Genomic DNA, 57,274 nt, shown 5'->3' on the forward strand with positions numbered 1-57,274 from the left:
GGACGGCCTTGATGTTTCCGAAGCTCTTCACGCCCCGCCTGTGTCCGCGCCCCGACCGGACGTCACACTCGAGTGAGGGGAGGAGAGTCACAGAAATCGGGTGTGACGATCGACCGGATGCCGGACACGAACGGAACATGAGCAACGACGAGATCTTCGCCGCTGCCTATCGCGAGCACTACTGGGCGGTCAGCCGCTATGTCGCGCGGCGACTGGACGGGCGTACGAGTGAGGTCGAGGAAGTCGTGGCGGAGGTGTTCACCGTCGCCTGGCGGCGCCGGGAGGACCTTCCGGCCACGCCGCTGCCCTGGCTGTACGGCGTGGCACGCAACTGCCTGGCGAACGCGGTACGCGGCTACGGGCGCCGTCGGCGGCTGGTCGACCGGCTGGGCAACGACGACGCGGCGCACAACCGGCACATCGAGGCCGGCCCCGATGCCGAGTCGCCCGGCGCCTGGGTGCACGACGCGCTCGCCCGGCTCGCCCCGGCCGACAAGGAGGTGCTGCGCCTGACGGCCTGGGAGGAACTCGGCGTCGAGGAGGTCGCCGTCGTCCTCGGCTGCGGCCGACGGGCCGCGTCCATGCGACTGCACCGGGCCCGCCGTCGGCTGAGAGTCGAGATCGACCGGATGCGTCCCGCAACCGCCGCTGACGCGACACCCACCAAGGAGCACGGCCATGGCTGACGAACTCGAACTCCTGCGCCGCGCCAACCCGGTGCCGGCCGACGGCCCCCACTTCGGCGACGGACCGCTGGACCACACCGCCGAGCGTCACCTCGACCGACTGCTGCACGACCGGCCGGCCCGCCCCCGCAGCCGTACGCGACGGGCATGGACCCTCGCGGCCGCGGTCGTGGTGGCCGCGCTGGTCTCGGCGCTGCTGTTCACCGGCCAGACCACCGCGCCGGCCGTCGCGGCACCCCGCCCGCTGGTGGTGCAGGCCGACTCCACGCCCGTATCCCTCAGGGCGATGGCCGAACGTGCACGTGCGGCCGCCGCCGAAGGCTCACCGGCCCTGCGCAAGGGCACGCACGTCCAGTCGTGGAGCCTCGGCATGAGCGATGGCGAGCCGCCGATCACCCTCCCCGAGGAACGCATCGTGCGCTGGCGGGCGGACGACAGCCACACCGAGCTCGTCGTGGCGACCGACCCACAGCATCCGGGCAGGCCGGTCCTCACGGACGAGGACGGCGAGCCACGCCTGGTCGACGACGGCCACGTCATCAGCGACCGCACCTACCCGCCGAGTTGGAGCGACGCCCCTCCCCAGTCGCCCCCGCCGTCGGACGCCGTGAAGCTGCACGACTATCTCGAAGAAGCTGAGCGCGCCTTTCTGTCCGACCACAGCAAGCCGCTGAGCACATCCGAACTTCTCGACGCCACGCAGATCCTGCTCGACAACTGGACCCTGGGCGCCCGTGAGTCCGCCGCGCTGCTGCGGCTCCTGGCCGACGCGGAGGGGCTGCGGCCCGTCGGGCAGGTGACGGATCGGCTCGGGCGGCGCGGGCAGGCGTACGTGTACGACGAACGGGCAACCCGCCGGATGCTGATCCTCGACACGAGCACCGCCGCCGTCCTCGGACTGGAGACCACGTTCACCAAGCCCCAGCCCGAGTACGGCGTCAAGGCCGGCGACGTCATGGAGTACAGCGCCTGGATGCGCTGACGTTCTGGCCCAAACGAACCGGCCTAGCCGCCCGTCGTCACCGTCCGTTCCGCCGAGAAGCCGCCCCATGTGCCGTCCGGCAGCTTCGCCCGGATCCGTACGTGGTGGGTGATCCCGGTGTCGCGGCCCACGTAGAAGCTGTAGGTCGCCCGGTCGCGCGGTGCCGTCCCGCCCCAGACGAGAGAGGTGGCCGGTTGCCCTTCGAGCTGGATCTGATACTCCGTGACCACACCGTCCGTGAGGGGCGGGACCCAGGAGAGGTCGATGTAGTACGCCCCGTCGGCGCGGTGCGTCGCCGCGCGGAAGCCCGTCGGGGCCGTACCGCGCCCGTCGTCGGTGCCCGGAGCGGTCGTGAGCCGGACGGTGCCGGCGGCCGGTGAGAGGTTGTCGGCCGCGTCCCGGGCCCGCACGGTGAACACATAGCGAGTGCCCGGCCGCAGTCCCGTCACCACGGTCGCCGTCTGGTTCCCGCCCACACTGTGGATCTTCGTGGTGCCCTGGTAGATGTCGTACGACACCACGTCCCGGTCGTCCGTCGACGCGGACCAGGACAGCTGGACGGCCCGGCTGCCGACCACCCGGCCGCTCGGACTCCCGGGGCCGGTCGGGGCCACCTTGTCCGCCGCCACGGCCTGCGGGGTCTTCGCCCGGACCGGCTTGCTCTGCGGCCCGAGACGTCCCTCGGCGTCCCGGGCCCGCACGGTGAAGACATACATGGTGGACGGCCGGAGCCTGGTGACATCCACCATGTGCTCGGAACCCGGCACTTCCTTGACCTTCGTGGTGCCCCGATACACCTCGTACCGGCTGATGCCCTGATCCGATGACACCGCGTTCCACATGACGTGCACGCTGGTGGCGCTCCCCGCCTCGGCGGTCACGCCCACCGGAGCCCCGGGCAGCCGTTCGCCGCCGCCGTCACCCGACCCGCCCCAGCCGCAGGAAGCGACCAGCGTCAGCGTGCAGAGCGCCACGATCGTGCGCCAGGGAGCGGGAACGGGAACGCGTCGCACGGCTCTGCCTCCCGGGGACGGCACGGCAGCAATGGTCCGGACCAATATGCGCCAGTGATGCGATCGCATCAAGAGGGCGGTCGTTGGTGGCAGTCCCGGCGGGGTTACGTATGCTGAAGCTCTTCACGGCTGAATTCCCCTTGAGGGATCGGGAGTTCATGCCGGTGGCGCGGAACGCTGTCGTCGCTGATCCCGCGCCGGCGTGGGCGGCCGGGCGGCCGGAGCCGATTCGGGCCCGGCCGCCCGGCCCCTGTCGGACCTCGGCATACACGCTCCGGCGTTTGTCGGATCTTCGGAGGCATGCGCCGTCCGGCCCCCTAATGCTGGCCGCAAGATCGAAACGGCATCAGATTGGGCCACGTGTCCGCCTGTGTCCCAGGAGAGGGTCCCTCATTGTGCGTGTCCAGTCCCTGGTACTGGTGGTGGCCGGTTGCGCCGTGCTCGCCCCGACGGTGTCGCTCGCGCCTCGAGCCGAACCCGCCGTCCCTGACGGGCGGCCGACGGTGTGGCGCGAAGGTGACGTCCTCGCCGCCGACCTGCTGGCCAGGGTGCAGGACTGCGCCCCCGTCTCCCAGGGCCGCTACCGCAGCGACAGCGGCGCGCCCGCGACCATTCCGGTGTGCGGCACCGAGGACGCCGTCTTCTGGAAGGCCGACATGGACATCGACTGCGACGGCAGGCCCGGCCCCGAGTGCAACGCCCGGACCGACCCGTTCTTCACCGACACCACGGCCTACCAGCAGTCCGACGGCCGCCAGTTGGACGCCGAACGCCTCCCGTACATCGTCGTTCCGCTCCCGAGTCACATCTGGGACCACCGCGCCCACGGAGTGCGCGGCGGGGCGGTGGCCGCAGTGGTCTACCAGGACCGGGTCCAGTACGCCGTCGTCGGTGACACCGGCCCGCACGACATCATCGGCGAGGCGTCCTACGCCACCGCCCGGGCCCTGGGCGTCAGTCCCGACCCGCGCGGCGGCGGCACGGACTCGGGCGTCACCTACATCGTCTTCAAGGACAGCCGGGTGAAGCCCATCGAGGACCACGCTGGAGCCGTCCTCCTCGGGGAGCGGCTGGCGCGACAGTTCGTACGGGGTGGGTGAGCCGGAGGCGCGGTCCGTGCCCGGACGTCGGGCCGGGGTCAGACGGCCGACCAGCCGTCGTCGACGGGCAGGATCACACCGTTGATGTTGCTCGCCGCGTCCGAGGCGAGGAAGACGATGGCGGCGGCCTGTTCCTCGGGCTGGGCCAGCTTGCCGGCATTGACGAAGTGCGGGCCGAGCGCGGCGGGGCCGTGGGCGCTCTGATCGGCGTCCACCGTGATGCCGGTCCGCGTGCCGCCCGGCGCGATGGCGTTCGCGCGGATGCCCTGCTTGCGGTACATCACGGCCAGGGACTTCGTCAGCCCCACGACGCCGTGCTTCGACGCGGTGTAAGCGGCGCCCGCCGCGCTGCCCCGCAGCCCCGCCTCGGAGGCCGTGTTCACGATCGCGCCCTTGCCCGCTGCCAGCATGTGCGGCAGCACCGCGCGGGTCAGCAGGAACGGAGCGGTCAGGTTGACCCGTATGACGCGCTCCCACTCCGCGTCGCTCACCTCGCCGAGTGCCGACATCCGGTCCATGATCCCGGCGTTGTTCACCAGGACGTCCACCCCGCCGAAGCGCTCCACGGCGGTCGCGGCCACCTGGTCCACGACGGCCTGCTCGCTCAGGTCTCCGACGACGGCGACCGCCGTGCCGCCCGCCTGCTCGATCTCCTTGACGACGGCCTGCGCACCCTCGGCGTTGAGGTCCGCCGCCACCACCCGGGCGCCCTCGGCGGCGAAGGCCAGAGCGGCCGCGCGCCCGATGCCCGAGCCCGCTCCGGTGACGATGACGCTGCGACCGTCCACTCCGCTGGCCATGAGGTGCTCCTGTCTGTGCGTACGAGGGCTGACGCCCCTGGCGTGTCAGGGCGTCGAGCCCGTTCGACACCACTCTACGACTTAATGTCTGCGAGTGACATAAAGTCGTGGGGGAGAATTCCGGGGGAGCAGCCACCGGAGCCGGAGGACCACATGACCGCCCCCAGCGGACGCACGGGACGCCCACCCCTCACTGAGGCGCGCAAGGCCGAGATCCGGCTGGAGATCGCCCAGGCCGCGGTGGACCTGTTCGTCGAGCAGGGCGTGGCCGCTACCACCGGCGAGGAGATCGGCCAGGCGGTCGGCGTGTCGGCGCGCACGGTGTGGCGCTACTTCCCGAGCAAGGAGAGCTGTGTGTCGCCGCTGTTCTCGGCGGGCATCGGCATGATCGCCGACCGGCTGCGGGAGTGGCGGCCCGGGCAGCCACTGGACGAGGTCTTCTCACCGGAACTCGCGACCGGCCACCGTCTCGTCGCCGGGCCGGACCGGACCACGATCGGGGCCCTGGTCCGGCTGACCCGCACCGAACCGGGACTGCGCGCGGTCTGGCTCCAGACGTACGACGAGGCGGAGCCGGCGTTCGCCCGCGCCCTCGCCGAGCGGGCCGGGCTCGGCGTCGACGATCTGCGTCCGACGATCCAGGCGGCGATGTTCAACGCGGCCCTGCGCGCGGCGGTCGAGCACTACGCCTGGCGCAGCGCCGACCTGCGGACCGGCCCGGAGACGGCGGAGGCCGAGCTGCTGGCGACCATGCGCTCGGCCTTCGCCGTCGTGGAAGCGGGGCTCAGTTAGGGCCTGTCCGGCGGATCATGCCGCAGACGCGGGGCCTGGCACGCCCGTCTTCCGCGTGGTCGCCAGTCGCCGACTGCCCCACGCTCGAAAGCGCTCGGGCGGGGGCCCATCGCGTCGACTCCCTCCTCCGCCACCGATGCTTTCCTGCGACCTGACCCGCCGGACAGGCCCCGGCGGCAGTGGCCCAGGGTTCTCACACCTTCCGGTACGTGTACGCCTCCACGGCCGCCGCCTCCACCGCCGCTAGGTCGGCACCCGTGGACGCCGTCACGACCGCGGCGACCGCGCCCTCGACGAAGGGCGCGTCCACCAGGCGGGTGCCGTCCGGGAGTTCGTCGCCCTCCGCGAGCAGGGCCTTCACCGTCAGCACCGCACTGCCGAGATCCGTGAGGACGGCGATACCGGCGCCCCGGTCGACGGACGCGGCCGCCGCGGCGATCAGTTCGGCGCTGGTGCCGAGTTCGCCGCCCTCGGTGCCGCCCGCGGGGGCGACGGGCACCGAAGTGCCGCCGCCCGCAAGCGCCTTCGCCAGCGCGGCCACCGACGCGGCGACCTCCGCGCTGTGCGACACCAGCACGATCCCGACGAGCTTGTCGTCACTCACCGCTCGCCTCCGCGAGAGCCGCGATCAGCAGCGCCGACGAGGTGGCGCCGGGATCCTGGTGCCCGATGCTGCGCTCGCCGAGGTAGCTCGCCCTGCCCTTGCGGGCCTGCAACGGCGTTGTCGCCAGCGCCCCTTCCTCGGCGGCGGCCCGTGCCGCGGCGAACGAGTCGTCGAGGGCGTCCACGGCCGGCACCAGCGCGTCGATCATGGTCTTGTCGCCGGGCGCGGCCCCGCCGAGCGTCATCACCGCGTCCACGCCGGTGCGCAGCGCCTGCGCGAACTCCTCCTCGCTCACCTCGGCGGCGTCCCCGAGCGCCTTGCCGGTCCGGCGCAACAGCGTCCCGTACAGAGGCCCCGACGCACCGCCCACCGTCGAGATCAACTGCCGTCCGGCGAGGGTGAGAACACCGCCGGGCGTGTCCGGGGCCTCCTTCTCCAGCGTGGCGGTCACCGCGGTGAACCCGCGCTGGAGATTGCTGCCGTGGTCGGCGTCCCCGATGGGCGAGTCGAGGTCCGTGAGCCGTTCCGCCTCGCGGTCCACGGACGCGGCCGTCGCCGCCATCCAGCGGCGGAAGAAATCGGCGTCGAGCACTGGATCTCCTTGCGTGGTAGGTGCGTTGACTGCGTCCCGATCCGGGCTCACATGCCCCAGCGCAGGCCCGGCGTCTTCACCGGCGCGTCCCACAGCCCGAGCAGCTCCTCGTCGATCTGGCACAGGGAGACCGAGGCACCGGCCATGTCGAGGGACGTCACGTAGTTGCCGACGAGCGTGCGGGCGACGGCGACACCCCGCGCGGCGAGCACCCGCTGCACCTCCGCGTTGAAGCCGTACAGCTCCAGCAGCGGCGTCGCGCCCATGCCGTTGACCAGGACCAGGACGGGGTTGCGCGGGCTGAGGTCCGCCAGGATCGCGTCCACGGAGAAGTCCGCGATCTCGCCCGACGTCATCATCGCCCGCCGCTCACGGCCGGGCTCGCCGTGGATGCCGATGCCCAACTCCAGCTCACCGGGCGGCAGATCGAAGGTGGGACTGCCCTTGGCCGGCGTCGTGACGGCGCTCAGCGCCACGCCGAAGCTCCGGGAGTTCTCGTTGACCTGCCGGGCGAGCGCCTCGACGCGCTCCAGCGGCATCCCCGCCTCGGCGCCCGCCCCCGCGATCTTCTCCACGAACAGCGTGGCGCCGGTGCCGCGTCGTCCGGCCGTGTAGAGGCTGTCGGTGACCGCCACGTCGTCGTTGACGAGCACCTTGGCGACCTGGATGCCCTCGTCCTCGGCGAGCTCGGCCGCCATGTCGAAGTTGAGCACGTCACCCGTGTAGTTCTTCACGATGAACAGCACGCCCGCCCCGCTGTCCACGGCCGCCGCCGCCCGCACCATCTGGTCCGGCACCGGCGATGTGAACACCTCGCCCGGACAGGCCGCCGAGAGCATCCCGGGACCCACGAAACCGCCGTGCAGCGGCTCGTGCCCCGAGCCGCCGCCCGAGATCAGGGCGACCTTCCCGGCGACGGGCGCGTCCCGCCGTACGATCACCCGGTTCTCCACGTCCACGGTCAGCTCGGGATGGGCGGCCGCCATGCCCCGCAAGGCGTCCGTGACCACGGTCTCCGGGACGTTGATCAACATCTTCATGGGAACCTCCTGATGAGCCCGGCTGACCTCGTACCTGCCCCCGCGGACCGTCAGGCATGACTGTGGTGGGGATCGACGGTCCCGGAAGCCGCTCCCGGCAGTATCGGCGTTCGAGCGGCGCTGGTCACGTGTGGCGACACTCGCGGCGCGTACCGGCGTGGCCCGCACGCGTCCGGCACGGCGCACGGGAGGGGGCGGACGGCGCAGAGGCAGGGGCAGGAGGCGGCTCTTCGTGCGCCCTGGTACGGCCTCCCGCCGCGCGCCTACAGTGTGGCGCCACGGCCCTGCGCCACGGATCCCGGCAGGGCAGCCCCACCTCGTGGTCACCGGCTATCCAGGCCCGGCCACCGTCCGGTTCCGGCACAGCTCGCCGGCCGGCGCGGCGTGAAGAGCGACGGGTGCCGATGACCGCCCCGCGCGAAACGACACCCCGTGACAGCGTCCGGGCCGCGTCACCGCCGGTGCGCGGCACCGTGCGCGTCGAGTACCGCTGGAGGCCGCTGTGGACCGACCGTGCATCGCCCTGATCGCCGACCCGACGTCACCCGAAGGGTGCGCGGACGTTCTCGCCCGGGCCGTGGAGCTGCTCACCGGCGCGCCGCCGGTCCGCGTGGACGCCCGGCACTTCGCTGTAGGCGGTACCGGCGTCGGCGTCCGCGACGGAGACCGCTTATGCCTCCAAGTTCCGGAACAGGACGTGCGCCTGGTGCCCGACATCGTCCTCCTGTACGAGATTCCACCGCACCGCCGCCGCGCACTCGCCGGCCTCCAGCGCCTCCTCGCCCGCCATGACGTGGTGACGCTCGGCACCGGTGTGGCCGCCTGGCGGACCGCGACGGAGAAGGACCTCACCGTCGAGCGCTTCCGGCGGGACGGCATCGCCCACATGGAGACCGTCGTCCTGTCCGCGCCCGACCCGCACGAGGCTGCCGCCGCCTTCGACCAAGTCGGCCGGGACGCCTGGGCCCGGCCGGTGGTCGGGACCGGCGGCGACGACGTCTTCCACATCACGACGGGCGGACAGCTGGAGCGGGCCGCCGCCTGCTACGCCGAGGGCCGCACCGCATGGCTCCTGTCCCGGGATGCCGGGAACATCACCCCCGACGGTCAACGTCACCAGTTCCGGGTCTTCGTGCTGGGCGGTCGCGTCATCCACGCCCGGGAACACCTCCAGCCCGAGCCCGACACCCCCTGCAACACCTGCCAGGGCGCCACACCCGTCGCCATCGCCCCGCACGACCTCCCCGCCCGCCTCGCCGACCTCGCCGTCGCCGCCACCACCTCGGTCGGACTGTCCTTCGCCGGCGTCGACCTGGCCGTCGAGAACGGAGGCGTCGTCTTCGAGGTCAACGTCCAGCCCGCCTTCGTGGACGGCGAACTCGACACGGTGGCCCAGCCGTACGTCCGGGCGCACCTCGACGCCCTCGCATCGGGAACCGGACGGCCGGAACCGGATCTGCTGTTGGACTGCCGATGAGGGGCAGGCCTGCCGTGGAAGATCTACACGGAGGCTTCCGCTCCGCTCGGACGGCACGCCCGTATCCACGCTCACCTGAATCACTCGGTAGGCTCCGGGACATGCGGATCTCCGTTTCCTCGGACATGGACGAACCCGTGGCCCGCGCCCTCGTCGCGGAGTTGCGCACACGCGGCCACGAGGTGGTGACACACGGGGCGCTGCACCCCGGCGCCGACCCGCAGTGGGCGGCGTGCTCGGAGGCGGCGGCCCGGGATGTCGTCGCCGGGACGGCGGACCAGGCGGTGGTGTGCTGCTGGACGGGCACCGGCGCGTCGATCGCCGCGAACAAGGTGCCGGGTGTACGGGCCGCCCTGTGCGCCGACGCCTACACCGCGGACGGCGCCCGCCGCTGGAACGACGCCAACGTGCTGGCGCTCAGCCTGCGGCTGACCTCAGAACCACTGCTCAAGGAGATCCTCGACGCCTGGTTCGCCGGTACGGCCAGCGAGGACGCGGAGGACCGGGAGAACGTGGACCGGGTCGGACGACTGGATGCGGACAGGGCCCCTTCACGCAGCGACAGCTGACGAAGAGCCCTGGTCTCACCTCCCTCGACGTGGCGGTGCCTGCCGGGTCGCCGCGGTGCCGTGGCCGTCCAGCCGGTGCGGCGTCAGACGGTGACGGCCCCTGGGTACCTCGTTGGGCTCACGGTTCTCCAGGACCTCGCGGACCGGACCGCCGTCCGGCAGCCGCGGCTGCTCCGCGGGGCGCGGCGGGGGAGGCTCGCGACGCCGTATCCGGGCGCCCAGCCGGACGGCGCCGAGGAGCAGCGCCACGACCACGACTCCCGCCAGGGCCAGCCCGACGCCGACGACCCCGCGGCTGATGGCGAGGTCCGTCCCTGCGATGTCGATCCATGCGGTGCTCATGGCGCGCGAGTACCCGAGGTGCCTGCCGTGAACCCGGCACACCGGGTTTGGCGCGACCGGGTCCGGCTACCCGCCCCCTGTGACGACATCCCAACAGGAGCTCGTCCGGTTCCTGGAGGACCGCTTCGCATGCGCGCAGGCGTGCACCGAGTGCGCGCGTGTGTGTGCCCTGCGCGCGAGCCTCCTGGACCCCGGCGGGACACAGAACCAGGAACTCGCACGACGCAAGGGCATCATGTGCGCGGAGGTGTGCGACGCGACCTGCCGAGTGCTGTCGGAAGAGGGCGGCCAGGACGAGGCGGTGATGCGCATGCAGCTGGAGTGGTGCCGGACGGTGTGCCTGGAGTGCGCGCACCTGTACGACGGGCAGTCGGACGGCGAGGCGGCCGCCAAGTCGTGCCGGGAGTGCGCTCGGGCGTGCACGGACTTCCTCGCCACCCTCGGCTGACCGTGCTTCGGGCAGCCAGGCATTCCCCCTTCGCCATTCCCAATTTCTGAAACACGTTCTACGGTGTGCGCCGTCAGGACCGGCCTGGGGAAGCCTGGAGGCGCCGTGCATCTCGACTACACGCCCGAGCAGCAGCGGCTGCGCACCGAACTGCGTGCCTATTTCGCGGAGTTGGTGCCACAGCACGCCCAGGCCCGGTTCGCGGACCCCGCCACCCAGAAACGGTTCTACCGTGACACCCTCCGGCGGCTCGGCACCGACGGCTGGCTCGGCGTCGGCTGGCCCAAGGAGTACGGCGGCCGCGGTCTGACCGCGATGGAGCAGTTCATCTTCTTCGACGAGGCCGCCCAGGCCGGCGTACCGCTGCCGCTGATGGCACTCAACACCGTCGGCCCGACGATCATGCAGTACGGGACGGACGAGCAGAAGGCGTACTTCCTGCCGAAGATCCTCTCCGGCGAGATCGACTTCGCCATCGGCTACAGCGAGCCCGACGCGGGCACCGACCTCGCCGCGCTGAAGACGCGCGCGGTGCGGGACGGCGACGCCTACGTCGTCAACGGCCAGAAGATCTGGACGACCAACGGCGACACCGCCGACTGGGTGTGGCTCGCGGTGCGCACCGACCCGGACGCCGCGCCGCACCGCGGCATCACCATGCTGCTCGTGCCGACCTCCGACCCCGGCTACTCCTGCACGCTGATCAACACCCTCGCCTCGCACGACACCACGGCGAGCTACTACGAGAACATCCACGTCCCCGTCTCGCGCCGCGTGGGGGAGGAGAACCAGGGCTGGCGGCTGATCACCAACCAGCTCAACCACGAGCGGGTCACCCTCGCCGCCCACGGCACGATGGCCATCCGCGCCCTGCACGACGTCCAGCGCTGGGCGACGGAGACCAAGCTCGCCGACGGCCGCCGCGTCGTCGACCTCCCCTGGGTGCGCCGCCTCCTCGCCCGCACCCACACCCGGCTCGACGCGATGAAGCTTCTCAACTGGCAGATGGTGAGCGCGGTCCACGACGGCACCCTCACCCCGCAGGACGCCTCGGCGGTCAAGGTGTACGGCTCCGAGGCCCGCCGCGACGCCTACGCCTGGCTCATGGAGATCGTCGCCGCCGCGGGCGCCCTGAAGGAAGGCTCCGCGGGCGCGGTCCTCCACGGCGAGCTGGAACGCGGCTACCGCTCCGCCGTGATCTTCACCTTCGGCGGCGGCAACAACGAGATCCAGCGGGAGATCATCTCGTGGATCGGTCTGGGGATGCCGCGCGTACGGCGTTAGTCTGCGGACATGACGGGTGATCCCGGTCTGTTCGGCCCTGGTTCCGTGACCTGGCAGATGCACGGCGACCCGATGATGTGGGTCGCCGGAGTCCGCGCGCTCTACCTCCAGGCACTGCATCCGCGCGCCGTGCGCGGAGTCATCCAGAACTCCGACTTCCGCAGCGACGCCTGGGGCCGGCTGATGCGGACCGCCAACTTCGTCGGCACCATCACCTACGGCACCACCGAGGCCGCCGAACGGGCGGGCGCCCGGGTACGGAAGATCCACAGCATGCTCGGGGCGACGGACCCGGACACCGGGGAGCGGTACGGCGTCGACGAACCAGAGCTGCTGCTGTGGGTGCACTGCGCCGAAATAGACTCCTACCTGCGCGTCGGGCGCCGCTCAGGCTTCCGGCTCACCGACGCCCAGGCCGACCGGTACATCCGCGAACACCGGGTCAGCGCCCGGCTGGTGGGCCTCGCCCCGGACGCCGTACCCGCGAACCGGGCGGAGATGGCCGCCTACTTCGAGAAGGTGCGCCCCGAACTCGCCGCGGGACCCGAAGCACGCACGGTGGACGACTTCCTCCTCCACCCGCCGACGCACCCCCTGCTCATACCGGCACGCGAGCTGCTGTGGCGGCGTGTGGCACATCTGGCGTATGCGGCTCTGCCGTCGTACGCCCATGAGCTGTACGGCAGACCGGCCCCGCAACCCGCCGTCGTCACCCGGCAGTTGCGCGCCACGGGCACCCTGTTGCGCTGTGTTCCCGCACATGTGCGTTGGCAACTCCCGCCCAAACACATCCTCCGCGCGATGGCGCGCCTCGGCCCCGGCTCGCGCCCGGCACCGTACAAACTCGGACGATAGGTCGCCATACTGGACGAGCAACGGGGCGACCATCGACGGGGGCGACGGCACGAGATGGCGGAGACCAGGCTGATCCAGGGCCGGTACCGGCTGCTCGACCTGATCGGGCGCGGGGGCATGGGCGAGGTGTGGCGGGCGCGCGACGAGTCGCTCGGCCGTCTGGTGGCCGTGAAGTGCCTCAAGCCCCTCGGCTCGTCCCACGACCAGGCCTTCACCCGCGTCCTGCGCGAGCGGTTCCGCCGCGAGGCCCGGGTGGCCGCCGCGCTCCAGCACCGCGGCGTGACCGTCGTCCACGACTTCGGTGAGTACGACGGCGTCCTGTACCTCGTCATGGAGCTCCTGGAGGGCCGCAATCTCAGTCAGCTCCTGGAGGACAACAAGCACCATCCGCTGCCCGTCCCGGACGTCGTCGAGATCGCCGACCAGGTCGCCGCGGCCCTCGCCTACACCCACCAGCAGGGCATCGTGCACCGGGACCTGAAGCCCGCGAACATCATGCGGCTCACCGACGGCACGGTGAAGATCTGCGACTTCGGCATAGCGCGCCTCGGCCACGACATCGGCTTCACCTCACGGCTGACCGGCACGGGCATCGCGATGGGCACCCCGCACTACATGTCACCGGAGCAGATCGGCGGAACCGAGGTCGACCGGCGCAGCGACCTGTACTCACTCGGCTGCGTGCTGTACGAAATCGCCACCGGGGTACCCCCGTTCGACCTGGACGACGCCTGGGCGATCCTCATCGGCCACCGGGACACGCCGCCGCAGCCGCCCCGCACCCACCGCGCCGAGCTGCCCGAGTACTTCGAGAAGGTCATCCTGGACCTGCTGGCCAAGCGGCCCGAGCAACGCCCGCACGACGCCCGCGAGTTGTGCCGCCGGATCGACGCGGGCCGCACCACACCGACGTACGTGCCGACGGTCGTGACACCCCAGCCGGAACTCCGCCCGCCCGAACCGGCGCCCCGCGAGACCCGGCTGCCGTCCTGGACCCGCGGCATGACCACCGGCCACAAGGCGACCGGCGCCAACCTCAGGATCACACCCCCGGACGCCGGAGCCGGCCTCACCGGCGAGTGGATCGCCCGCCCGGTCACCGGCCGGACCGAGGAACCGATGCAGGTGGAGCCGCCCGCTCCGCCCCCGGAGGCGCTCAGCGCGCTGGCCGGCCGGCACAACGCGGGCCTCAGCCTCGGACGGCTCGGACGCTGGGCCGAGGCGGGCGAAGTGCACCGCGCGGTCGTCGCCGAGCGCGAGCACCTCCTCGGCCCCGACCACCCCGACACCCTCGCCAGCCGCTACGAGGTCGCCTTCACCCTCAGCCGCACCGGCCGCGCCGCCGACGCCCTGCGCGAGTACAAGCACGTCGCCGCGGCCCGCACCCGGGTGCTCGGCGCCGACCACCCCGACTCGCTCGCCGTGCGCCAGGAAATGGCGTACGTCCTGGGCCAGTTGGGGCGGCACTTCGACGCCCATCAGGTCTATACGTCGGTGCTCGCGGCCCGGGAGCGCACCATGGGCGCCGACCATCCCGACACCCTGCGCTGCCGCCACAACCTCGCCTTCAACCTCAGTCGCCTGGGACGCCTGGAGGACTCGTACCGCATGGCCTGCGACGTGGCCGCCGCGCGGGCCCGCGTGCTGGGCCCGAACCACCCCGACACCCTGGTCACGCGTTACGAAGTCGCTTATGCGCTGGGCCAGTTGGGCCGCTGGCCGGAGGCGTTGCAGACCTATGTAGAGGTCGCCGAGGCGCGCGCCCAGGCACTCGGTCCCGACCACGCCGACACCCTCGCCGCCCGCTACGAGGTCGGCATCAGCCTCGGCCGCCTCGGCCGCAGCGCCGACGCCCTCAAGCTGTACCGGGACCTGATCGAAGACCGCAGCCGCGTGCACGGCCCCGCTCACGCTGAGACCCTGCGGGCCCGCCACGGCCTCGGCGTCAACCTCGGCCGGCTCGGCCGCTGGGAGGAAGCCCTTGCGGAGTCCCGCGACGTGTGCGCGATCCGCGAACGGGTGCTGGGCCCCGACCACCCGGACACCCTCGTCAGCCGTCGCGAGGTCGCCGTCGGCCTGGGCTGGCTCGGCCGCTGGCCCGACGCCCTCACCGAATACCGGCGCGTCGCCGCCGCCCGTGAACGCGTCCTCGGCGCCGACCATCCCGACACCCTCGCCAGCCGCAACGACGAGGCCCACTGCCTCGAACAGCTCGGCCGGGGCGCGGAGGCGGTCGAGCTGTACCGCAGGGTCGCGGTGCTACGACAGCAGCGGGCGTCCGGCGGAACCTGACTCCGGCGCGGCACCTATGGCCGACCTAGATCATCACGTGTTACGAAGAACCATGCCTGCACACGAAGGACGTACGTACGACGCCGTCATCGTCGGCGGTGGCCACAACGGCCTCGTCGCCGCCGCCTACCTGGCCCGGGCCGGACGCTCCGTCCTGGTGCTGGAGCGGCTGGACCACACCGGGGGCGCCGCCGTGTCCACCCGCCCGTTCGCGGGCGTCGACGCACGGCTGTCGCGCTACTCGTACCTGGTCAGCCTGGTGCCGAAGAAGATCGTGCGGGATCTGGGGCTGAACTTCCGGGTACGCGGACGCACCATCTCGTCGTACACGCCCGTGGAGCGGGACGGCAGCCCCACGGGACTCCTGGTCGGCGGCGGCGAACGGCGCACCCGCGAGGCCTTCGCGCGGCTCACCGGCGGCCAGACCGAGTACCAGGCCTGGCAGCGCTTCTACGGCATGACCGGCCGGGTCGCCGAGCGGGTCTTCCCGACCCTCACCGAACCGCTGCCCACCCGCGACGAACTGCGCCGGCGCATCGACGACGAGGAGGCCTGGCGAACCCTCTTCGAGGACCCCATCGGCGTCGCCGTCGAGGACCGCTTCACCGACGACCTGGTCCGGGGCGTCGTCCTCACCGACGCCCTGATCGGGACCTTCGCCGACGCCCACGACCCCTCGCTGCGGCAGAACCGCTGCTTCCTCTACCACGTGATCGGCGGAGGCACGGGCGCCTGGGACGTACCCGTCGGCGGCATGGGGGCCCTCACCGACGCCCTGGCCGCCGCGGCACGGAACGCGGGCGCCGTCATCGCCACCGGCCACGAAGTGGAACGGATCGCCACGGACGGCCGTACCGCCGAGATCACCTACCGGACCGCCGACGGCGAAGGCGTCGCCGCCGCCCGCCACGTCCTGGTGAACGCCTCCCCGCAAGCGCTCGCCGCCCTCACCGGCGACGAGCCGCCCGAACCCGCCGAGGGCGCCCAGCTCAAGGTGAACATGCTGCTCAAGCGGCTGCCCGCCCTGCGCGACAGCTCCGTGGACCCACGGGAGGCGTTCGCCGGCACCTTCCACATCGCCGAGGGCTACGAGCAACTGGCCGCCGCCCACGCCCAGGCCGCCGCCGGCGAGCTCCCCGCCCGGCCGCCCTCGGAGATCTACTGCCACTCGCTCACCGACCCGACGATCCTCGGCCCGGCCCTGGTCGACCGGGGCTACCAGACGCTCACCCTGTTCGGCCTGCACACGCCCGCCCGGCTCTTCGCGCAGGACAACGACGCCGTACGCGACGAGCTGCTGAAGTCCACGCTGGCCCAGCTGGACGCCCACCTCGCCGAACCGCTCGCCGACTGCCTGGCGACCGACGCGGAGGGGCGGCCGTGCATCGAGGCGAAGACGCCGCTGGATCTGGAGCGCGACCTGCGGCTGCCGGGCGGCAACATCTTCCACCGCGACCTCGCCTGGCCGTACGCCCAGGACGGCGTCGGCCGCTGGGGTGTGGAGACCGCGCACGCGAACGTGCTGCTGTGCGGGGCGGGCGCGGTGCGCGGGGGCGGGGTGAGCGGGGTGCCGGGGCACAACGCCGCCATGGCGGTGCTGGAGCGGGGCGACGGCTGATCGGTCGGGTCAGGACCGCATGCCGCCGTCGACCCGCAGGACCGTGCCGGTGACGTAGGAGGCGCGGTCGCTCAGGAGCCAGGCCGCTGCCTGCGCGACCTCGTCCGGGTGGGCGGAGCGGCCCAGCGGGGTCTGGGCGTTGAGGTGGTCGACGATGCCGGGGGTGTTCGCCTCCCAGGCGTCGATCATCGCGGTCTGTGTGGTGCCGGGTGCGATGGCGTTGACGCGGATGCCTTCCGGACCGTACGTGGCGGCTGCTGACGCGGTCAGGCTGTTGACGGCCCGCTTCGCCGCGCCGTACGCGGGCAGCACGGGGTTGGCTCCCAGGCTGCCGACGCTGGAGGTGTTGACGATCGCCCCGGTCTTGGCGGTGGCCCGGATGGCGGCGATCTCCGCGGTCATGGCCAGCCAGGGGCCCTTGAGGTTGACCGCGAGGATGTGGTCGAAGTCGGCCTCCGGCAGCTGGTCCATCGGGCCGGGCTGCTGGATGGCCGCGCCGTTGTTGAAGGCGACGTCGAGCCTGCCGTACAGCTCGACGGTCCGGTCGACGGCGGCCCGGACGCTCGCCGCGTCGGCCAGGTCGCACCGTACGTAGTCGGCGGTGCCGCCGGCGGCCCGGATCTCCTCGGTCACCGCCTTGAGCTCGGTCTCGGTGCGCGCCGCGAGGAGCACCCGGGCGCCTTCCCGGGCGAACAGCCGGGCCGCGGCGGCGCCGATGCCGCGGCCCGCACCGGCGATGAAGGCGACCTTGTCGGCGAGCAGGCCCGCGGTCGTGAGCGTGGTGGTCTGTGTGTTGTCCATACCGTCGAGCCTGCGTCCCGCCGCCGATCGCATCCAGGCACCGGCGGTACCTGGCTGAGCGCCCGGACTCGCGCGCACACTGGAGGCGTGGACCGACGAGAACTGGCCGCCTTCCTGCGCGGCAGGCGTGAGCGCATCACCCCCGCCGACGTGGGCCTGCCCGCCGGGGCGCGACGACGGACCCCGGGACTGCGCCGCGAGGAGGTGGCGCAGCTGGCGTACATCTCCACCGAGTACTACACGCGGCTGGAGCAGGCGCGGGGCCCGCACCCCTCGCGCGAGGTACTGGCCCAGATCGCCCGCGCCCTGCGCCTGTCGGACCCCGAGCGCGACCACCTCCATCACCTCGCCGGAACCCCGCCCGCTCCACCGCCGGGTCCCTCGCGGGAGGTCCGGCAGAGCATCGTCGACCTGTTGCACCGGCTGCCGCAGGCCGCGGCGTTCGTGATCTCGGCGACGTACGAGGTCATCGCGTGGAACGACCTGGCGGCCGCCCTGATGGAGGACTTCTCGGCGCTGTCCCGGCGCGACCGGAACCTGCTCCGGCGGGGCTTCCTCGGCCCGAACCCTGACGGACGGCCGCTGTACGGAGTGTCGGATCCGGACGAGTTCGCCGCCACCGCGACCAACCATCTGCGCGCCGCCGCGGCCCGCTACCCCCACGACCCCGAGGTGACCGCGCTGGTCGACGAACTCCTCGCCGGGAGCGAGGAGTTCGCCCGGCTCTGGGCCGAGCACTGCGTGATCGCCCGGCCCACCCTCCACAAGACCTTCGACCACCCGCTCGTCGGGACGGTCTCGGTCAACTGCGATGTCCTGGACATCACCGACCGCGACCAGCGAGTGGTGATCTACACCGCCGAGCCGGGCTCACGGTCCGAGGAGGCGCTGCGGCTGCTGTCGGTCGTCGGCACCCAGCGCATGGACGTGCCCGGCTGAGCTCTCGCCGCCAACAGGCGAGGCTTCTGTCCTCTGGCTCGTTCGGCGAACCCCCGCCCTTCCGGCCATCGTGCAGGAGAACATCAAGGCCGTCGCGCGGAAGCTGACCGCCGAGGATGCCACCCGGGTTCCCGCCGTCTGTGCGGATCAGGCGCACAAGCAGAACAACATCCGCCGTAGTCCGGAACCTGGGCTGCCGGCACTTGGTTCACCCCTGGGCTCGGCCGTGGACGCCCCGGCCGAGCCGTCAGCCGGAGGATGCCGTCCACCCGGATGCCGTGATCCGCGCCGCGTCCGCCGGCCGTGCCTCGTCGAAGAGAACACTGTCCGGGTCCTCGACGCGCAGCCCGTCCACATAGGTGCCCCGGCCCACATAGAGCCGGTCCGTGGCGTACCGCCAGCGCAGCGCGACCTGTCGGGCGGCCGGGAGGTCCGCCGTCAGCCGGTGCCACAGGCGCCCCGACCAGCCGGTGACCGTACCCGCCGGGCGCTCCTGCGGCTCCCCACCGGGGCGGGCGGTGGTGAACGGCACCGGCTGCCAGGTCGTACCGCCGTCCGCGCTGCCCTCAAGGGCGAGGACGTCCGTCTGCGGCTCGGTGTCCCACCACAGGGAACAGCGCAGCCGGGCCCCGCCCGCCGAGGTGTCCAGCGCGGGCAGCGCCAGAGTGGCGGTGGTGGAGCTCGCCATGCCGGAGAACCAGGCCGTACGGCCATGGCGTGGGCGGACCGGGACAGCCCGCGCCAGATGGTTCGCGGCCGCCACCCGAGGCGCCGAGCCGGACCGCCAACTACGCACCGGATGCACCGAGTTGCCGAGCACGACCAGGAACGAGTCGGTCGTCGGGTCGAGGACCAGCGAGGTGCCGGTGAAGCCGGTGTGGCCCGCCGTGCGTGGGGTGGCCATCGCGCCCATGTACCAGTGCTGGTAGAGCTCGAAGCCCAGGCCGTGCTCGTCGCCGGGGAAGTCGGTGTTGAAGTCGGTGAACATCAGCTCCACCGACTCCGGTCGGAGGATGCGCGCCCGCCCGTAGTCGCCGCCGTTCAGCAGTGTCCGGCCGAGGACCGCGAGATCCCACGCGTTCGAGAACACCCCGGCGTGGCCGGCGACTCCGCCCAGGCTGAAGGCGTTCTCGTCGTGTACCTCGCCCCACACCAGCCCTCGGTCCAGCCCCGACCACGGCTTGCGCGCGTCCTCCGTCGCCGCGATCTTCGGCTTCCAGGAGGCGGGCGGGTTGTAGCGGGTGCGGTGCATGCCGAGCGGGGCGGTGATCTCCTCGCGGAGGAGGGTGTCGAGGGTGCGGTCGGTGAGGTGCTCCAGGACCAGCTGGAGCGAGATCAGGTTGAGGTCCGAGTAGAGGTAGGTGGTGCCCGGTGGATTGAGCGGCGCCTCGTCCCAGATGAGCTGGAGCTTCTCCTCGTACGTCGGTGCGCTGTAGAGCGGGATCCAGGGGCGGAACCCCGAGGTGTGGGTGAGGAGTTGACGGATCGTGATGTCCTGCTTGCCCGCGGCGCCGAACTCCGGGAGGTAGGACGCGACCTTCGCCTCCAGCTCCAGGGCGCCCCGTTCGATCTGCTGCACGGCGAGGATCGACGTGAACAGCTTGGAGACGGAGGCCAGGTCGAAGACGGTGTCCTCGGCCATGGGGACCTGCTGCGCGGCCGGGAACTCGACGCCGGTGTCCGCCTTCTCGTCGTACGCCGCGTAGCGCACCGCCATGCCGATCGGCTCATGCAGGGCCACCGTGCCGCCACGCCCGGCGAGCAGCACGGCGCCCGCGTACCAGGGGTACTTGGGGGAGGGGCCGAGGAAAGTCTCCGCGTCGGTGACGAGTTGACGCAGGTGAGCGGGGAGCAGACCGGCGCGTTCGGGGGAGCCGGGCCGCAGCGTGGGGTGGTCATGGGGTACGGCGGCTGCCGCGGGTCCGGCGGGGAACGGGGCGACGGCCAGCGCGCCACCCACGGCGAATGTCCGTCGGGCCAGTTGACGGCGGGTCAGTCCACGTCGTCTGCCGGGCACTGCGTCTTCGGTCATCGACAAGCCTCCCGCTGAGCCGCCTGAAAGTATCTTTCCGGATTGCCCTTGTGGAGTGAAACTTTTGTGTCAGGCGTGTCGGGTGTCAACGGGGCGTCGGGCGCAAAACATCTGACGGAACGTCAGAGAAGGTCTTCCGTCGTCCGGGGGACTGCGGCATCCTGCGCCCATGCAGACGGAGCTGAGCAAGAAACTGGGAGTCGAGCACGCCGTCTTCGGCTTCACGCCGTTCCCCGCCGTCGCCGCGGCCATCAGCCGGGCCGGCGGCTTCGGAGTGCTCGGCGCGGTCCGCTATACGGCCCCCGACGACCTCAAACGCGACCTCGACTGGATCGAGGCACACGTCGACGGCATGCCGTACGGCCTCGACGTCGTCATGCCCGCCAAGAAGGTCGAAGCCCCGAAAAATCAAACACTGACCGAGGCCGACGTCGAGGCGATGATCCCGGACACGCACCGGCAGTTCGTCCAGGACACCCTCGCCAAGTACGGGGTGCCGGAGCTGGCCGAGGGCGAGGCGGCCGGCTGGCGCATCACCGGGTGGATGGAGCAGGTCGCCCGCTCCCAGCTCGACGTCGCCTTCGACTACCCGATCAAGCTGCTCGCCAACGCCCTCGGCTCCCCGCCCGCCGACGTGGTGACCCGGGCCCACGACCAGGATGTGCTCGTAGCCGCCCTCGCGGGCAGCGCCCGGCATGCTCGCAAGCACCAGGAGGGGGGCATCGACATCGTCGTGGCGCAGGGCTACGAGGCAGGCGGCCACACCGGTGAGATCGCCTCCATGGTCCTCACGCCCGAGGTCGTCGAGGCCGTCGACCCGCTGCCGGTGCTGGCCGCGGGCGGTATCGGCAGCGGGCAGCAGGTGGCGGCCGCTCTGGCGCTCGGGGCCCAGGGTGTGTGGCTGGGCTCCATATGGCTGACCACCACAGAGGCCGACCTCCACTCACCCGCCCTCACCCGCAAACTGCTCGCCGCCGGCTCCGGCGACACCGTCCGCTCCCGCGCGCTGACCGGGAAGCCCGCGCGCCAGTTGCGCACCGACTGGACCGACGCCTGGGACGACGCGGACGGGCCGGGCACTCTGCCCATGCCCTTGCAGGGGCTGCTCGTCGCCGAGGCCGTCTCCCGCATCCAGAAGCACGAGGTCGAACCGCTGCTGGGCACGCCCGTCGGCCAGATCGTCGGCCGGATGACCAGCGAACGCAGCGTCCAGGCCGTCTTCGACGACCTCACGCGCGGCTTCGAGAAGGCCGTCGACCACATCAACCGCATCGCCGGAAGGAGCGGACAGTCGTGACCACCGGATTCTGGGCCCAGGCCGCCGAAGACCCCGGCCGCACGGTCCTCATCGCACCGGACGGCGAGTCATGGACCGCGGGCCGCCTGAACGCCGCCGCCAACCGGCTCGTCCACGGCCTGCGTGCGGCCGGACTGGAACGCGGCGACGCCTTCGCGGTCGTGCTGCCCAACGGGCCCGAGTTCTTCACCGCGTATCTGGCCGCCACCCAGGCCGGGTTCTACCTCGTCCCCGTCAACCACCACTTCGTCGGCCCCGAGATCGCCTGGATCGTCGCCGACTCCGGGGCCAAGGTGCTTCTCGCCCACGAACGGTTCGCGGGTCCCGCGCGGCAGGCTGCCGACGAGGCGGGCCTCCCGCTCTCCCACCGGTACGCACTCGGCACGGTCGAGGGTTTCCGGCCGTACGCCGAACTCCTCGACGGACAACCGGAGTCGGCGCCCTCCGACCGCACCCTCGGCTGGGTGATGAACTACACCTCGGGCACCACCGGCCGCCCCCGCGGCATCCGCCGCCCCCTGCCCGGCAAGCTCCCGGAAGAGTCCTACCTCGGCGGCTTCCTCGGCATCTTCGGCATCCAGCCGTTCGACGACAACGTGCACCTCGTCTGTTCGCCGCTGTACCACACCGCCGTGCTGCAATTCGCCGGCGCCTCCCTGCACATCGGGCACCGCCTCGTCCTGATGGACAAGTGGACGCCGGAGGAGATGCTCCGTGTCATCGACACCCATCGGTGCACGCACACCCATATGGTCCCGACACAGTTCCACCGGCTGCTCGCCTTGCCGGACCACACAAGGCGGTCGTACGACGTGTCGTCCATGCGGCACGCCATCCACGGCGCCGCGCCCTGCCCCGACCACGTCAAGCGGGCCATGATCGACTGGTGGGGCGACTGTGTGGAGGAGTACTACGCGGCCAGCGAGGGCGGCGGGGCCTTCGCGACCGCCGAGGACTGGCTCAAGAAGCCCGGCACGGTCGGCAAGGCCTGGCCCATCAGCGAACTCGCGATCTTCGACGACGACGGCAAGCGGCTGCCGCCCGGCGAACTCGGCACCGTCTACATGAAGATGACGACGGGCGGCTTCGCCTACCACAAGGACGAGACCAAGACCCGCAAGAACCGCATCGGCGACTTCTTCACCGTCGGCGACCTCGGCCTCCTCGACGAGGACGGCTATCTCTTCCTCCGCGACCGCAAGATCGACATGATCATCTCGGGCGGGGTCAACATCTACCCGGCCGAGATCGAGTCCGCCCTGCTCGCGCACCCCGCCGTCGCCGACGCCGCCGCCTTCGGCATCCCGCACGACGACTGGGGCGAGGAGGTCAAGGCCGTCGTCGAAGCGGCCCCCGGCCACGAACCCGGCCCCGACCTCGCCGCCGCGATCCTGGATCACTGCGCCGCGCAACTCGCCGGCTACAAGCGGCCCAAGAGCGTGGACTTCATCGCGGAGATGCCGCGGGATCCCAACGGGAAGCTCTACAAGCGGCGGCTGCGGGATCCGTACTGGGAGGGCCGTACGCGGCCGGTGTGAGCGGCCACGCCCATACCGACGTGACGCGATGTGTGGGCCCGCCCCATGTGGGCCCGCCCCATGTGGGACAGGCCCACACCACCGTCACCGGCGCTCGGTCACCCGGACCACCCGCAGGGCGGGCGACGACATGATGTCCTTCTCGCAGAAGCGGGGCGTCACCCACTTCTCCCCGGAGAACAACCGGGTCTGGTCGCTGAAGTGCGGCGAGTTCGGGTTCGAGGACTGGGAGTACGTCAGCAGCGTGCGGGCCACCGGACAGCGGCTGCCGTCCCAGCCCACGGCCTGGATGTGGCTGGAGCCGAAGGTGACGTCACGGTAGCCGCCCTTGGCCGTGTCCCAGACGGGCTCGATCTTGTTCCACACCCCCAGGGACTCGGTGCCACCGCCCACGGGGAGGCGCTGCCCCTTCCGTTCGACGTACTGGTGGTCCCCGAGCCGGGCGTCGAGCGCGATGCCCGCCGCACGCAGCTCCGTCACCGTGTCGGCGAGGGCCGTGGTGAAGCCCGGCGCGTCGGTGTTGAGCGTGTTCGGGGTGCCGACCGGGTCGGCAGCCGAGAACGGGACCTTCCAGAGCTGCGCGGACGGAACCACGGTGCGCAGCTTGCGCCAGAGCCGGTCGAAGAGCAGCGCGCCCCGGCTGTCGCTGTTCATCGTGCGGTCCCAGGACGTCAGCACACCGCAGGCCTGGCTGACGTCAACTGCCGTGCCTCCGCTGCCGGTTGCCGTTCCCCCGGGCAGCGCCGCGCACGCCTTGGCCGCGTCGCCCGCGGCCAGCTCGCCCGCGGTCGAGTGGTTCGCGAACTGCTGCCGCTGGAGATCCCCGACGGTGAGCCCGCCCTTCGCCGCCAGGTCCGCGACATCGGCGACGGCACCGCGGGTCCGCACCGAGGCGGCCGTACGGACCGGTCCGAAGACCCGCTCGTAGCCGGTGACCGGCTGGTCGAGGTTGGCGAGCCACGCACTGTCGTTGGAGTTCTCGACGTACGGCGCGTCCTTCAGCGTCGGCATCTTCGAGGGCCCGAAGATTCCGGGCTGTACGGCGTCGGGGTCGCTGCCGAGTGCGCAGTCGGCGCGCGAACCGTCGAGGACCGCGATCCCCGCCGACGGATAGGTGACCTTGCCGAGCGGAGTCGAGCAGCGCGTCGCCAACTCGTCGGTGATCCGGGGGAGGACCTGCGACTGGGTGAACAGGGAGTGCCCCGAGGAGTCGGCGGCGACGGTGTTCACCCAGGGGATGCCCTGGCTCCGGCCGAGCGATTCGACGACATCGCCCGTGTCGCGAGCCTTGCTGAAGCCGAGAGAGGTGTCGAAGAGACGCAGGTTCTGCGCGTTCGGGTCGTTCAGCGCATAGGCCGTCGTCGTGGTCCAGGGCAGCGGGAGTTCGCCGCCGGGGGACACGACCACGGGGCCGTACCGGGTCCACCACTGGGTGCGGGTCACCGGGGCGCCGTCCTGCACCGGGACGGTCACGGTCCGCCGGATCATCCGCTCCGGCTTGCCGTCGACCAGATACGTCGTGGGATCGGCCGGATCCAGCTTCAGCTGATGCAGGTTGAGCGGAATGCCGGTCGACACGGTGTGGCTCCACGCCACATGTGCGTTGTAGCCGATGGAGATCGTCGGCGTGCCCAGCAACGAACCCCCGGAGACGTTCAGTTCACCCGGGATCGTCTGCTGTGCCTGCCAGAACCGGCGTCCGCCCTGCCACGGGTAGTGCGGATTTCCCAGCAGCAGGCCGCGTCCGTTCGCTGTCGTACTGCCGTTGAACGCGACGGCGTTCGAGCCCATGTCGGTGATGCCGAACAGCTCGCGCGCGCCTGCCGCGGCCGACCGGGCGTCCGGGACGCGGGCATCGGTGCCGGCGGCGGAAGCGGCCGGCGGCCCTGCGGCGGTGATCGCGTCCACGAGGCCGCCCTGGCCGCCCAGGACGGAGAGCGCGTACGCGCGCGTGGCGACATCGAGTGTGGTGACGGGGCGTACCCAGGCGGCGCCCGCGCAGGCAGGGTCGGTGATCCGCTTCTGCTTCAGCCATGCGTTGTAACCGGCCGCCCAACCCTTCATGAGGTCCCGGACCGCGCGGCTCGGGCCTTGGGGCGCGGGCTGCGCAAGCAGTCGCTCGACCGTTCCCGTCTCCCGCACCCCGCGGAAGTACAGGTCACTGGAGAGGTTGTCGGAAGCGTCGGAGAGCGAGAAGTCCGTGGCCGCGTCGGGCCCGAAGTAGCGCGAGCGGTCGCCGCGCAGCGTGACGAAACCGTCGGCGAGCACGCACACCTGGTCGGCGGCCTGCGCCCACCCCGTGCCGAAGCCGAGGTTCGAGTAGTCCTTAGCGACAATGTGCGGAATGCCGTACTCGGTGTAGCGGATCACGGCGGACAGTCCGCCGTGCGACGGATGCTGCTGTGGGCTCTGGCGTTCTGCCGCGGCCGCCGGCAGGGCGGTGGTCGCGGTGAGTAAGGCGACGGCCGCGACGACGAACCGTCTTAAGCGGGTGCGCATCGTGCCTCCCAACGTCATTGAGGGAAGGAGCGGTTGAGCGTACCAACGGGTATGCGCCTTGACCTCCGTCAGCGCCACAACCAGGATCATGTGTCATGACGCCTGGACACGGCAGCACGGTTGACGCGATCCTGCGACGCAGCGCCCGGCGCACCCCGGCGCGCACAGCGGTCGACTACGGCGATCGCTCCTGGACGTACGAGGAACTCGACGAGGCCGTCTCGCGGGCGGCGAGTGTGCTGCTCGACCAGGGCCTCGCCCCGGGCGACAGGGTCGGCTCCTACGGCCACAACTCCGATGCCTACCTCATCGGCTTCCTGGCCTGCGCCCGCGCGGGCCTGGTGCACGTACCGGTCAACCAGAACCTCACCGGCGACGACCTCGCCTACATCGTCGGCCAGTCCGGCAGCGCGCTCGTCCTGACCGACCCCGGCCTGGCCGGCCGGCTCCCGGACGGCGTCCGTACGATGTCGCTGCGCGACGCCGACGACTCGCTGCTCGCGCGGCTGGCGCAGGCGCCCGCACACGACGGCCCGGAGCCGCGCTCCGAGGACCTGGTGCAGCTGCTCTACACATCCGGCACCACGGCCCTGCCCAAGGGCGCGATGATGACGCACCGGGCGCTGGTGCACGAGTACCTCAGCGCGATCACCGCCCTCGACCTCAGCGCGGGCGACCGCCCCGTGCACTCGCTGCCGCTCTACCACTCGGCGCAGATGCATGTGTTCCTGCTGCCGTACCTCGCGGTCGGGGCCACGAACATCATCCTCGACGCGCCCGACGGCGACCGGCTGTTCGACCTGATCGAAGAGGGCCGCGTGGACAGTCTGTTCGCCCCGCCCACCGTGTGGATCGGCCTCGCCAACCGCCCGGACTTCGACCGCCGTGACCTCGGCGCGCTGCGGAAGGCGTACTACGGGGCGTCCATCATGCCGGTGCCCGTGCTGGAACGGCTGCGCGAGCGGCTTCCGAAGCTGGGCTTCTACAACTGCTTCGGGCAGAGCGAGATCGGCCCCCTGGCCACGGTTCTCGGACCCGGCGAACACAAGGGCCGGATGGACTCCTGCGGCCGTCCCGTCCTGTTCGTGGACGCCCGGGTGGTCGACGAGGACGGGAAGGACGTACCCGACGGCACGCCGGGCGAGATCGTCTACCGGTCCCCGCAGTTGTGCGAAGGCTACTGGGACAAGCCGGAGGAGACCGCCGACGCCTTCCGTGACGGCTGGTTCCACTCCGGCGACCTCGCCGTGCGGGACGCGCACGGCTACTTCACCGTCGTCGACCGGGTCAAGGACGTCATCAACTCCGGTGGTGTGCTGGTCGCGTCACGTCAGGTCGAGGACGCGCTGTACACACATGAGGCCGTCGCCGAGGTGGCCGTGATCGGCCTGCCCGACGAGCGCTGGATCGAGGCCGTCACGGCAGTCGTCGTGCGCCGCGGTGAGGTCACGGAGGACGACCTCATGGCGCACGCCCGCGAGAAGCTCTCCCACTTCAAGGCCCCGAAGCGGGTCCTGTTCGTGGACGAGCTGCCGCGCAACGCGAGCGGGAAGATCCTCAAACGGGAGCTGAGGGACCGGTTCGCCTAGTCAGGTCGGCCGGCAGCGCCCCCAAAGGGCGCGGGGCTGTGTCGCTATGCGGCTCCGCCGCGATGGGGGAGCGACCAGCCACGACGGCGCCGCAGCGAACAAACGACACATCGCGGCCCCGCGGCGGAGCCGCCTATCGACACAGCCGGCGGAGCGCCTACGTGCGCAGGTCCACGATCCGCCGGATCTTGCCCACGGACCGCTCCAGAGACTCCGGGTCCACGATCTCGACGGCGACCGACACGCCGATGCCGTCCTTGACGGCCGCCGCGATGGCCTGAGCGGCGGCGTCCCGCGTCTCGGGGGACGCGTCGGAGCGGGCCTCCGCGCGGACGGTCAGGGAGTCGAGGCGGCCCTCTCGGGTGAGACGGAGCTGGAAGTGGGGCGCGACACCCGGAGTGCGGAGCACGATCTCCTCGATCTGGGTCGGGAACAGATTGACGCCGCGCAGGATCACCAGGTCGTCGCTGCGGCCGGTGATCTTCTCCATCCGCCGGAAGACACGGGCGGTCCCCGGCAGCAGACGGGTCAGGTCCCGGGTCCGGTACCGGACGATGGGCATGGCCTCTTTGGTGAGCGAGGTGAAGACGAGTTCCCCTTCCTCGCCCTCCGGCAGCACCTCACCGGTGATCGGATCCACGATCTCGGGGAAGAAGTGGTCCTCCCAGATGTGCAGCCCGTCCTTCGTCTCCACGCACTCCTGAGCCACGCCCGGCCCGATCACCTCGGACAGCCCGTAGATGTCGACCGCGTCGATCGCGAACCGCTCCTCGATCTCGCGGCGCATCTGCTCGGTCCAGGGCTCGGCGCCGAAGATGCCCACGCGCAGGGACGTGCCGCGCGGATCGACGCCCTGCCGCTCGAACTCGTCGAGGATCGTGAGCATGTACGACGGCGTCACCATGATGATCCCGGGCTTCAGGTCCTGGATCAGCTGGACCTGGCGGGCCGTCATACCGCCGGAGGCGGGGATGACCGTACAGCCGAGTCGTTCGGCGCCGTAGTGGGCGCCGAGCCCGCCAGTGAACAGCCCATAGCCGTACGCCACATGTGCGATGTCGCCGGGACGCCCGCCCGCCGCCCGGATCGACCGGGCCACCATGTCCGACCACAGGGACAGGTCGTTGTCCGTGTAGCCGACCACCGTGGGACGTCCGGTGGTGCCGCTGGAGGCGTGGATACGGCGGATACGGTCCCGGGGTACCGCGAACATCCCGTACGGATAGTTCTCGCGCAGGTCCGCCTTGGTGGTGAAGGGGAAGTGCGCCAGATCGGCGAGGGAACGGCAGTCGTCGGGATGGACGCCCGCCTTGTCGAAGGACTCCCGGTAGAAGGGCACGTGGGCATAGGCATGTCGCAGCGAGGTGCGCAGCCGCTCCAGCTGGAGCGCCCGCAGTGCCTCCGCGTCGAGCCGTTCCCCCGAGTCCCGGAGGTCCTCCGCCGTGTTCGCCATGTGCGCACTCCCTCACACAACCGCATCAATCCGGACGACCGATCATTCGGTCGACTCGCTCTAGATCAGTAACCCAGGCCATCTGACCTCAGGCAAGGGCTCTGGCGCCGATTTCTCGGCGAACCCCGTTGCGGGCCGGTGCGCCCGGGGCCGAGGATCGGGCGCATGCCGATCTTCAGCGCGCCCGACGGCACCCGGCTGACCTGTCACCTGCGGGGTGACGGGGAACCGCTCGTCGTCCTGCCCGGAGGGCCGATGCGGGCCTCCTCCTACCTCGGCGATCTGGGCGGACTCGCCGCTCACCGCCGGCTGGTGCTGCTCGACCTGCGCGGCACGGGCGACTCCGCGGTGCCGGTGGACCCGGCGACGTATCGGTGCGACCGGCTGGTCGACGACGTGGAGGTGTTGCGGGCCCACATGGGTCTGCACCACATGGACCTGCTGGCACACTCGGCGGGCGGTGCACTGGCGACCCGGTACGCGGCCCGGTATCCGGAGCGAGTGTCACGGCTCGCACTGATCTCCGCGGCCCCGCGGGCGATCGGTATGCCGCCGACGGCCGCGGACCGCCTGGAGGCGGCGCGGCTGCGGAAGGACGAGCCGTGGTTCGCGGGGGCCTTTCCCGCGTTCGAGGCCTGGCTGGGCGGTGCGGGCGACTTCGATCCGGCCTTCGTGCCCTTCTTCTACGGGCGTTGGGACCATGTGGCTCGGGCCCATGCGGCGCGTGAGGAGGACGAGACGAACGACGAGGCCGCCGACCTGTACGGCGCGGACGGCGCCTACGACCCGCCCGCGACCCGGGCCGCCCTGACCCGCCTTGCCGCTCCGGTCCTGCTGTACGCCGGTGAGCTCGACGGTGGGCCTCGGCCCGCACTCGTCCGCCGCGCCGCCGGCGCCTTCCCGAACGCAGAGTGGGCGGTCCAGCCAGGCGCCGGCCACTACCCCTGGCTGGACGACCCGGAGTTCTTCGTACGCCGCGTCGCCGCCTTCCTCGACGGGAGCGGAGGGGCCTAGCCGCCGCAGAGCAGAGGGAGGACCGCCGCTCCCGCGGTTACGCCGAGGAGATCAGCCGGAGTTCTGAGGTCCGTACGCCGTCATGAAGCGGTCACGGAAGGCGTCCATACCCCAGCGCGGCCCGTCCGGGGCGGGCTTGAGGCCGTCCGTCCAGCCCCAGTCCGAGATCCTGTCCAGCACCTTCTGGTCACGGGCGACGATGGTGACCGGCACGTCCTTGCTCCGGTCGCCCGCGGTGACCGTCGGGACGGGCTGGTGGTCGCCGAGGAAGACGAGGACCGTGTTCTCGTCGCCGTAGCGTTCGAGCCATTCGGTCACACTGCGCAGGGAGTACTCGATGGCGCGCCGGTACTCGGTGCGCACGCTCTCCGGGTTCTTCCAGACCTCCTTGGGGTCCTTGCCCTCCTCCTTGATCCCGTGGAAGACCGAGCCGTCGCCGAGGTCGTCCCAGTCGATCATGCGGGCGACGGGTGCCCAGGGGTTGTGGCTGGACGCCAGGATGATCTCCGCCATGATCGGCCGGCGGTCCTTGCGGCCGTGCTCCAGGCGTTCGAAGGCCTCCATGCTGAACTGGTCGGGCACGGGCGTCCAGCTGAAGTAGGGGCCTTGATAGCCGAGGTGCTCGGAGTCGTAGATGTGGTCGAGGCCGAAGAACTTCCCCTCCGGCCAGGCCCGCCGCACCCCGGGCACGATCCCGACCGTCCGCCAGGCGCCGGTCTTGCCGAAGTAGTTGGTGAGGTTCGTGCGATCGCTGGTGGTCAGGCTGCGGTAGCGCTGCTGGTTCTTGATCCACAGGCCGGACAGGAAAGTCGAGTGGGCCAGCCAGCTCCCGGCACCGGTGATCGGTGACCTGAGCCAGGCGCTGCGCGACGCGAACCCGGCCGCGTCGAGGGAGCGGGTGCCCTCCTTGAGGACCGCGTCGATCTGCGGTGCCATCGCGGGGTCGTCGATGGCGACCCTGCCGTAGCTCTCGATGAACGTGAACAGGACGTCCTTGCCGCGCAGTCCGGTGAGCAGCTGGTCCGGGGGAGTGGCCGCGAACGCGTCGACGGCGGCCTGCTTCTCGAAGACCTCGGCGTCTCTCAGGCCCGCGCGCACCTGCTCCACCCGGTTCCCGAGGAACTCGGCGTTGCCCTTGGTGGCGACCTGGACGCCGGCGACCTGCACGCTCAGAGTGACGCAGGTCATCCACGCGGTGCCGAGGATCAGGGTCGTACGGGCGGCGGCGGGACGGTGGCGGACCATCAGGTTCGTGAGCCGCACCGTCGCGAGCGTGGTGAGGACCAGTACGGCGACGAACAGGACGATCACCGCGACCACGGCGAGTACCTGGCCGGTGCGGCCGAAGGACTCGCGGAGGAAGTCGGTCGCGTCGTCGAGCAGTATCCAGTCCAGGACCAGGTCGAAGGGGCGGGCCAGCACTTGGTAGAAGCCCATGTCGACGAACTTCAGGACGGTGAGCAGACCGAGGGACGCGCCCGCCAGCACCGCCATGATCCGCCGGGGCCTGGGCGGCAGCGCCAGCAGCAGACCGGCGAGCAGGACGCCCTCGGCCGGGATGCGCAGGAACGCGGCGAGGTTCAGGCGTTCGAGCCGGTTGGGTACGAGGAGGGCGAAGAGGACGAGAGCGGCGGCCAGGACGGTCGTGCCCACGGTCACGCCACGGGCCGTACGGGGGTACTTCCGGCGCCAGCCGAACCAGCCGGCTGCCCCGGGAGCGGCTTCGGAAGCGGCTTCGGGGGCCTCGGTGTCGGGCGCACCGCCTTCGAGCGCCTCGACGTCCGATGGCTCGGCGTCCGATGGCTCGGCGTCCGTTGTCCCGACGTCTGTTGTCCCGGCGTCCGATTTCCCGCTGTCAGCCGTCCCGTCTTCGGCGTCCGGCAGCTGACGAGAACGAGTGACGTGCTGAGACACGAAGGTCCTTCCGTGCGAAACCCGGCGATGGTGCGGCGGACCGGATCAGACCAGAACCCGTTCCGCCACCATCAGTACGGTCGCACGTCACCTGCTGTTCAAACAGGCGAACCGCTGCACCCCGGATTCGGTGCCCTCCGGATCACCGGTCCGCCACCACCGCCACCTCCCGCGCCCACCGGTAGTCGGCCTTGCCGCTCGGCGACCGCCGGATCGCATCGGTGATCACCAGCTGACGGGGGATCTTGTAGCCCGCCAGATGAGAACGGCAGTGTGTCTGGATGTCGTCGAGGGACGGCTGCCGCGCGCCCTCGCGCAGTTGCACCACGGCCGCCACGTGATGACCCCACTTCACGTCCGGCACCCCGGCGACCAGTGCGTCGTAGACATCCGGATGGGATTTGAGCGCCTGCTCGACCTCTTCCGGGTACACCTTCTCGCCCCCGGTGTTGATGCACTGCGAGCCGCGGCCGAGGACCGTGACGACACCCTCCTCGTCGACGGTGGCCATGTCGCCGAGCAGCACCCAGCGCTCGCCGCCCTTCTCGAAGAAGGTCTCGGCGGTTTTCCCCGGGTCGTTGTAGTAGCCGAGCGGGACGTGCCCGCACTGCGCGACCCGGCCCACCTCGCCGACGGTGACCGGTTCGCGGGTCGCCGGATCGACCACCTGGGTGCGGGAGTTGACGCGGATGCGGAAGCCGCGCTCGGGGCCGGAGTCCTCCGTCGCCGTGCCGTTGAAGCCGGACTCGGAGGAGCCGAAGTTGTTCAGCAGCAGCACGTTCGGGACGAGCGCCTGGAACTGCCGGCGCACCGTGTCCGACATGATCGCTCCCGACGACGACACGCTGAACATCGACGAGCAGTCGGTGCCCTTCATGGGGCCGCTCAGGGCGTCGATGAGCGGCCGCAGCATCGCGTCGCCGACGAGCGACACGCTGGTGACCTTCTCCCGCTCGATGGTGCGCAGCGCCTCCTCGGGCACGAACTTGCGGTGCAGCACGATCCGTTGGCCGAAGTTGAAGCCGATGAACGCCGTCAGCGTGGACGTGCCGTGCATCAGCGGGGGAGTGGGGAAGAAGGTGATCCCCGATCCGCCCGCCGCGACCCGCTCGGCCAGCTCCTCCGGCTTCTTGACCGGCTCACCGGTCGGTGCGCCGCCGCCGAGCCCGGAGAAGAACAGGTCCTCCTGGCGCCACATCACGCCCTTGGGCATCCCGGTGGTGCCGCCGGTGTAGATGATGAACTGGTCGTTGCCCGAACGCGCCGGAAACCCGCGCTCCGGCGAACCGGCGGCCTCGGCCTCGTCGAAGGGCACGCCCAGCGAGCCCCCGGCTCCCACGCGCACCAGATGCCGCACCAGCTCCGTCCGTGGCAGGGCCGCCGCCACCCGGTCGGTGAACTCGGCGTCGAAGACCAGGGCCACCAGGTCCGCGTCCCGGTAGAGGTAGACCAACTCCTCTTCCACATAGCGGTAGTTGACGTTGACCGGCACGATCCGCGCCTTGAGGCAGCCGAGCACCGTCTGTAGGTACTCGACGCCGTTGTAGAGATACAGGCCGAGGTGCTCGCCCGGGCGGATCCCGCTGTCGAGCAGATGGTGTCCGATGCGACTGGCCGCCGCGTCCAGCTCCGCGTACGTCAGCCGCCGCTCCGCCCCCGTTCCGGGATGGTCGATGTACACCAGCGCCTCACGGTCCGGCACCACGTCGACGACCGACTCGAACAGGTCGGCAAGGTTGTACTCCACGGTCCCTCCTGACCTCGCTGCCCCTCGGTTGCCGGTCATCAGAGCAAAGGGCGGCACAACTGGGAAGGGTCCGCGCAACAGAAATCTGACTGAGTGTCAGAAAACTCTTGAAGTGCTTCGCCGCCTCCTGCAACCTGTTCTCGTTCTGTCAGAGGGGAGACGGTCGATGGGTGGCACGGAACACCTCGCCGTACGGCGGGAAGGCGCCACACTGGTGCTCACGCTCAACAGGCCCGAGGCCAAGAACGCGCTCTCGCTGCCCATGCTCGTCGGCCTGTACGACGGCTGGATCGCGGCCGACGAGGACGACGAGGTCCGCTCGATCGTGCTGACCGGCGCGGGCGGCGCGTTCTGCGCGGGCATGGACCTCAAGGCCCTGGCCGGCCAGGGCATGGAGGGGCAGCAGTACCGGGACCGGCTGAAGGCCGACCCCGACCTGCACTGGAAGGCCATGCTGCGGCATCACCGCCCACGCAAACCGGTGATCGCCGCCGTCGAGGGTCACTGCGTCGCGGGCGGCACCGAGATCCTCCAGGGCACCGACATCCGCGTCGCGGGCGAGACGGCGACCTTCGGGCTCTTCGAGGTCAGGCGCGGGCTGTTCCCGATCGGCGGCTCGACGGTCCGGCTGCAACGGCAGATTCCGCGCACGCACGCCCTGGAGATGCTGCTCACCGGCCGCCCCTACAGCGCCCGGGAGGCCGCCGGCATCGGCCTGATCGGGCACGTCGTGCCCGACGGGACGGCGCTCACCAAGGCCCTGGAGATCGCCGAACAGATCAACGCCTGCGGCCCCCTGGCCGTCGAGGCCGTCAAGGCGTCGGTGTACGAGACCGCCGAGATGACCGAGGCCGACGGGCTCGCCGCCGAACTCAAGCGCGGCTGGCCGATCTTCGACACCGCCGATGCGAGGGAGGGTGCCCGCGCCTTCGCGGAGAAGCGACCGCCCATTTACAAGCGTGCGTAGACGCTCCGCTGGTGTGGTTCGGACACTGCGGGCCGTCCGTGGCTGGTCGCGCAGTTCCCCGCGCCCCTTGCGGGGGCGCGACTCGCCGATCCTGCTCAGTCACCGTCCGGGCGCCCGCCAGCGCCGGTCCTCGAAGGAGGCAAGCCCTCGATGCCCGAAGTCCTCAAAGCCCCGCTCGTCGTCGAGTTCCCTTTCACCCGCTCCCTGGGCCCCGTCCAGAGTGCCTTTCTGACCGGCCTGCGCGAACGCGTCGTCCTCGGCGTGAAGACGACCGACGGCCGCACTCTCGTACCGCCGGTCGAGTACGACCCCGTCACCGCCGACGAGATACGCGACCTCGTCGAAGTGGCCCCCACCGGCACGGTCACCACCTGGGCCTGGAACCACGCCCCCCGCCGAGGCCAGCCCCTCGGCACCCCCTTCGCCTGGGCCCTGGTCCGCCTCGACGGCGCCGACACCGCGCTCCTGCACGCCCTCGACGCCCCCGGCCCCGACGCCGTGCACACCGGCATGCGCGTCCGCGTCCGCTGGGCCGAGGAACGCACCGGAGCCATCACGGACATCGCCTGCTTCGAGCCGTACGACGGCACTGCCGAACCGACCGGCCACAGCGGTGAGTTCGAGGACATGGTCACCGGCATCGTCGCCCCGGCCCGCCTCGACTACACCTACAGCCCCGGCCGCGCCCAGGCCGCCTACATCGGCGCCCTGTCCGAACACCGCAACGTCGGCGAGCGCTGCCCCTCCTGCCGCAAGGTGTACGTCCCGCCGAGGGGTGCGTGCCCCACATGTGGTCTGGCCACATCGGAACAGGTGGAGGTGGGTCCGCGCGGCACAGTGACCACCTTCTGCATCGTCAACATCAAGGCCAAGAACCTCGACATCGAAGTGCCCTACGTCTACGGCCACATCGCCCTCGACGGGGCCGGCCTCGCTCTGCACGGCCGGATCGGCGGCATCCCCTACGACCAGGTGCGCATGGGCCTGCGGGTCGAACCGGTGTGGACCGAAGACGCCCGCTTCCCCGACCACTACCGGCCGACCGGCGAACCCGACGCGGACTACGACACCTACAGGGAGCTGCTGTGACCCGCGAGATCGCCGTCGTCGCCTTCGCACAGACCGACCACCGGCGCACCAGTGACGAGCACTCCGAGGTGGAGATGCTCATGCCCGTCCTGCACCAGGTGCTCGACCGGACCGGGTTGAAGACGGCGGACATCGACTTCACCTGCTCCGGATCCAGCGACTACCTGGCCGGCCGCGCCTTCTCCTTCACCCTCGCCCTCGACGGGGTGGGCGCCTGGCCCCCGATCTCCGAGTCCCACGTCGAGATGGACGGCGCCTGGGCGCTGTACGAGGCGTGGACCAAGCTGCTCACCGGCGACGCGGACACCGCGCTCGTGTACGCGTACGGCAAGTCCTCACCCGGCTCCGTCCGCGACGTCCTGACCCGGCAGCTCGACCCGTACTACGTGGCACCCCTGTGGCCCGACTCCGTCGCCCTGGCCGCGCTCCAGGCCCAGGCGCTCATCGACGCGGGCCACACCGACGAACCGGCACTCGCCGCCGTCGCCGCCCGCAGCCGCGCGGACGCGACCGCCAACTCCCACGCCCAGCTGACGGGTTCGGTGCCGCAGGGTGACTATCTCGTACGGCCCCTGCGCACCGGCGACTGTCCGCCCATCGGCGACGGCGCCGCCGCCGTGATTCTCGCCGCCGGGGAGCGGGCCCGTGAGCTGTGCGAACGGCCCGCCTGGATCCGCGGTATCGACCACCGCATCGAGGCGCACGGACTCGGCGTCCGCGACCTGACCGACTCGCCGTCCACGCGCCTGGCCGCCGAGAAGGCCGGTGCCTTCGAACGGCCCGTCGACACCGCCGAGTTGCACGCGCCGTTCACCTCGCAGGAGGTCGTCCTGCGCAAGGCGCTCCGGCTCGACGACGGCGTCCGCGTGAACCCGTCCGGCGGCGCGCTGGCCGCCAACCCGATCATCGCCGCCGGGCTGATCCGGATCGGTGAGGCGGCGGCCCGCATCCAGCGCGGGGAGTCCGACCGGGCCCTCGCCCACGCCACCTCCGGCCCCTGTCTGCAACAGAACCTGGTCGCCGTACTCGAAGGGGATCCCCGATGAGCAAGGAGCCCGTGGCCGTCGTAGGCATCGGCCAGACCAAGCATGTGGCGGCGCGCCGGGACGTGTCGATCGCGGGCCTCGTCCGGGAGGCGGCGCGACGGGCGCTCGACGACGCCGAGTTGACATGGGCCGACATCGACGCCGTCGTGATCGGCAAGGCGCCCGACTTCTTCGAGGGCGTCATGATGCCGGAGCTGTACCTCGCCGACGCGCTCGGCGCGGTGGGCAAGCCCATGCTGCGCGTGCACACGGCCGGGTCGGTCGGCGGGTCCACGGCACTGGTCGCGGCCAATCTCGTCGCCGCCCGCGTCCACGGCACCGTCCTGACCCTGGCGTTCGAGAAGCAGTCCGAGTCGAACGCGATGTGGGGCCTGTCGCTGCCCGTCCCCTTCCAGCAGCCGCTGCTGGCCGGCGCCGGCGGGTTCTTCGCGCCGCATGTGCGCGCGTACATGCGACGCAGCGGCGCGCCCGACACGGTCGGCTCGCTCGTGGCGTACAAGGACCGGCGCAACGCGCTGAAGAACCCCTACGCGCATCTGCACGAGCACGACATCACCCTGGAGAAGGTCCAGGCCTCGCCCATGCTGTGGGACCCGATCCGCTACTCGGAGACGTGCCCGTCCTCGGACGGCGCCTGCGCGATGGTCCTCACCGACCGCGCCGGGGCGGCCCGTGCACCCCGGCCGCCCGCCTGGATGCACGGCGGGGCCATGCGCAGCGAACCGACGCTGTTCGCGGGCAAGGACGCGGTGTCGCCGCAGGCCGGAAAGGACTGCGCGGCCGACGTCTACCGGCAGGCCGGCATCGCCGACCCGCGCCGGGACATCGACGCCGTCGAGATGTACGTGCCGTTCTCCTGGTACGAACCCATGTGGCTGGAGAACCTCGGCTTCGCCGCCGAGGGCGAGGGCTGGAAGCTCACCGAGTCCGGGGTGACCGAACTGGACGGGGACCTGCCCGTGAACATGTCGGGCGGCGTCCTGTCGACCAACCCCATCGGCGCCTCCGGCATGATCCGCTTCGCGGAGGCCGCCCTTCAGGTACGCGGACAGGCCGGCGAACACCAGGTGGAGGGGGCCCGAAGGGCCCTCGGGCACGCCTACGGCGGCGGATCCCAGTTCTTCTCCATGTGGCTCGTGGGGTCGCGGCCGCCCGACTCCTGAAAGGTCCCCCTCACGTGGCCTGTTGGCACTCGGTACCGATCGCTAGGCTGACCCGCGGACGACGAATCGGGAGGAGCACGGACGTGGCCGAGAGCACCATCCAGGACCACCCGCTCGCGGGCTGGGACAAGCCGGAGCTGGACCTCAGCAACGCCGATTGGCACTCGAGCAGCCGCGGGCTGGGGGACGTACAGATCGCCTTTGTCGAGGGTTTCATCGCCATGCGCAACAGCGGCAGCCCGCAGAGCCCTTCCCTGATCTTCACACCCGCGGAGTGGGGCGCGTTCGTGTCGGGCGCACGGGAAGGCGAGTTCGACCTCACCTGAGCCGGGGTGGGCGGGACCGAGCCGCGGGTTCCGCCCGCCTTTCCGGACCCGGCGGCAGAGCGCCGCGGACAGCCTCGGTCAGTACTGGTCCGACGGGGGCCGCGCGGGCGGCGTGCGGCGTACGCTGTGGGGCCTGTAGGCCGCGGTGCGCGCCCCGCTCCCCGCGCGGGTGTACCACCGTGGCAGGGGGTGCACCATGGGGCAGCGCGGCGCACGGGGCAACAGGACCCTCTTCGAGCGCGAGAGCGAACTCGCCGCCGTCGACGAGGCGTTGGCGGAACTCACCGGCCTGCGCGTGGACGGCAGCGAACCACCCGACCGGCCCCGCGGCGCCCTGCTCGCCTTCGCCGGGCGTGCCGGCATCGGCAAGACCAGCCTCCTCGCCGAGACCCGCCGCCGCGCCGCAGCCCAGGGCTGCATGGTGCTGTCCGCGCGCGGCGGCGACCAGGAACAACGCGTCGCCTTCCACGTCGCCCGCCAGCTCCTCCAGCCGCAGCTCGCCGGCTCCCCGGAGTCCGACCTCCGTACCTCGCTGGGCAGTTGGTACGACATCGTCGGCCCTGCGCTCGGCCTGTGCGCCCCGACCGGCGGCGCGCCGCCCGACCAGCAGGGACTGCGCGACGGCCTCGACTGGGTGCTCACCCATCTCGCCGTACGGCACGCGCCGATGGTCCTCGCCCTCGACGACGCACACTGGGCAGACCCCGAATCCCTCGGCTGGCTGGCCGCGTTCGCGCCCCGGGCCGAGCAACTCCCGCTGCTGGTCGTGGTGGCGTACCGGCCGGAGGAACTCCCCGACCACGCCGAGTCGTTCAGGGGACTGCCCGGGCGTGCGGGCGGACGTCCCATCGACCTGGAACCGCTCAGCGCCGGCGCCGTCGCCCGGCTCGTACGGGAGGCGCTCGGCGTCCACGCCGACGACGCGTTCTGCCGGGAGTGCTGGGCCGTCACCGCCGGGAACCCGTTCGAGACCGTCGAGCTCATGGCCAAGGTGCGCGACCGCGACCTCACCCCGACCGAGACCGGGGCGCACCTGCTGCGTGATCTCGCCGCCGCCGTCAAGGGCAGCGGTCTGATCGCCCGCCTCGAACGCCTCGGTACATCGACCGTCCGCTTCGCCTGGGCCTGCGCGGTTCTCGGCACCGAGATCCATCCCCTGCTCGCCGCGGCGGTCGCCGGACTCGGCCACGAGGAGGCCGCCGACGCGGCAGACGCCCTGCGCGGCGCCCGCATCCTCACCGGCGAGGACAGCCTGGAATTCGTCCACCCGCTCATCGCCACCGCCGTCTACCGGGCCATCCCGCCCGGTGTCCGCGTCGCCCTCCACGGCCAGGCCGCCTGGTCCGTCGTCAACGACGGACAGGGCCCCTCCGCCGCCGCCCGCCACCTCCTGGAGACCCACCCCGAGGGCGACACCTGGGTCGTGCGGCAACTGCGCGCCGCCGCCGAGGAGACCCTGCGGGCCGGCGCCCCCGACGCGGCCCGCGCCTACCTGGCCCGCGCCCTGCGCGAACCCCCGCCCGACGAGGACCGGGCCGCCGTCCTGTACGAACTGGGCTCGGCGTCCCTCCTCACCGAACCGGCGACCACCGTCAACCATCTGCGCGCCGCCCTCGTGGAGCCCATCGCCGACCCCGGGCTGCGCCACAAGATCGTCTACCGGCTCGGGCAGGTCCTCGCCCACAGCGACCGCCTCACCGAGGCCTCCGACACCCTCGCCCGCGAGATCCCCGTGACCGAGGACGCCCGCGTCAAGCTGCGCATGGTCGCCGAACAGTTCATGTGGGACGCCTTCCGCGCCGACGAACCCGACCACCCCTCCCGCTCCCGCCGCCTCACCAGACTCGCCGACCGACTGGCCGGCCGCGACCTCACCGAGCGCTACATCATCGGCCTGCGCGCCTGGGACGCCGTCCTGCGCGGCGAGCCCGCCCATGTCGCCCTCCACCACGCCGAACGCGCCCTCACCTCGGGCCTCGGCTGGGCCGAGCCCGACCGCGGCTTCGAGGTGCCCGTCCTGGTCGCCCTCGCCTTCATGTACGCCGACCGTCCCGGCCGCACCGAGGAACTGTTCGCCGCGGGTATCGCCGACTTCGAAGGGCAGGGCTGGCGCGGCGCCCACCTCTCCTTCGGCTACACGCTCCTCGCCTACGTCCGCTACCGCCGCGGCCGGCTGGCCGAGGCCGAGGACTTCGTCCGCGCGGGGCTGCGCCTCGCCGAACGCGTCGGCCCCGGCACCCCCGCGCACTGGTACGCCGTCGGCATCCTCATCGAGGTACTGCTCGCGCGCGGCCGGATCACCGAGGCCGCCCGGACCGCCGACGACTACCGCTTCGGCGAGCCCTTCCCGGCCGCCGTCGTCTTCCCCGACGCCCAGACCGTGCACGGCGAACTGCTCCTCGCCCGCGGCCGCACCAAGGACGCTGCCGCCGAGCTCGCCGCCGCGGGACGCCGCCTGGAACCACGCGGCATGCGCAACCCCGCCTGGTGCCCCTGGCAGCTCCACCTCGCCCGTGCCGAGAGCCACGACGCCCCCGAACGCGCGGTCACCACAGCGCTCGAAGCGGTCGCCCGAGCCCGCCAGTTCGGCGCCCCGTCCGCCGTGGGCCAGGCCCTGCACACCGCCGCCGAGGTCTCCTCCGGTTCGGTCCGAGTGAAGTACCTCGAAGAGTCCGTCGCCCACCTGGAGTGCTCCCCGGCCGCATACGAACTCGCCCGCGCACTCGTCGCCCTGGGCACCGAACTGCGCCGCACCGGCCGCCCCAAGGAAGCCGCCGAACACCTCTACCGCGGCCTCGAAGCGGCCGTGCAGTGCGGCGCCGACGGCCTCGTCGAAGCGGCCCGCGACGAACTCGCCGCGGCAGGCCTGCGCCCCCGCCGCCTGCACAGCACCGAGACGGACACGCTGACGACCCGCGAACGTACGGCGGCCACCCTGGCGGCCGAGGGCCGAACGGGGGCGGAGATCGCCAAGGACCTGCACATCGACGAGCAGGGCGTCGTTCGCCTGCTGTCGGCGGTGTACAGAAAGATGGGCACGGACAACACCGGACTGGCGGCCGCTCTGAAACCCACGTGAAGTGTGACGCCCTAGGGGCGCGGGGCTGTATCGATATGCGGCTCCGCCGCGCGGGCGCGACCAGCCACAGATAACCCGCACCCGGACCACGACCTCGGCACCCCCCGACACAGCACCCGCCCATCGCCGAACGGCACCCCGTACCATTGGCGGCATGTCGTTCCTCCGCCGCCGCAGCGCCACTCCCGCCGGGCCCGACTTCGACGTACTGGCCATGGACCCGGGCGACTGGCCCGGCAATCTGGGCGCGGGCCTGCTGCCCGCCCCCGACGGCACCTGCCAGGGCGTCTTCCTGCGGTACGACCTGTTCGGCGGCCGCGGTCCGGCGATGATCATCGGCAATCTGCCGGAGGGCTCCCCGGCCCGCGAGGTCACCGAGGGCGAGATCCCCTTCGAGGTGGCGCAACTGCTGCTGGCGCTGGAGAACGAGGAAGAGGTGACCGTCGTCGGCATCGACGACGTGCCCGTCATGCAGGGCGACAACCTGCTGATCGTGCGCCGCCTCAAGCTCTCCGAGAGCCGGATCTCCTGCGTCCAGTTCGACCGCAGCGACAAGGTCCTGGTCACCATCGCCGCCTGGGACCGCCCCATCACCGACGACCTGTACGCCCTGCTGAAACCGCTGCCCGCGGAGCTGTTCCAGCAGGGCTGACCGTGACCTACCTGGACGGCGCTTCGCGCACGTCCGCCGCCCGCACGAACGCCACCCGGTGGCCGAACTGGATCTCGTAGTACTGATCCTTGCCGGTCACCACCTTGTGCGAGTCCGTCGCGAAGGTCACCGCGTAGTAGTACTCACCCGGCACCTTGTCACCCACCACGTACTTCTGCCCCGCGAGCAGTTTGTACGGCAGTGGCGACACCGCCTGCGCGGGCACATCCGCCGGGTACGCCGCCGCCTCCGGGTACGCGCGCCCGTACACGGGAATCTCCGTCAGCCCGTCCCTGGGAGTGACGACGACACCGGAGGCCTTGACGGCCGTCGGCTGCTTCTTCGGATTCTTGAACCAGGCCTTCTGTCCCAGGTACCAGATCGCCGTCCAGTCGCCCTGCCGGCCCGCGACCGCGTACTGCTGGCCGGTGGAGACCCGTGATCCGATGTCGTTGACGTCGATCGTCGAGTCGGCGCCCGAGGGACGCAGGCCGACGTCCTTGATCAGGGCGGAGGACTCGTCGGGCTGCGCATACAGCCGGACCGCGCTGGAGCCGTGGGCCGCGCAGGGCTCGTCCTTCGCCGTGCAGCCCGTGTAGAGGGGCCGGTGGGCGGCGTATTCGGGCAGGATCGTCACCAGGCCGCCGTCGGCTCGCGCGGTGTGCGCGAACGGGCGGCCGAGCAGGGTGAAGTAGTGCTCCCAGTCCCAGTAGGGGCCAGGGTCCGTGTGCATGCCGGGGATCGTCGACGTGGTCGGGCCCGGCACGGTGTCGTGGCCGAGGATGTGCTGCCGGTCCAGCGGGATGCCGTACTTGTCGGCCAGGTACTTCACCAGGCGGGCCGACGTCCGGTACATCGCCTCCGTGTACCAGGCGTCCGGGTTCGCCAGGAAGCCCTCGTGCTCCAGGCCGATCGACTTGGAGTTGACGTACCAGTTGCCGGCGTGCCAGCCGACGTCCTTGGCCTTGAGGTGCTGGGCGATGTGGCCGTCGGTGGAGCGCAGGGTGTAGTTCCACGACACATAGGTCGGGTCCTGCACCAGGTCGAGGACGCCTTCCCAGGCGCCCTCCGTGTCGTGGACGACGATGTAGTCGATGCTCTGTGAGGCGGGCCGGTCGGCGAGATCGTGGTTGCCGTAGTCGCCCTCGCCGAACTCCTCGTACGGCGCCGGAATCCACTCGCAGGACACCGTCGTGGGGCACTCGGTGCCCTCGGCCGAGGCAGTACGCAGCCCCGCCCGCGCCAGCTGACCGGCCTCGGGGGCGAGGCCCGGCCGGGCGGCCAGGGTGACCAGTTGCCCGGTGTCCGTGGTGCGCTTCTCGCCGGTGCGGAGCACGTCGTACACATCGTTCGCGTACGCCGCCGCCGTCGTGGTGTCGTCGGCGGCCGAGAAGCGGGCCACCGCTGCGTACCAGTCCGCCGGGTCGTCGCTGAGCGGCCGGCCCAGGTCCTTCTGGGCGGCGGCCAGCAGCGCGGCACCGCCTGCCACATTGGCGGCCGGGTCCGTACGAAGGTCCTCGGCCGGACGCCCCGTCAGCTCCGCCGCCTTCGTCAGCGTCGTGAGGCGGGCGGGGAGTTCGGTGGGCTCCGGCACCTCGGTTTCGGGCAGCAGCGGCTTGCGGGCGCCGTCGCCGCGGGCGTCCTCGGTGCCCTCGCTGTGGTGCGGGGCAGCGGCCAGCGCGGTACGGACGTCGGTGAGGTGCATCGGGCCGTAGCCGCCGGTCACGCTCGGCGCACCGCCGTGCGTGTCCCAGCGTGACTGGAGGTAGGAGACGCCGAGGAGCACGCTCTGCGGGACGTGGTACTCGGCGGCCGCGGCGGCGAACGCCTGCTGGAGCCCGCCCGCCGGCGTCTCGGACGGTGCCGCGCCGAGGAGCGGCAGCAGCAGGGCCGCGGACGCTACTGCCTGGGCGGCTCTGCGGCGGCCTCGGTTGGGGGCGGTGGCGGATTCTCGCAAAGCAGCCTCCTGGGACGGTCGAGCGCGATGAGCCGTGCGGGGCCGGGTGTGCGTCTGTGCTACCGGCCTGCCGACGATCCGTCAATCATGCCCAGAGGGAGGTGTTTTATCGTGCAATCGTAGGGTGTGGGGAGTTTCGTGGCGGCGGTGTGCAAGGGCGCGCGCCGCCACGCAGCGCCCCCCGCTCATACGAAGATCCGCGGTACGCCGATGTGCCGGGCGTACCGCGGACCGCCGTCCCCGTCAGCGAGTGCCGACCGCCGCGCGCACAGCCCGACGGGCCAGCTGGCAGTCGTCGTGCAGCCGCCTGAGCAGCAGCCGCTGTTCCTCGCCGGACGGCGCAGCACCCGGGTGGGCCACTCCCGGTGCCGCCGGGGTCGTGTCGTGCATCGAACGCTGCACGGCCGTCTCGTAGGTACGGATCTCCCGCGTCAGTACGAGCATCAGGTTCACCAGGAACGCGTCCCGCGAGGCAGGTCCCGCCGACTGTGCGATCTGGCTGATCTGCCGCCGGGCCACCGGGGCGTCCCCGAGGACCGACCACAGCGTCGCCAGGTCGTACCCGGGCAGGTACCAGCCCGCGTGCTCCCAGTCCACCAGCACTGGACCGGCCGGTGACAGGAGGATGTTCGACAGCAGGGCGTCGCCGTGGCAGAACTGGCCCATGCCCTGCCGTCCCGACGAATGCGCGATGCCGTGCACCAGCTTCTGAAGATCGCCCATGTCCCGGTCGGTGAGCAGACCCAGCTCGTGGTACCGGGAGATGCGCGCCGCGTAGTCCAGTGGGGCGTCGAAGGTGCCCGCGGGCGGGCGCCAGGCGTTCAGCCGGCAGATCGCGCCGAGCGCAGTCCTGATGTCGGCACGCGGCGGAGCCTCGGCCGGGTGGCGCTGGAGAGCCGCCACCCGCCCCGGCATCCGCTCGATCACGAGCGTGCAGCTGTCCGGGTCCGCCGCGATCAGCCGGGGCACCCGCACGGGCGGGCGGTGCCGGACGAACGAGCGGTATGCAGCTATCTCGTGCCGAAGCCGCTCGGCCCACGCCGGTGAGTGGTCGAGTAAACACTTCGCGACGGCCGTGCTGCGCCCTGTCGTCCCGACAAGGAGGACGGAGCGCCCGCTGCGGCGCAGTACCTGAACCGGAGCGAACTCCGGGCAGATGCGGTGCACCGACGCGACCGCCGTACGCAGCTGCGTGCCCTGAGGGCCGGACAAGTCGAGTCTCCCGCTGAGCGGTTGGGTGCCGAGCCCCGCGGCGCGCGGCGGCCGGCCCGCTCCGAGCCGGGGGGGCGCGGGACGCGCGGGGTCGAGATAGGGGCCGCTGCCCGCAGGGCGGGGGCGCAGCGACCGGGGCGGGGCGGACACGGAGGACGATGCTGCGTACATGGGCGAAACAGATCCCTTCGTGTGCCTGCGACGACGTTGCGCTACCCGGCCCGGCCCCTCGGGTGCACCCTGGGGAATGTCCCTCGGCAACCGGGTCGGGGTGGCGCGTTCCTACCTGACACCCGTTGCCCAGTGGCACACCATCTGGCGCACCCTGGCGAACCGTGGCGAATAGTCGCCCGGCAACTCTCACCGGGCTACATTCAACTCAGCCGAGAACCTGGGGGCTTGACGTGAGCGGAGAACCCAACACCCGCCTATCGGACCTGTTCGGCCTGGCCGGCTGGTCCAAGGGTGAACTCGCGAGGCTGGTCAACCGGCAGGCGGCGGCCATGGGCCACCCACAGCTGTCGACCGACACCTCACGGGTGCGGCGTTGGATCGACGTGGGAGAGATCCCGCGCGATCCGGTGCCGCGGGTGCTGGCGGCCCTGTTCACAGAGCGTCTCGGCCGTGTCGTGACCATCGAGGACCTCGGTCTGGTCCGGCACGGGCGTACGGGGAAACGGCAGAGCGGCGGGAGTGTGGAACATCCCGACGGTGTGCCGTGGGCGCCCGAACGGACTGCCGCGGTCCTCACCGAATTCACGGGAATGGACCTCATGCTCAACCGACGCGGCTTGGTGGGCGCGGGTGCCGCGCTCGCCGCGGGATCAGCACTCAGCAGCGCCATGCACGACTGGCTGCACACCGATCCGACCCTCTCGGCCGACGCTCCCGACATCGACAATCCCCTGCACGCCGACCCCGCTGGGTTCGACCGCTATGAGGCCGCCCCCATCGGGTCGCAGGAGATCGAGGAACTGGAGCGCTCGGTCGAGGTGTTCCGAGCCTGGGACGCGGCCCGCGGCGGCGGGTTGCAACGCAAGGCCGTCGTGGGTCAGCTCAACGAAGTGGGCGGCATGCTCGCCTACCGTCACCCCGAACATCTCCAGCGACGCCTGTGGGGCGTCGCCGCCAACCTCGCCGTACTCGCAGGCTGGATGTCGCATGACGTCGGCCTGGAGCCCACGGCCCAGAAGTACTTCGTCATCGCCGCCCATGCGGCCCGTGAGGGCGGCGACCGGCCCCGCGCCGGGGAGGCGCTCTCCCGAGCGGCTCGCCAGATGGTGCATCTGGGCCGGCCCGACGACGCACTCGACCTGATGAAGCTCGCCAAGTCCGGCTCCGGCGAAGAGGTGCTGCCGCGCACCCGGGCGATGCTCTACACCATCGAGGCCTGGGCACAGGCGTCGATGGGCAAGGGGCAGGCGATGCGCCGCACCCTCGGACAGGCGGAGGACCTCTTCGTCTCCGACCGGGGCGACGTGCCGCCGCCGAGCTGGATGCAGATGTTCAAGGAGGAGGACCTGTACGGCATGCAGGCCCTGGCCTACCGCACCCTGGCCGAGCACGAGCCGGGTGCGGCCGCGCACGCCCAGCACTACGCGGAGAAGGCCCTGGCCCTGCGGATCGACGGGCGGCAGCGGTCGAAGATCTTCGACTATCTGTCCATGGCCTCCGCCTGCTTCATCTCGGACGACCCCGAACAGGCCGACAGGTACGCGCGGTTGGCCCTGATGTCGATGGGATCCAACTCCTCCCATCGCACCTGGGACCGGCTGCGCCAGATGTACCGGCTCACCGCCGAGTACTCCAGTTATCCGAGGATCAGCGAACTGCGGGAGGAGATCAAGCTCGCGCTGCCGAAGCCGGTGAAGGGCGGTAACAGCGCACGGGCATAGGGAGACCGTGCCGTTGGTTCAGTCCGCCACCCGGGCGATGAGCACGCAGGCGTCGTCCTCGCGCTCGAACTCGCCCAGCTCCTCCAGGACCGTCCGTACGCAGTCCTGTGCGGTGCGCGCCTCGCGGAAGCGGGGTGCCAGGTCGAGGAGCCGGTGCACGGCCTCAACCCGGCTGCGCCTGGGCACCAGTCCGTCCGTGTGCAGCAGGAGCAGGTCGCCCGCCTCAAGGGTCTCTTCGGCCTGTTCGTAGGCGGCGCCCGAGGTCGCGCCGAGCAGGACGCCGTCCGGTGCGTCCAGTGTGCGCCCCGTCCCGTTGCGGAACAGCAGCGGGGCGGGGTGCCCTGCCTGCGCCCACGTCAGCTTGCGGGTTGCGGGCCGGTAGCGGCAGCAGACGGCGCTGCCCAGGGCCGGCTGCACGGTGGCGTCGAGCAACTGGTTGAGCCAGGACATCAGCTGCCCGGGCTCGGTGCCCGCCATCGCCATCCCGCGCAGCGCGCCCAGCAGCATCGCCATGCCCGATGTCACGGCGACGCCGTGTCCGGTCAGGTCGCCCACGCTCAAGAGTGTGTCGCCGTCGGCCAGTTGGAGCGCGTCGTACCAGTCGCCGCCGATCAGCGCGCTCGTCGACGACGGAAGGTAGTGGGCCGCGAGATCCAGGCTCTCGGCGCCCTGGTGCGGGAGCCGCAGGGAACCGCGCCACGGCGGCAGCACGGCTTCCTGAAGCTCGACCGCCAGCCGGTGCTCGGTCTGCGCGCGCTGCCGCTGGCGTTGCAGCGAGTCACGGGTCTCGCTCACCGTCCGCTGGCTGCGCCGCAGTTCGCTGACATCGCGCAGTACGGCCCACATCGAGGCGGTGCTGCCGTCGGCGTCGAGCACGGGCTCGCCCATCATGTGCACGGTCCGTACGCCGCCGTCCGGACGTACGACGCGGAACTCCCCGTCGATGGGCTTCGCGTCGACGAGGCAGTCGGTGACCATCGCCGTCAGCCTCGGCCGGTCCTCGTCGAGCACCAGGGACGGCAGCTCGTCGAGGGTGAGCGGGGGAGCGGCGGGGTCGCGGCCCAGGATCTGGAAGAGCTCACCGGACCAACTGGCCCCGTCCGTCAGCAGGTTCCACTCCGCGCTGCCGACCCGGCTCAGCAGCGAGCCGCGCCGGGGAGCGGGCGGCACGGCACGGACTGCGGACACGGGCTCGGGTGCCACGGTGACGGGCGGCGGGCCCTCCCGGAGCTGGGCCAAGTGGGCGTCCAGATCGTTGAGTTGGTGCAGTGCCAGGTCGTACAGGGCGCGCTGCCACCGCTCCTGGGGATCCGATCCCTCGCTCTGGGCATCCCGCCGTACGGCGTCCATGTCGCCCTTGAGCTGCCGCGTCTGCGATATGAGCGCGTCGACCGAGCCGCGTCCGGGCGGCTGGCCGGCTGGGCGGTCCGCAGAGAGATGGGACGGCATCAGGCACTCCGAGGGGGACGGTACGACCAAGGCGGACGGAGGGACCGTTACGACTCTCGCACAGCCCGCGACGCCCTGTAAGGGATTTGGCAACACACGATACGGTGGTGCTCCTGGCATATGCCACAGTCTTCAGGGCGTGAGCGTGCGGTGCGAATGGTGTACGTCGCCCACGGGTCAAGTCGTAGGCAGCGTACGTGACTTGACTGATCGACGCGGGCTCCGGGCCGACTTTCAGGTGCGTGTTCGATGGGCACTTGTTCGCGTGATGCAGGTCACACAAACTTGTTCGGCGTTTCGCGTAATGCAAAGGGCACCTGCGGGGTCGTAAGAGCACACCGGCACAACAGGCCGACCTCTCACCCGCAGTGGAGACCGACCATGGACATCAGCCTCGAGCAGCCCGCCCGCGCCCACCTGATCACGGCCGAGGAGCAGGAGCTGCCTGTGCCCGCCACGCTCCGCTACACCTCCGCGGATCCGTTGGCCGTGCACATCGACTTCCCGCCCGAGGTCGCCCTCGACGGCGAGGGAGCCACCTGGACCTTCGGCCGTGACCTGCTCGAGGCCGGGCTGCGCGGCCCGGCGGGAAGCGGCGACGTGCACATCTGGCCGTGCGGAGGCGCCCGGACGATCATGGAGTTCCACTCGCCGTACGGACTGGCCCTGCTTCAGTTCGACACGCCGGCCCTGCGCCGCTTCCTGCTGCGCACGTTCGCCGCGGTCGCGCCGGGGCAGGAGGACGTCGGCGCCGCCGTCGAAGCCGGCCTGGGCACCCTGTTCGGGAGCGTCTGAGTGCGGTGCGGCTTCAGCGGCCGACGTACAGATCCGGGCGCGGGGCGAGGTCCACGGCAACGCGGGCGCCGGTCTCCAGCGACCGGACCCCGGCCTCGGCGACAACGGAGGCCGCGTAGCCGTCCCAGACCGCGGGACCGGTGACCCGTCCCTGCCGGGTGGCGTCGACCCAGGCCTGCACCTCGCGGTCGTAGGCGTCCGCGAACCGTACGACGTAGTCCTGCGCCACCTCCTCGCGGGCAGCGCCGTCGGTCGTGACGAGCATGGTGTGCCCCTCGCCGATCCGGGCGCTGCCCCGTTCGCAGACGGCCTCGCAGCGCACCTGGTAGCCGAACCCGCAGTTGACGAAGACCTCCACGTCGACGAGGGCGCCACGCTCGGTCTCGAAGAGCACGAACTGCGGGTCCAGGAGACCCTCGGGGGCGTCGGCGGAGGACCGTGGACGCAGCACGGTCACCGCGGTCAGCTCCTGCCCGAGCAGCCAGCGGGCCGCGTCGATCTCGTGCGAGACGGAGCTGTTGATCAGCATCGCGGAGGTGAAGCCGGGCGGCGAGGACACATTGCGGTGCGTGCAGTGCAGCATCAGCGGGCGCCCCAGCCGACCGCCGTCCAGCAGCGCCTTGAGCTGCCGGTACTCGGCGTCGTACCGCCGCATGAACCCGATCTGGGCCAGCCGTCGCCCGAGTCGTGCCTCCGCCTCCACCACGCGGAGGGCGCCCTTGGCGTCGGGCACCATGGGCTTCTCGCACAGCACCGGAAGCCCGCGCGCGAACGCGGCGAGCAGCGCCTCCTCGTGTGCCGGGCCGGGCGAGGCGATCAGTACGGCCTCGACGCCGGGCGCGTCGAGCGCGGCCGCCGGCTCGGTGTGCACCGCGACCCCCTCGATCCCGGCCACCGCCTCCTTTGCCCGCGTGGTGTCGGGGTCGGCCACGGCGGCGATGCGCGCCCCGCTCACCACCCGGTCGATCCGACGTATGTGGTCGGCCCCCATGTGTCCGGCACCCAGTACCGCAACGCCCAAAAGGTCACCCACGTGCGCGCTCCCTTGTCGCCGACTGTCTCCGGCGAAGGGTAGACGCGGGAAGCGCGGGACCGTCAGTAGCGCAGTACTCCCGCGATCCCGTCGGCGTCGGCCAGGGTGCCGTCCGGTACGAAGCGGACCTCGGCGCCGGTCTCCAGGCACTGCTCGACGATCTCGTCCACGATGTCCTCCCGGGCGTCGAGGTCACCGCTCTCGGCCGGGATCAGGTGGTCGCCGTCGTCGCGGACCGTGGCCCGGTAGTTCTCCTCGACGGCGAGCAGCCGCACCCGTGCCTCGCGGGCGTTCTGCCAGACCTCGTCCAGGCCGGCCGCGAACGCCCGCCGCCCGCGCGCCGATTCGAGTTCCCGGGACACTTCGTCGGTGCTCTTGCGGTCCTCGGCGGCCACCAGCGGCCGTACCGCCTGCCATACGGCGTCGGGCGTGCCGTGCGCGAGTCCGCCGTGCGCGATGTGCACCGCGTCCCTGGTGACGCTGCCGACCTCGTCCAGCGCGGACAGCGCGGCCTGCTCACCGGTGATGTACAGCGGCCGCAGGTCGTCCCGGAGGATCTTGCTCATCGCGGTGTCGGCGTCGCGCAGGAAGTGGCGGGTGCCCTCGTCACGGAAGGTGCTCGGCAGATCGCCGATCCGCTCCTGGCGCTCGGCGTCGAAGTTGTCGAAGGACCGGGTCAGCGGGAAGCCGCCGGCGCGGACCTCGGCGACCCGGTCGGTGCCGCCGTTCCACAGCGTGATGCGGTCGGCGGAGACCGACAGCACCCAGAACGGCCGCTCGGCGGCCTGCGCCGAGACGAGGTTCCTGGTCAGGAAGGTGTCCGCCAGCACCACCCGCTCGGGCACCGGACGGCCCAGCGACCACACCTGGTGCTCACCAGGTGCGGCGAAGATCACCAGGCCGTCCTCGGCATGCGTGAGGTCGACCTCGGCGAGGGCCTGGTCGAGCTGTCGTTCGACGTCGGCACGGCGGTCCCGGCTGACCCCGGGATCGGACTCCAGCTGCTTCTTGGCCGCGGCCACGACATTGCGCAGCCGCACCGGGTCCTGGGCCTTCTCCGGCTCGCGGCGGTGCGTCGGCGTCAGCACGGACACCGCCGGATACGGGCGCGGGCGGCGCAGTTCGGTGAGGGTCGCGGGGCTGAGTGCGTGCTCCATAAGAGCACGATAGGCCTGATTGTCCGATCGGGCACTTGGGGTAACTAATTTGGGCATTGGGGTTAGTTCATCGCCGGTGTGTGACACGGCGTTCAGTCTTCGTCGTGCTCGGAGCCGCAGGAGCTGCCGCTCGCGGGCAGAGAGCCGTACAGGAGGAAGTCGTCGACCTTCTTGCGCACGCACTCGGAGGCGGCGTACCCGGTGTGTCCCTCGCCCTTGTTGTCGAGCACGACGGCCGAGGAGCCCAGCCGTTTCGCGGTCTCCGTGGTCCAGCGGTACGGCGTCGCCGGGTCGCCGCGGGTACCGACGAGGAGCATCTTCGGGGTGTCGACGTCGCGCACTTCCTTCCGGATGAAGTCGGTGCCCTTGGGGCGGCCGTAGCACATCAGCACCTCGGTGAGGCGGTAGTCGCCGAAGACCGGTGAGGCCTCCTCGTACTGCCTGCGCAGCCGGTCGAGGTTCTTCGTGATCCAGTCGGCGGTCGGGCGGTCGGGGTCGTCCGCGCAGTTGATCGACAGCAACGCGGCCTGGAGGTTGTCGAAGGGGACGTCCTCCTCGTCGACGAGGCCGCCGTCGCCGTTCCGGGCGAGGCCGCCACCGCTGAGGGCGAGGAGGCCGTGGGGATCGCCGTTCTCGACGAGCGAGGCGATGGCACGTTCCAGCGTGGGCCACATGTCCCTGCTGTAGAGGGCCTGGCTGAGGGCGGCGACGAGGTCCTGCCCTGTGAAGTTGTCGCCGAAGTCGGTCGGCACCGGGTCCTCGTCGAGCGATTCGACGAGATCCACGACATGTTCGCGGCCCATGCGCGAATCGGTCCCGAGCGGACAGGCGATGTCGTCCTCGGCGCACCACGCGACGAAGTCGTCGAGCGCCGTCTGCTGACCCTCGGACCCCACGTACGCCTGCTTGGTCAGCGGCTCCGTGAGCGTGTCCACGCCGTCCAGCACCAACCGGCCGACCTTCTTCGGGAATTGAGCCGCGTACACGGCGCCGAGCCGGGTTCCGTAGGAGAAACCGAGGTAGTTGAGCTTCTTGTCGCCGACGGCCTGGCGTATGACGTCCAGGTCGCGGGAGGCGTTCACGGTCCCGATGTGGGGGAGCACGGGTCCGGAGTGCTTCACGCACAGGGCGGCCGCCCGCTGCAACTGCCTGAGGAGCGTCTGCGGGTCGTCGGTGATGTCCGTGTCCGTGTTCATCGCCTCGGCGGCCTGCTCGGAGCCGTCGCCACAGCTGACCGGCGAGGATCTGCCGACGCCGCGGGGGTCGAAGGTCACCACGTCGTAGCCGTCCGTCAGGCCCATGAAGTCGTCGCCACCGAAGGAGAGTTGGGGGACTCCCGCGCCGCCGGGGCCGCCGAAGTTCAGCACCACCGAGCCGCGTGACTTGCCTGTGGCCCGGTAGCGGGCGAGGGCCAGATCGAGCGTGCCCGACTTCGGTTTCGCATAGTTGAGCGGGACGGTGACCTTGCCGCACTGGAGATCCTTCGGCATCGAGCTGTCGCACTTCGCCCACGCGACCTTCTGCCGGTAGAACCGCGCCAGGTCGGGGTCGGTGTCGCGCGGGGCGCCCGTCGGCAGCCCCGCCGCCAGCACGGCCAGCCCGACCGCACCGGTGAGCGCGGAGCGCCGGACCGTGAGGCGCGTTGTCAGCTTGGCCAGCATCCATGCCTCCAGGGCGCCTGCCGTGGACCGGGAATCGGCGCCTCCGCTTCACGATAGGCGGCCCCCGGAACCGACGCCTCCGGACGAGCGGGACCGCACGGAGTGCCCTACCCTCTGTCCGCCCTTGATGAATGGGACGGTTTTGCCGCCAGTTCGATAATTGTGCCGCTCGATGGGGTGAAAGGCCGATAAGCCATAACTCGGATGGTTCGTCTGCGTTTTATCCGGTGCGGGTGAGTGCCCGCGACCATGTCTGGAAGGCAGGGAACCTATGAAACGGGTTACCCGAAACGGTGTGATCGCCGTCGCCGCCGCTTCTGGCGCGATGGCATTGACAGCGCCTGTGCACGCCGACTCCGCGGCCGAGGGTGCCGCGTCCGGTTCGCCCGGGTTGATCTCCGGCAACACCATCCAGCTCCCGGTGCACGTCCCGGTGAACGTGTGCGGGAACACCGTGAACGTGGTGGGGCTCTTCAATCCGGCGGTGGGCAATGAGTGCGCCAACAAGAGCGAGGGCAAGAAGCGGGGCGGCAAGCCCGGCGGAGCCACGGCGGAGAGCCGCGGAAAGGATTCGCCGGGTGTGCTGTCCGGTAATGGTGTGCAGCTCCCGGTGCATGTCCCGGTGAACGTCAGCGGCAACAGCGTCAATGTGGTCGGCGTCGGCAACCCGGCCACCGGCAACGAGTCCGTGAACACCTCCGGCGACCGGCCCGCCCGCCCCTCGACGCGGCCGGTCCCCAAGCCGCCCAAGCCGTCCGAGCCCCGTCCCCGCTCCGAGGCGGCCCCGCCCACGGTGGCGACCCTCGCCGACACGGGATCGGACGGAATGCTCCCCGCGGTCGCGGGCAGCGCGGCCCTGTTGCTGGGCGGATCCGTCCTGTACCGGCGTTTCCGCGCGAAGGCGGCACTCTGACCGGGGCCTCCCGGTGACGGACGGCCCCACCGCACCCGTGATCGGTGGGGCCACGTCCTGGTACGGCCTCAGCCGCGCCCGCGTGGGAAGCGCCGGTGCAACTCCCGTACTTCCTCGGCCAGTTCGGGCACCGGTCCGTCCACCACCACGCCGGGCGCCACCTCGTTGACCGGCAGGGGCCGCACCGGAGGCGCGGGTACGCCCAACTCGGCCAGCCACGAGGTGAGTTGGCCGGACGAGGCGATGTACACGATGCGGCCGAGGCCCACCCAGGCGTGCGCGGCCGCGCACATCGGACAGTGCTCGCCGGATGTGTACACGGTGGCGGCCGCCCGCTCCTGAGGTGTCATATGGGCCGCGGACCAGCGTGCCAGCTCGAACTCGGGGTGCCGCGTGCGGTCGCCGGAGGCCACCCGGTTGTGGTCCTCGGCCCGCACCGCTCCGTCCGCGTCCACCAGGACCGAGCCGAACGGCTCGTCACCGGCCTGGAGCGCCTCGGCCGCCAGCTCCACACAGCGGCGCAGATACGGCAGCTCGGTGTCCTTCACGACCATGGCGTACGGCCTTCCCGTGAGGTGATCTTCGCAACGCACACTACGGTCGACCGCGCGCGGCCGGGAAGGCGTGCCCGCGGCCGAGCGCCACCACGGTGAGAGCGGCGGCGATCAGCGGGAGCGCGGTCCAGGGCAGAGATCCCGCGCCACCGCTCTCCAGGACGACACCACCGGTGAGCGATCCCGCCGCGATACCCGCGTTGTACACGGTGGTCTGCAACGCGGTCGCCACGTCCGCCCGGGCGGGACCCGAGGCGTCGACCAGTGCGGTCTGGATCAGCGTCGGCGCCCCGCCGAACGCGGCACCCCACAGTGCGACGGAGACCAGCAGTACGGCCGGGGCACCGGCCCACAGGCCCAGCGTGAGCATGACCCCGGCGCACAGCGCGAGCGCGCCGAGCAGGGTGGGCCGCAGATGCCGGTCGACGAGCAGGCCGGTGAGCCAGATCCCGGCGACCGTCGCCGCCCCGAACACCAGCAGCACCAGCCCGGTCCGGCCGAACCCGGCGTGTGCCGTGAACGGGGCGACGTACGTGTACATCACCTGATGCCCCAGCAGCAGGAACAACGTCACCGACAGGATCGCCGGAATCCCCGGCAACCCGGCCACCCGCCCCAACGGCAGCCTGGAGCCCGGCGCCTCACCCGGGAAGCCGGGCACCCGCCGGCGCACCCACCACGCCAGCAGCACGGCGAGCCCGGCCAGCACCCCGAAGGCCGTGCGCCAGCCGAGCAGTTCGGCCACCGCCGTCCCGGCGGGCACGCCGAGCGACAGCGCCAGCGTGATCCCGGCGAGCACGATCGCGATCGCCCGCCCGCGCCGCTCCGCCGGCACCATCCGGGCCGCGTACCCGACGAGCATCGCCCACAGCATGCCGCCCATCACCCCGGCCACGAGCCGCGCGGTGAACGTGAGGGCGTACGACGACGACAGCGCGACCACCGCGTTGCTGCACGCCAAGCCGAGCAGCGCGCCCATCAGCACCGGCCGGCGAGGCAGCCCGCGCAGCAGTGTGGTGAGCGGGATCGCGGCGGCGAAGGAGGTGACCGCGTACGCGGTGACGAGGAACCCGACACGGGCCTCGGGGACTCCCAGCGCCGGTGCCATGCGGGGGAGCAGTCCCGCGGGGAGCAGCTCGGTCATGACGGCGGTGAAGGCGGCCGTGGACAGGGCGAGGAGCCCGGACCAGGGCAGGGACGTGGGCACGGCTGCGCCCTTGACCAGGGATGCGGTGGACATGCGACCATGCTCGGACCTTCACATCAGTGAGAAGGCAAGGGCGGCCTCCGGAGGAAGCCATGAGGATCGGCGAACTGTCCCGCCGCACCGGGGTGCCCACACGACTGCTGCGCTACTACGAAGAGCAGGACCTCTTGCACCCCGAGCGCGCCCAGAACGGCTACCGGGACTACGGCGACTCGGCCGTCCAGGACGTGCAGCAGATCCGCGGACTGCTGGACTCGGGCCTGACCACGGAGATGATCCGCACGATCCTGCCGTACCTCTCCGGGCCCGAGGAGATCCTGCTCCCCTCCGTCTGTCTGACCCCCGAGACCGCCGCGCTGCTCAGCGGCCACATCGACCGCATCCAGTCCCGTATCGACTGCCTGGCCCGCAACCGCGACCGGCTGCGTGCGTATCTGGCCGCGGTGAGCGGGACTTCCGCCGTATTTGAGCGGTAAAGCGGTTGCCACGCGGGCCTCCCGGTGCTGGAGTGAGCACATGGATCACGTCGGTGTGCTCGCCCTTTTCGACCGGGACATGCGTGAAGGTGCACAGCCGGACACTCCCGACGCCAGGGTTGAGCGTGCCGGGCGCGTGGTGCGCCAGGTGTCCTCCCCGCAGGGCTGGAACGGCGTCGTGTGGTCCGACCTGGACGAGTCGAGCGCGGACACGGCGATCGCCGAGCAGATCGCCTACTTCTCCGGACTCGGCCGCGAGTTCGAGTGGAAGCTCTACGGCCACGACCTGCCCGTCGACCTCGGTCAGCGGCTCAGGGACGCCGGATTCACCGCCCAGCCGGAGGAGACGCTGATGATCGGCGAGGTCGCCGATCTGACCCTCGACGCCGAGCCGCCCGAGGGCATCCGCATCCTTCCCGTGACCGACCGGGCCGGCGTCGATCTCGTGGCCGACGTGCACGAGAAGGCGTTCGGCACGGACGGTTCCCGGATGCGGCACCAGCTGCTCGCCCGGCTCACGGACGACCCCGAATCGGTCGCAGCCGTCGTCGCCCTCGCCGGTGACATACCGGTCAGCGCGGCGCGCATGGAGATGGCGCCGGGCAACCGGTTCGCCGGCCTGTGGGGCGGCGGCACCGTCGAGGAGTGGCGCGGCCGCGGCATCTACCGTGCACTGGTCGCCCACCGGGCGCGGGCCGCTGTGGGCCGTGGATACCGGTACCTCCAGGTCGACGCCATGAGCCAGAGCCGCCCGATCCTCGAACGGCTCGGCTTCCAGCCGCTGACCACCACCACGCCGTACGTGTACGTGCCGTAGCACGCCGCGCCGGTCAGGCCAGTCCGAACGCGTCGGCCAGCGAGTCCATCTGGGCCATGAGCAGGGTGCCTCCGTCGTGCCCCATGCCGCCGAACTGGCCGGACACCTCAAGGCCGACGACCCCGTGCATGTGCGACCAGGCGAGCACGGCGCCGGCCAGCGCGGTCCCCGGATCGCCTGCGGGCGAGTGCCCGCTCACCCATCCCGCGACCGGGGGGTCCGCATCGGCCCAGGTCTGCATCTGCGTGACCACCGGCCGTACCGCAGCCGAAGGCTCGGCCCCGTCGAAGGCGGGCAGGAACGGCCCGAGCACCGCCCGCGCACTGTCGACCGTCTCCGGAGGCGCGATGTACCCGGGCACGGGCGTGCCCTGGATCAGCAGATAGCGGTGCGGCTGCTCGACCGCCCAGTCCCGGCACGCCGTCGCCAGAGCCCGCAGTCGAGCCCGCGGTGAGGTGGTCGCAGGCAGTTGGTCCGCGGCCACGGCGACGGCCGAGGCCAAGTCGGCG

General features: G+C 71.5%; 49 protein-coding genes (1 of these 49 cut by a window edge). 28 read left to right on the forward strand and 21 right to left on the reverse strand.

Annotated features, from left to right (window positions below; translation table 11 throughout):
- Window positions 1–137: 137 nt before the first annotated feature.
- Together KCH87_RS40485 and KCH87_RS40490 are read left to right on the forward strand one after the other, a co-directional pair.
- Window positions 138–686 carry an RNA polymerase sigma factor gene (locus KCH87_RS40485; protein WP_210592912.1) on the forward strand — a complete coding sequence of 183 codons (549 nt, stop codon included), beginning with the start codon at window positions 138–140 and terminating at the stop codon, window positions 684–686.
- On the forward strand, window positions 679–1,668 hold the full coding sequence (locus tag KCH87_RS40490) for a CU044_5270 family protein (RefSeq protein ID WP_210592913.1): 990 nt from the start codon (window positions 679–681) through the stop codon (window positions 1,666–1,668). The genes KCH87_RS40485 and KCH87_RS40490 overlap by 8 nt, the downstream gene beginning before the upstream one ends.
- 23 nt (window positions 1,669–1,691) lie before the next feature.
- On the opposite strand, the gene KCH87_RS40495 is transcribed toward KCH87_RS40490, so the two are convergent.
- Window positions 1,692–2,681: a fibronectin type III domain-containing protein gene (locus KCH87_RS40495; RefSeq protein ID WP_308299037.1), complete on the reverse strand. Its 990-nt coding sequence runs from the start codon at window positions 2,679–2,681 to the stop codon at window positions 1,692–1,694.
- A 395-nt stretch (window positions 2,682–3,076) separates the two neighbouring features.
- On the opposite strand from KCH87_RS40495, the gene KCH87_RS40500 reads away from it, so the two are divergent.
- Window positions 3,077–3,781, forward strand: a complete 705-nt coding sequence (locus KCH87_RS40500) for a glycoside hydrolase family 75 protein (protein WP_210592915.1) — start codon at window positions 3,077–3,079, stop codon at window positions 3,779–3,781.
- Between the two features lie 38 nt (window positions 3,782–3,819).
- Here KCH87_RS40500 and KCH87_RS40505 read toward each other — a convergent pair whose 3' ends face one another.
- The gene (locus tag KCH87_RS40505) at window positions 3,820–4,581 is read right to left on the reverse strand and encodes an SDR family NAD(P)-dependent oxidoreductase (RefSeq protein WP_210592916.1); all 762 of its coding nucleotides are present in this window, start codon (window positions 4,579–4,581) and stop codon (window positions 3,820–3,822) included.
- A 153-nt stretch (window positions 4,582–4,734) separates the two neighbouring features.
- Here KCH87_RS40505 and KCH87_RS40510 point away from each other — a divergent pair, with 153 nt between their 5' ends.
- Entirely contained in the window at window positions 4,735–5,373 is a 639-nt protein-coding gene (locus KCH87_RS40510; RefSeq protein WP_210592917.1) for a TetR/AcrR family transcriptional regulator, read from the forward strand.
- A 193-nt stretch (window positions 5,374–5,566) separates the two neighbouring features.
- On the opposite strand, the gene KCH87_RS40515 is transcribed toward KCH87_RS40510, so the two are convergent.
- From KCH87_RS40515 to dhaK, 3 genes are read right to left on the reverse strand one after another with little or no spacing between them, the layout of a single operon-like run.
- The gene (locus KCH87_RS40515) at window positions 5,567–5,977 is read right to left on the reverse strand and encodes a PTS-dependent dihydroxyacetone kinase phosphotransferase subunit DhaM (RefSeq protein ID WP_210592918.1); all 411 of its coding nucleotides are present in this window, start codon (window positions 5,975–5,977) and stop codon (window positions 5,567–5,569) included.
- Window positions 5,970–6,569, reverse strand: coding sequence for a dihydroxyacetone kinase subunit DhaL (gene dhaL, locus KCH87_RS40520; RefSeq protein ID WP_210592919.1), 600 nt, complete (start codon window positions 6,567–6,569; stop codon window positions 5,970–5,972). The genes KCH87_RS40515 and dhaL overlap by 8 nt, the downstream gene beginning before the upstream one ends.
- A gap of 47 nt (window positions 6,570–6,616) precedes the next feature.
- Window positions 6,617–7,609, reverse strand: a complete 993-nt coding sequence (gene dhaK / locus KCH87_RS40525; protein ID WP_210592920.1) for a dihydroxyacetone kinase subunit DhaK — start codon at window positions 7,607–7,609, stop codon at window positions 6,617–6,619.
- 502 nt (window positions 7,610–8,111) lie between these two features.
- Here dhaK and KCH87_RS40530 point away from each other — a divergent pair.
- Window positions 8,112–9,086 carry a RimK family alpha-L-glutamate ligase gene (locus KCH87_RS40530; protein ID WP_210592921.1) on the forward strand — a complete coding sequence of 325 codons (975 nt, stop codon included), beginning with the start codon at window positions 8,112–8,114 and terminating at the stop codon, window positions 9,084–9,086.
- Window positions 9,087–9,187: 101 nt separating this feature from the next.
- A complete protein-coding gene (locus KCH87_RS40535; protein WP_210592922.1) occupies window positions 9,188–9,655 on the forward strand; it encodes an RpiB/LacA/LacB family sugar-phosphate isomerase in 468 nt (155 codons plus the stop codon).
- Window positions 9,656–9,670: 15 nt separating this feature from the next.
- On the opposite strand, the gene KCH87_RS40540 is transcribed toward KCH87_RS40535, so the two are convergent.
- A complete protein-coding gene (locus tag KCH87_RS40540; protein WP_210592923.1) occupies window positions 9,671–9,997 on the reverse strand; it encodes a DUF6479 family protein in 327 nt (108 codons plus the stop codon).
- Window positions 9,998–10,076: 79 nt separating this feature from the next.
- On the opposite strand from KCH87_RS40540, the gene KCH87_RS40545 reads away from it, so the two are divergent.
- The 5 genes from KCH87_RS40545 (at window position 10,077) to KCH87_RS40565 (ending at window position 16,494) form a co-directional block, all read left to right on the forward strand.
- Window positions 10,077–10,445, forward strand: a complete 369-nt coding sequence (locus tag KCH87_RS40545; protein ID WP_210592924.1) for a ferredoxin — start codon at window positions 10,077–10,079, stop codon at window positions 10,443–10,445.
- A 105-nt stretch (window positions 10,446–10,550) separates the two neighbouring features.
- Window positions 10,551–11,729, forward strand: a complete 1,179-nt coding sequence (locus tag KCH87_RS40550; protein WP_210592925.1) for an acyl-CoA dehydrogenase family protein — start codon at window positions 10,551–10,553, stop codon at window positions 11,727–11,729.
- 9 nt (window positions 11,730–11,738) lie between these two features.
- A complete protein-coding gene (locus tag KCH87_RS40555; RefSeq protein WP_210592926.1) occupies window positions 11,739–12,584 on the forward strand; it encodes an oxygenase MpaB family protein in 846 nt (281 codons plus the stop codon).
- Window positions 12,585–12,638: 54 nt separating this feature from the next.
- On the forward strand, window positions 12,639–14,876 hold the full coding sequence (locus KCH87_RS40560; protein WP_210592927.1) for a serine/threonine-protein kinase: 2,238 nt from the start codon (window positions 12,639–12,641) through the stop codon (window positions 14,874–14,876).
- Between the two features lie 16 nt (window positions 14,877–14,892).
- On the forward strand, window positions 14,893–16,494 hold the full coding sequence (locus tag KCH87_RS40565; protein ID WP_210592928.1) for an NAD(P)/FAD-dependent oxidoreductase: 1,602 nt from the start codon (window positions 14,893–14,895) through the stop codon (window positions 16,492–16,494).
- A 9-nt stretch (window positions 16,495–16,503) separates the two neighbouring features.
- On the opposite strand, the gene KCH87_RS40570 is transcribed toward KCH87_RS40565, so the two are convergent.
- Window positions 16,504–17,328: an SDR family oxidoreductase gene (locus KCH87_RS40570; protein WP_210592929.1), complete on the reverse strand. Its 825-nt coding sequence runs from the start codon at window positions 17,326–17,328 to the stop codon at window positions 16,504–16,506.
- Between the two features lie 54 nt (window positions 17,329–17,382).
- On the opposite strand from KCH87_RS40570, the gene KCH87_RS40575 reads away from it, so the two are divergent.
- The gene (locus tag KCH87_RS40575; protein WP_210592930.1) at window positions 17,383–18,234 is read left to right on the forward strand and encodes a helix-turn-helix transcriptional regulator; all 852 of its coding nucleotides are present in this window, start codon (window positions 17,383–17,385) and stop codon (window positions 18,232–18,234) included.
- A 247-nt stretch (window positions 18,235–18,481) separates the two neighbouring features.
- On the opposite strand, the gene KCH87_RS40580 is transcribed toward KCH87_RS40575, so the two are convergent.
- Entirely contained in the window at window positions 18,482–20,266 is a 1,785-nt protein-coding gene (locus KCH87_RS40580) for a serine hydrolase domain-containing protein (RefSeq protein ID WP_210592931.1), read from the reverse strand.
- A gap of 169 nt (window positions 20,267–20,435) precedes the next feature.
- Between KCH87_RS40580 and KCH87_RS40585 the strand changes: the two genes are divergently transcribed.
- Both KCH87_RS40585 and KCH87_RS40590 read left to right on the forward strand, forming a co-directional pair.
- Window positions 20,436–21,563 (forward strand): nitronate monooxygenase, encoded by a 1,128-nt coding sequence (locus KCH87_RS40585; protein ID WP_210592932.1) that lies wholly within the window; start codon window positions 20,436–20,438, stop codon window positions 21,561–21,563.
- Complete coding sequence (locus KCH87_RS40590; protein WP_210592933.1) at window positions 21,560–23,101, forward strand: acyl-CoA synthetase; 1,542 nt, start codon at window positions 21,560–21,562, stop codon at window positions 23,099–23,101. Before KCH87_RS40585 ends, KCH87_RS40590 begins: the two co-directional genes overlap by 4 nt.
- 84 nt (window positions 23,102–23,185) lie before the next feature.
- Here the strand turns inward: KCH87_RS40590 and KCH87_RS40595 are convergent, their stop codons facing one another.
- Complete coding sequence (locus KCH87_RS40595) at window positions 23,186–25,600, reverse strand: penicillin acylase family protein (protein WP_210592934.1); 2,415 nt, start codon at window positions 25,598–25,600, stop codon at window positions 23,186–23,188.
- Window positions 25,601–25,695: 95 nt separating this feature from the next.
- On the opposite strand from KCH87_RS40595, the gene KCH87_RS40600 reads away from it, so the two are divergent.
- Complete coding sequence (locus tag KCH87_RS40600) at window positions 25,696–27,189, forward strand: acyl-CoA synthetase (protein WP_210592935.1); 1,494 nt, start codon at window positions 25,696–25,698, stop codon at window positions 27,187–27,189.
- A 157-nt stretch (window positions 27,190–27,346) separates the two neighbouring features.
- On the opposite strand, the gene paaK is transcribed toward KCH87_RS40600, so the two are convergent.
- Window positions 27,347–28,642 carry a phenylacetate--CoA ligase PaaK gene (gene paaK / locus KCH87_RS40605; RefSeq protein ID WP_210592936.1) on the reverse strand — a complete coding sequence of 432 codons (1,296 nt, stop codon included), beginning with the start codon at window positions 28,640–28,642 and terminating at the stop codon, window positions 27,347–27,349.
- Between the two features lie 165 nt (window positions 28,643–28,807).
- Between paaK and KCH87_RS40610 the strand changes: the two genes are divergently transcribed.
- Window positions 28,808–29,656, forward strand: a complete 849-nt coding sequence (locus KCH87_RS40610) for an alpha/beta fold hydrolase (RefSeq protein ID WP_210592937.1) — start codon at window positions 28,808–28,810, stop codon at window positions 29,654–29,656.
- A 51-nt stretch (window positions 29,657–29,707) separates the two neighbouring features.
- On the opposite strand, the gene KCH87_RS40615 is transcribed toward KCH87_RS40610, so the two are convergent.
- Together KCH87_RS40615 and KCH87_RS40620 are read right to left on the reverse strand one after the other, a co-directional pair.
- The gene (locus KCH87_RS40615; protein ID WP_210592938.1) at window positions 29,708–31,570 is read right to left on the reverse strand and encodes a sulfatase; all 1,863 of its coding nucleotides are present in this window, start codon (window positions 31,568–31,570) and stop codon (window positions 29,708–29,710) included.
- A 142-nt stretch (window positions 31,571–31,712) separates the two neighbouring features.
- Entirely contained in the window at window positions 31,713–33,317 is a 1,605-nt protein-coding gene (locus KCH87_RS40620; RefSeq protein WP_210592939.1) for an acyl-CoA synthetase, read from the reverse strand.
- Between the two features lie 166 nt (window positions 33,318–33,483).
- Between KCH87_RS40620 and KCH87_RS40625 the strand changes: the two genes are divergently transcribed.
- The 7 genes from KCH87_RS40625 to KCH87_RS40655 all read left to right on the forward strand — a co-directional run bounded on the left by KCH87_RS40625 (window position 33,484) and on the right by KCH87_RS40655 (window position 41,639).
- Window positions 33,484–34,284, forward strand: coding sequence for a crotonase/enoyl-CoA hydratase family protein (locus KCH87_RS40625; protein WP_210592940.1), 801 nt, complete (start codon window positions 33,484–33,486; stop codon window positions 34,282–34,284).
- Window positions 34,285–34,434: 150 nt separating this feature from the next.
- On the forward strand, window positions 34,435–35,373 hold the full coding sequence (locus tag KCH87_RS40630; protein ID WP_210592941.1) for a Zn-ribbon domain-containing OB-fold protein: 939 nt from the start codon (window positions 34,435–34,437) through the stop codon (window positions 35,371–35,373).
- Window positions 35,370–36,419, forward strand: coding sequence for a thiolase domain-containing protein (locus tag KCH87_RS40635; RefSeq protein ID WP_210592942.1), 1,050 nt, complete (start codon window positions 35,370–35,372; stop codon window positions 36,417–36,419). The genes KCH87_RS40630 and KCH87_RS40635 overlap by 4 nt, the downstream gene beginning before the upstream one ends.
- Window positions 36,416–37,582 (forward strand): thiolase domain-containing protein, encoded by a 1,167-nt coding sequence (locus KCH87_RS40640; protein WP_210592943.1) that lies wholly within the window; start codon window positions 36,416–36,418, stop codon window positions 37,580–37,582. The genes KCH87_RS40635 and KCH87_RS40640 overlap by 4 nt, the downstream gene beginning before the upstream one ends.
- An 83-nt stretch (window positions 37,583–37,665) precedes the next feature.
- Window positions 37,666–37,908, forward strand: coding sequence for a DUF397 domain-containing protein (locus KCH87_RS40645; protein WP_210592944.1), 243 nt, complete (start codon window positions 37,666–37,668; stop codon window positions 37,906–37,908).
- 196 nt (window positions 37,909–38,104) lie between these two features.
- The gene (locus KCH87_RS40650) at window positions 38,105–40,987 is read left to right on the forward strand and encodes an AAA family ATPase (RefSeq protein WP_210592945.1); all 2,883 of its coding nucleotides are present in this window, start codon (window positions 38,105–38,107) and stop codon (window positions 40,985–40,987) included.
- A 154-nt stretch (window positions 40,988–41,141) separates the two neighbouring features.
- Complete coding sequence (locus KCH87_RS40655; protein WP_210592946.1) at window positions 41,142–41,639, forward strand: hypothetical protein; 498 nt, start codon at window positions 41,142–41,144, stop codon at window positions 41,637–41,639.
- A gap of 7 nt (window positions 41,640–41,646) precedes the next feature.
- On the opposite strand, the gene KCH87_RS40660 is transcribed toward KCH87_RS40655, so the two are convergent.
- Together KCH87_RS40660 and KCH87_RS40665 are read right to left on the reverse strand one after the other, a co-directional pair.
- A complete protein-coding gene (locus tag KCH87_RS40660) occupies window positions 41,647–43,596 on the reverse strand; it encodes an N-acetylmuramoyl-L-alanine amidase (RefSeq protein ID WP_210592947.1) in 1,950 nt (649 codons plus the stop codon).
- A 243-nt stretch (window positions 43,597–43,839) separates the two neighbouring features.
- Window positions 43,840–44,979 carry an aminoglycoside phosphotransferase family protein gene (locus KCH87_RS40665; protein WP_210592948.1) on the reverse strand — a complete coding sequence of 380 codons (1,140 nt, stop codon included), beginning with the start codon at window positions 44,977–44,979 and terminating at the stop codon, window positions 43,840–43,842.
- 233 nt (window positions 44,980–45,212) lie between these two features.
- Between KCH87_RS40665 and KCH87_RS40670 the strand changes: the two genes are divergently transcribed.
- On the forward strand, window positions 45,213–46,703 hold the full coding sequence (locus KCH87_RS40670; protein WP_210592949.1) for a hypothetical protein: 1,491 nt from the start codon (window positions 45,213–45,215) through the stop codon (window positions 46,701–46,703).
- Between the two features lie 18 nt (window positions 46,704–46,721).
- Here KCH87_RS40670 and KCH87_RS40675 read toward each other — a convergent pair whose 3' ends face one another.
- Window positions 46,722–48,152, reverse strand: a complete 1,431-nt coding sequence (locus tag KCH87_RS40675; RefSeq protein ID WP_210592950.1) for a PP2C family protein-serine/threonine phosphatase — start codon at window positions 48,150–48,152, stop codon at window positions 46,722–46,724.
- Between the two features lie 381 nt (window positions 48,153–48,533).
- Here KCH87_RS40675 and KCH87_RS40680 point away from each other — a divergent pair, with 381 nt between their 5' ends.
- Entirely contained in the window at window positions 48,534–48,947 is a 414-nt protein-coding gene (locus KCH87_RS40680) for an SsgA family sporulation/cell division regulator (RefSeq protein ID WP_210592951.1), read from the forward strand.
- Window positions 48,948–48,960: 13 nt separating this feature from the next.
- Here KCH87_RS40680 and KCH87_RS40685 read toward each other — a convergent pair whose 3' ends face one another.
- The 3 genes from KCH87_RS40685 to KCH87_RS40695 form a co-directional block, all read right to left on the reverse strand.
- Window positions 48,961–49,980, reverse strand: coding sequence for a Gfo/Idh/MocA family protein (locus KCH87_RS40685; RefSeq protein ID WP_210592952.1), 1,020 nt, complete (start codon window positions 49,978–49,980; stop codon window positions 48,961–48,963).
- 62 nt (window positions 49,981–50,042) lie between these two features.
- Window positions 50,043–51,137 (reverse strand): chemotaxis protein, encoded by a 1,095-nt coding sequence (locus tag KCH87_RS40690; RefSeq protein WP_210592953.1) that lies wholly within the window; start codon window positions 51,135–51,137, stop codon window positions 50,043–50,045.
- A 92-nt stretch (window positions 51,138–51,229) separates the two neighbouring features.
- A complete protein-coding gene (locus tag KCH87_RS40695; RefSeq protein ID WP_210592954.1) occupies window positions 51,230–52,798 on the reverse strand; it encodes an alpha/beta hydrolase in 1,569 nt (522 codons plus the stop codon).
- Between the two features lie 271 nt (window positions 52,799–53,069).
- Between KCH87_RS40695 and KCH87_RS40700 the strand changes: the two genes are divergently transcribed.
- Window positions 53,070–53,711 (forward strand): chaplin, encoded by a 642-nt coding sequence (locus KCH87_RS40700; RefSeq protein ID WP_210592955.1) that lies wholly within the window; start codon window positions 53,070–53,072, stop codon window positions 53,709–53,711.
- Between the two features lie 68 nt (window positions 53,712–53,779).
- On the opposite strand, the gene KCH87_RS40705 is transcribed toward KCH87_RS40700, so the two are convergent.
- Both KCH87_RS40705 and KCH87_RS40710 read right to left on the reverse strand, forming a co-directional pair.
- Window positions 53,780–54,265 carry a nucleoside deaminase gene (locus tag KCH87_RS40705; protein ID WP_210592956.1) on the reverse strand — a complete coding sequence of 162 codons (486 nt, stop codon included), beginning with the start codon at window positions 54,263–54,265 and terminating at the stop codon, window positions 53,780–53,782.
- 40 nt (window positions 54,266–54,305) lie between these two features.
- Window positions 54,306–55,505 carry an MFS transporter gene (locus KCH87_RS40710; RefSeq protein ID WP_210592957.1) on the reverse strand — a complete coding sequence of 400 codons (1,200 nt, stop codon included), beginning with the start codon at window positions 55,503–55,505 and terminating at the stop codon, window positions 54,306–54,308.
- Between the two features lie 59 nt (window positions 55,506–55,564).
- On the opposite strand from KCH87_RS40710, the gene KCH87_RS40715 reads away from it, so the two are divergent.
- Window positions 55,565–55,948 carry a MerR family transcriptional regulator gene (locus KCH87_RS40715; protein WP_210592958.1) on the forward strand — a complete coding sequence of 128 codons (384 nt, stop codon included), beginning with the start codon at window positions 55,565–55,567 and terminating at the stop codon, window positions 55,946–55,948.
- Window positions 55,949–55,988: 40 nt separating this feature from the next.
- The gene (locus KCH87_RS40720; protein ID WP_210592959.1) at window positions 55,989–56,765 is read left to right on the forward strand and encodes a GNAT family N-acetyltransferase; all 777 of its coding nucleotides are present in this window, start codon (window positions 55,989–55,991) and stop codon (window positions 56,763–56,765) included.
- Between the two features lie 13 nt (window positions 56,766–56,778).
- Here KCH87_RS40720 and KCH87_RS40725 read toward each other — a convergent pair whose 3' ends face one another.
- Window positions 56,779–57,274: the 3' portion of a TetR/AcrR family transcriptional regulator gene (locus tag KCH87_RS40725; protein ID WP_210592960.1), read on the reverse strand. 212 nt of this gene lie beyond the right edge of the window; the window shows 496 of its 708 coding nt (coding positions 213–708); the start codon falls outside the window, past its right edge; it ends in the stop codon at window positions 56,779–56,781.

This window comes from Streptomyces sp. GESEQ-35, from assembly GCF_017948485.1.
Taxonomy (GTDB): domain Bacteria; phylum Actinomycetota; class Actinomycetes; order Streptomycetales; family Streptomycetaceae; genus Streptomyces.

What these genes read in the sequence shown, in the direction of transcription:
- KCH87_RS40485 (WP_210592912.1), top strand. Translation starts at nt 138, where the DNA reads ATGAGCAACGACGAGATCTTCGCCGCTGCCTATCGCGAGCACTACTGG.
- KCH87_RS40490 (WP_210592913.1), top strand. Translation starts at nt 679, where the DNA reads ATGGCTGACGAACTCGAACTCCTGCGCCGCGCCAACCCGGTGCCGGCC.
- KCH87_RS40505 (WP_210592916.1), bottom strand. Translation starts at nt 4,581, where the DNA reads ATGGCCAGCGGAGTGGACGGTCGCAGCGTCATCGTCACCGGAGCGGGC.
- KCH87_RS40510 (WP_210592917.1), top strand. Translation starts at nt 4,735, where the DNA reads ATGACCGCCCCCAGCGGACGCACGGGACGCCCACCCCTCACTGAGGCG.
- dhaK (WP_210592920.1), bottom strand. Translation starts at nt 7,609, where the DNA reads ATGAAGATGTTGATCAACGTCCCGGAGACCGTGGTCACGGACGCCTTG.
- KCH87_RS40535 (WP_210592922.1), top strand. Translation starts at nt 9,188, where the DNA reads ATGCGGATCTCCGTTTCCTCGGACATGGACGAACCCGTGGCCCGCGCC.
- KCH87_RS40540 (WP_210592923.1), bottom strand. Translation starts at nt 9,997, where the DNA reads ATGAGCACCGCATGGATCGACATCGCAGGGACGGACCTCGCCATCAGC.
- KCH87_RS40555 (WP_210592926.1), top strand. Translation starts at nt 11,739, where the DNA reads ATGACGGGTGATCCCGGTCTGTTCGGCCCTGGTTCCGTGACCTGGCAG.
- KCH87_RS40560 (WP_210592927.1), top strand. Translation starts at nt 12,639, where the DNA reads ATGGCGGAGACCAGGCTGATCCAGGGCCGGTACCGGCTGCTCGACCTG.
- KCH87_RS40565 (WP_210592928.1), top strand. Translation starts at nt 14,893, where the DNA reads ATGGCCGACCTAGATCATCACGTGTTACGAAGAACCATGCCTGCACAC.
- KCH87_RS40570 (WP_210592929.1), bottom strand. Translation starts at nt 17,328, where the DNA reads ATGCGATCGGCGGCGGGACGCAGGCTCGACGGTATGGACAACACACAG.
- KCH87_RS40580 (WP_210592931.1), bottom strand. Translation starts at nt 20,266, where the DNA reads ATGACCGAAGACGCAGTGCCCGGCAGACGACGTGGACTGACCCGCCGT.
- KCH87_RS40585 (WP_210592932.1), top strand. Translation starts at nt 20,436, where the DNA reads ATGCAGACGGAGCTGAGCAAGAAACTGGGAGTCGAGCACGCCGTCTTC.
- KCH87_RS40595 (WP_210592934.1), bottom strand. Translation starts at nt 25,600, where the DNA reads ATGCGCACCCGCTTAAGACGGTTCGTCGTCGCGGCCGTCGCCTTACTC.
- KCH87_RS40600 (WP_210592935.1), top strand. Translation starts at nt 25,696, where the DNA reads ATGACGCCTGGACACGGCAGCACGGTTGACGCGATCCTGCGACGCAGC.
- paaK (WP_210592936.1), bottom strand. Translation starts at nt 28,642, where the DNA reads ATGGCGAACACGGCGGAGGACCTCCGGGACTCGGGGGAACGGCTCGAC.
- KCH87_RS40610 (WP_210592937.1), top strand. Translation starts at nt 28,808, where the DNA reads ATGCCGATCTTCAGCGCGCCCGACGGCACCCGGCTGACCTGTCACCTG.
- KCH87_RS40625 (WP_210592940.1), top strand. Translation starts at nt 33,484, where the DNA reads ATGGGTGGCACGGAACACCTCGCCGTACGGCGGGAAGGCGCCACACTG.
- KCH87_RS40630 (WP_210592941.1), top strand. Translation starts at nt 34,435, where the DNA reads ATGCCCGAAGTCCTCAAAGCCCCGCTCGTCGTCGAGTTCCCTTTCACC.
- KCH87_RS40640 (WP_210592943.1), top strand. Translation starts at nt 36,416, where the DNA reads ATGAGCAAGGAGCCCGTGGCCGTCGTAGGCATCGGCCAGACCAAGCAT.
- KCH87_RS40650 (WP_210592945.1), top strand. Translation starts at nt 38,105, where the DNA reads ATGGGGCAGCGCGGCGCACGGGGCAACAGGACCCTCTTCGAGCGCGAG.
- KCH87_RS40655 (WP_210592946.1), top strand. Translation starts at nt 41,142, where the DNA reads ATGTCGTTCCTCCGCCGCCGCAGCGCCACTCCCGCCGGGCCCGACTTC.
- KCH87_RS40665 (WP_210592948.1), bottom strand. Translation starts at nt 44,979, where the DNA reads ATGTACGCAGCATCGTCCTCCGTGTCCGCCCCGCCCCGGTCGCTGCGC.
- KCH87_RS40675 (WP_210592950.1), bottom strand. Translation starts at nt 48,152, where the DNA reads ATGCCGTCCCATCTCTCTGCGGACCGCCCAGCCGGCCAGCCGCCCGGA.
- KCH87_RS40680 (WP_210592951.1), top strand. Translation starts at nt 48,534, where the DNA reads ATGGACATCAGCCTCGAGCAGCCCGCCCGCGCCCACCTGATCACGGCC.
- KCH87_RS40690 (WP_210592953.1), bottom strand. Translation starts at nt 51,137, where the DNA reads ATGGAGCACGCACTCAGCCCCGCGACCCTCACCGAACTGCGCCGCCCG.
- KCH87_RS40695 (WP_210592954.1), bottom strand. Translation starts at nt 52,798, where the DNA reads ATGCTGGCCAAGCTGACAACGCGCCTCACGGTCCGGCGCTCCGCGCTC.
- KCH87_RS40700 (WP_210592955.1), top strand. Translation starts at nt 53,070, where the DNA reads ATGAAACGGGTTACCCGAAACGGTGTGATCGCCGTCGCCGCCGCTTCT.
- KCH87_RS40705 (WP_210592956.1), bottom strand. Translation starts at nt 54,265, where the DNA reads ATGGTCGTGAAGGACACCGAGCTGCCGTATCTGCGCCGCTGTGTGGAG.
- KCH87_RS40710 (WP_210592957.1), bottom strand. Translation starts at nt 55,505, where the DNA reads ATGTCCACCGCATCCCTGGTCAAGGGCGCAGCCGTGCCCACGTCCCTG.
- KCH87_RS40715 (WP_210592958.1), top strand. Translation starts at nt 55,565, where the DNA reads ATGAGGATCGGCGAACTGTCCCGCCGCACCGGGGTGCCCACACGACTG.
- KCH87_RS40720 (WP_210592959.1), top strand. Translation starts at nt 55,989, where the DNA reads ATGGATCACGTCGGTGTGCTCGCCCTTTTCGACCGGGACATGCGTGAA.